This window comes from Azospirillum thermophilum (assembly GCF_003130795.1).
Lineage (GTDB): Bacteria > Pseudomonadota > Alphaproteobacteria > Azospirillales > Azospirillaceae > Azospirillum > Azospirillum thermophilum.
Genome location: NZ_CP029353.1, coordinates 2,134,407 through 2,189,265 on the forward strand (window position 1 = coordinate 2,134,407; position 54,859 = coordinate 2,189,265).

The 54,859-nt window shown below is 70.5% G+C and carries 56 protein-coding genes and 1 pseudogene (1 of these 57 running past the window's edge); 33 read left to right on the top strand and 24 right to left on the bottom strand.

The annotated features are described in order from the left end of the window. Window positions 1-235 carry the 3' end of a methyl-accepting chemotaxis protein gene (locus DEW08_RS16455; protein ID WP_109329919.1) on the top strand. 1,451 nt of this gene lie to the left of the window's left edge, so the window shows 235 of its 1,686 coding nt (coding positions 1,452-1,686); its start codon lies beyond the left edge, outside the window; its stop codon occupies window positions 233-235. A gap of 6 nt (window positions 236-241) precedes the next feature. On the opposite strand, the gene DEW08_RS16460 is transcribed toward DEW08_RS16455, so the two are convergent. Beyond that, complete coding sequence (locus tag DEW08_RS16460; protein WP_425429100.1) at window positions 242-3,034, bottom strand: ATP-dependent DNA helicase; 2,793 nt, start codon at window positions 3,032-3,034, stop codon at window positions 242-244. A gap of 175 nt (window positions 3,035-3,209) precedes the next feature. Here DEW08_RS16460 and DEW08_RS16465 point away from each other — a divergent pair, with 175 nt between their 5' ends. Both DEW08_RS16465 and mtgA read left to right on the top strand, forming a co-directional pair. Next, the gene (locus DEW08_RS16465; protein WP_181449427.1) at window positions 3,210-3,587 is read left to right on the top strand and encodes a hypothetical protein; all 378 of its coding nucleotides are present in this window, start codon (window positions 3,210-3,212) and stop codon (window positions 3,585-3,587) included. Between the two features lie 164 nt (window positions 3,588-3,751). Then, window positions 3,752-4,435: a monofunctional biosynthetic peptidoglycan transglycosylase gene (gene mtgA, locus DEW08_RS16470; protein WP_168220378.1), complete on the top strand. Its 684-nt coding sequence runs from the start codon at window positions 3,752-3,754 to the stop codon at window positions 4,433-4,435. Between the two features lie 6 nt (window positions 4,436-4,441). On the opposite strand, the gene DEW08_RS16475 is transcribed toward mtgA, so the two are convergent. Both DEW08_RS16475 and DEW08_RS16480 read right to left on the bottom strand, forming a co-directional pair. After that, the gene (locus tag DEW08_RS16475) at window positions 4,442-4,792 is read right to left on the bottom strand and encodes a GAF domain-containing protein (protein WP_168220379.1); all 351 of its coding nucleotides are present in this window, start codon (window positions 4,790-4,792) and stop codon (window positions 4,442-4,444) included. 283 nt (window positions 4,793-5,075) lie between these two features. Then, window positions 5,076-5,399, bottom strand: a complete 324-nt coding sequence (locus tag DEW08_RS16480; RefSeq protein ID WP_109328924.1) for a DMT family transporter — start codon at window positions 5,397-5,399, stop codon at window positions 5,076-5,078. 561 nt (window positions 5,400-5,960) lie between these two features. On the opposite strand from DEW08_RS16480, the gene DEW08_RS16485 reads away from it, so the two are divergent. From DEW08_RS16485 to DEW08_RS16495, 4 genes are all read left to right on the top strand, one after another. Then, window positions 5,961-7,529 (top strand): lysine--tRNA ligase, encoded by a 1,569-nt coding sequence (locus DEW08_RS16485; protein ID WP_109328927.1) that lies wholly within the window; start codon window positions 5,961-5,963, stop codon window positions 7,527-7,529. 438 nt (window positions 7,530-7,967) lie between these two features. Continuing rightward, the gene (locus DEW08_RS16490) at window positions 7,968-8,777 is read left to right on the top strand and encodes a hypothetical protein (RefSeq protein WP_245986341.1); all 810 of its coding nucleotides are present in this window, start codon (window positions 7,968-7,970) and stop codon (window positions 8,775-8,777) included. Next, window positions 8,777-8,917: a hypothetical protein gene (locus DEW08_RS32495; protein WP_245986342.1), complete on the top strand. Its 141-nt coding sequence runs from the start codon at window positions 8,777-8,779 to the stop codon at window positions 8,915-8,917. Before DEW08_RS16490 ends, DEW08_RS32495 begins: the two co-directional genes overlap by 1 nt. 88 nt (window positions 8,918-9,005) lie before the next feature. Next, window positions 9,006-10,226, top strand: a complete 1,221-nt coding sequence (locus tag DEW08_RS16495; RefSeq protein WP_245986343.1) for a DUF2336 domain-containing protein — start codon at window positions 9,006-9,008, stop codon at window positions 10,224-10,226. A gap of 10 nt (window positions 10,227-10,236) precedes the next feature. On the opposite strand, the gene DEW08_RS16500 is transcribed toward DEW08_RS16495, so the two are convergent. Next, a complete protein-coding gene (locus DEW08_RS16500; protein WP_109328929.1) occupies window positions 10,237-10,710 on the bottom strand; it encodes a hypothetical protein in 474 nt (157 codons plus the stop codon). 276 nt (window positions 10,711-10,986) lie between these two features. On the opposite strand from DEW08_RS16500, the gene mdh reads away from it, so the two are divergent. The 5 genes from mdh to odhB all read left to right on the top strand — a co-directional run bounded on the left by mdh (window position 10,987) and on the right by odhB (window position 18,630). Further along, a complete protein-coding gene (mdh, locus tag DEW08_RS16505; protein WP_109328931.1) occupies window positions 10,987-11,952 on the top strand; it encodes a malate dehydrogenase in 966 nt (321 codons plus the stop codon). Window positions 11,953-12,195: 243 nt separating this feature from the next. Further along, complete coding sequence (sucC, locus tag DEW08_RS16510) at window positions 12,196-13,392, top strand: ADP-forming succinate--CoA ligase subunit beta (protein WP_109328933.1); 1,197 nt, start codon at window positions 12,196-12,198, stop codon at window positions 13,390-13,392. A gap of 1 nt (window position 13,393) precedes the next feature. Next, the gene (gene sucD / locus DEW08_RS16515) at window positions 13,394-14,269 is read left to right on the top strand and encodes a succinate--CoA ligase subunit alpha (RefSeq protein WP_109328935.1); all 876 of its coding nucleotides are present in this window, start codon (window positions 13,394-13,396) and stop codon (window positions 14,267-14,269) included. Window positions 14,270-14,444: 175 nt separating this feature from the next. Then, window positions 14,445-17,342, top strand: coding sequence for a 2-oxoglutarate dehydrogenase E1 component (locus DEW08_RS16520; protein WP_109328937.1), 2,898 nt, complete (start codon window positions 14,445-14,447; stop codon window positions 17,340-17,342). A 40-nt stretch (window positions 17,343-17,382) separates the two neighbouring features. Continuing rightward, a complete protein-coding gene (gene odhB, locus DEW08_RS16525; protein ID WP_109328939.1) occupies window positions 17,383-18,630 on the top strand; it encodes a 2-oxoglutarate dehydrogenase complex dihydrolipoyllysine-residue succinyltransferase in 1,248 nt (415 codons plus the stop codon). A 102-nt stretch (window positions 18,631-18,732) separates the two neighbouring features. Here odhB and DEW08_RS16530 read toward each other — a convergent pair whose 3' ends face one another. From DEW08_RS16530 to zapE, 3 genes are all read right to left on the bottom strand, one after another. Next, entirely contained in the window at window positions 18,733-19,212 is a 480-nt protein-coding gene (locus tag DEW08_RS16530; RefSeq protein ID WP_146214699.1) for a hypothetical protein, read from the bottom strand. A gap of 219 nt (window positions 19,213-19,431) precedes the next feature. Continuing rightward, window positions 19,432-20,751, bottom strand: coding sequence for an aminotransferase class I/II-fold pyridoxal phosphate-dependent enzyme (locus tag DEW08_RS16535; protein WP_109328944.1), 1,320 nt, complete (start codon window positions 20,749-20,751; stop codon window positions 19,432-19,434). 330 nt (window positions 20,752-21,081) lie between these two features. Continuing rightward, the gene (zapE, locus tag DEW08_RS16540) at window positions 21,082-22,248 is read right to left on the bottom strand and encodes a cell division protein ZapE (protein WP_109328946.1); all 1,167 of its coding nucleotides are present in this window, start codon (window positions 22,246-22,248) and stop codon (window positions 21,082-21,084) included. A gap of 1,371 nt (window positions 22,249-23,619) precedes the next feature. Between zapE and DEW08_RS32500 the strand changes: the two are divergent. Continuing rightward, window positions 23,620-24,651, top strand: a pseudogene (locus DEW08_RS32500) (PAS domain-containing sensor histidine kinase); the annotation flags it as partial. Between the two features lie 125 nt (window positions 24,652-24,776). Here the strand turns inward: DEW08_RS32500 and pdxY are convergent. Beyond that, the gene (gene pdxY, locus DEW08_RS16550) at window positions 24,777-25,637 is read right to left on the bottom strand and encodes a pyridoxal kinase PdxY (RefSeq protein ID WP_109328948.1); all 861 of its coding nucleotides are present in this window, start codon (window positions 25,635-25,637) and stop codon (window positions 24,777-24,779) included. Between the two features lie 282 nt (window positions 25,638-25,919). Between pdxY and DEW08_RS16555 the strand changes: the two genes are divergently transcribed. From DEW08_RS16555 to DEW08_RS16565, 3 genes are all read left to right on the top strand, one after another. Further along, window positions 25,920-26,342, top strand: coding sequence for a hypothetical protein (locus DEW08_RS16555; protein WP_146214700.1), 423 nt, complete (start codon window positions 25,920-25,922; stop codon window positions 26,340-26,342). 150 nt (window positions 26,343-26,492) lie between these two features. Continuing rightward, complete coding sequence (locus tag DEW08_RS16560) at window positions 26,493-27,374, top strand: HpcH/HpaI aldolase/citrate lyase family protein (RefSeq protein ID WP_109328952.1); 882 nt, start codon at window positions 26,493-26,495, stop codon at window positions 27,372-27,374. Window positions 27,375-27,472: 98 nt separating this feature from the next. Further along, window positions 27,473-27,799: a con-10 family general stress protein gene (locus tag DEW08_RS16565; RefSeq protein ID WP_109328954.1), complete on the top strand. Its 327-nt coding sequence runs from the start codon at window positions 27,473-27,475 to the stop codon at window positions 27,797-27,799. A 154-nt stretch (window positions 27,800-27,953) separates the two neighbouring features. Here the strand turns inward: DEW08_RS16565 and leuB are convergent, their stop codons facing one another. Together leuB and leuD are read right to left on the bottom strand one after the other, a co-directional pair. Then, window positions 27,954-29,069, bottom strand: coding sequence for a 3-isopropylmalate dehydrogenase (gene leuB, locus DEW08_RS16570; protein ID WP_109328956.1), 1,116 nt, complete (start codon window positions 29,067-29,069; stop codon window positions 27,954-27,956). 66 nt (window positions 29,070-29,135) lie between these two features. Beyond that, window positions 29,136-29,747: a 3-isopropylmalate dehydratase small subunit gene (gene leuD, locus DEW08_RS16575; protein ID WP_109328958.1), complete on the bottom strand. Its 612-nt coding sequence runs from the start codon at window positions 29,745-29,747 to the stop codon at window positions 29,136-29,138. 302 nt (window positions 29,748-30,049) lie between these two features. Here leuD and DEW08_RS31545 point away from each other — a divergent pair, with 302 nt between their 5' ends. The 3 genes from DEW08_RS31545 (at window position 30,050) to DEW08_RS16590 (ending at window position 33,219) form a co-directional block, all read left to right on the top strand. Continuing rightward, window positions 30,050-31,681 (top strand): hypothetical protein, encoded by a 1,632-nt coding sequence (locus tag DEW08_RS31545; protein ID WP_109328961.1) that lies wholly within the window; start codon window positions 30,050-30,052, stop codon window positions 31,679-31,681. Between the two features lie 132 nt (window positions 31,682-31,813). Further along, window positions 31,814-32,791, top strand: coding sequence for a glycosyltransferase family 2 protein (locus DEW08_RS16585; RefSeq protein WP_109328963.1), 978 nt, complete (start codon window positions 31,814-31,816; stop codon window positions 32,789-32,791). Beyond that, a complete protein-coding gene (locus DEW08_RS16590; protein ID WP_245986344.1) occupies window positions 32,788-33,219 on the top strand; it encodes a GtrA family protein in 432 nt (143 codons plus the stop codon). The genes DEW08_RS16585 and DEW08_RS16590 overlap by 4 nt, the downstream gene beginning before the upstream one ends. Window positions 33,220-33,245: 26 nt before the next feature. On the opposite strand, the gene DEW08_RS30760 is transcribed toward DEW08_RS16590, so the two are convergent. Then, entirely contained in the window at window positions 33,246-33,461 is a 216-nt protein-coding gene (locus DEW08_RS30760) for a hypothetical protein (protein WP_146214701.1), read from the bottom strand. A 3-nt stretch (window positions 33,462-33,464) separates the two neighbouring features. Next, window positions 33,465-34,067, bottom strand: coding sequence for a hypothetical protein (locus DEW08_RS16595; protein WP_109328965.1), 603 nt, complete (start codon window positions 34,065-34,067; stop codon window positions 33,465-33,467). A gap of 117 nt (window positions 34,068-34,184) precedes the next feature. On the opposite strand from DEW08_RS16595, the gene dapF reads away from it, so the two are divergent. From dapF to DEW08_RS32505, 10 genes are all read left to right on the top strand, one after another. Further along, window positions 34,185-35,063, top strand: coding sequence for a diaminopimelate epimerase (gene dapF / locus DEW08_RS16600; protein WP_109328967.1), 879 nt, complete (start codon window positions 34,185-34,187; stop codon window positions 35,061-35,063). Next, window positions 35,044-35,316, top strand: a complete 273-nt coding sequence (locus DEW08_RS16605) for a DUF4160 domain-containing protein (RefSeq protein ID WP_211107143.1) — start codon at window positions 35,044-35,046, stop codon at window positions 35,314-35,316. Before dapF ends, DEW08_RS16605 begins: the two co-directional genes overlap by 20 nt. A gap of 4 nt (window positions 35,317-35,320) precedes the next feature. Continuing rightward, complete coding sequence (locus DEW08_RS16610; protein ID WP_109328971.1) at window positions 35,321-35,599, top strand: DUF2442 domain-containing protein; 279 nt, start codon at window positions 35,321-35,323, stop codon at window positions 35,597-35,599. Further along, window positions 35,592-36,860, top strand: a complete 1,269-nt coding sequence (gene mtaB / locus DEW08_RS16615; protein ID WP_109328973.1) for a tRNA (N(6)-L-threonylcarbamoyladenosine(37)-C(2))-methylthiotransferase MtaB — start codon at window positions 35,592-35,594, stop codon at window positions 36,858-36,860. Before DEW08_RS16610 ends, mtaB begins: the two co-directional genes overlap by 8 nt. Window positions 36,861-36,896: 36 nt before the next feature. Next, the gene (ftsY, locus tag DEW08_RS16620) at window positions 36,897-38,177 is read left to right on the top strand and encodes a signal recognition particle-docking protein FtsY (RefSeq protein ID WP_425429101.1); all 1,281 of its coding nucleotides are present in this window, start codon (window positions 36,897-36,899) and stop codon (window positions 38,175-38,177) included. 114 nt (window positions 38,178-38,291) lie between these two features. Then, window positions 38,292-40,106, top strand: a complete 1,815-nt coding sequence (locus tag DEW08_RS16625; RefSeq protein WP_109328975.1) for a transglycosylase domain-containing protein — start codon at window positions 38,292-38,294, stop codon at window positions 40,104-40,106. A gap of 117 nt (window positions 40,107-40,223) precedes the next feature. Continuing rightward, window positions 40,224-41,924 (top strand): peptide ABC transporter substrate-binding protein, encoded by a 1,701-nt coding sequence (locus tag DEW08_RS16630; RefSeq protein ID WP_245986345.1) that lies wholly within the window; start codon window positions 40,224-40,226, stop codon window positions 41,922-41,924. After that, on the top strand, window positions 41,921-42,886 hold the full coding sequence (locus DEW08_RS16635) for an ABC transporter permease (protein ID WP_109328978.1): 966 nt from the start codon (window positions 41,921-41,923) through the stop codon (window positions 42,884-42,886). The genes DEW08_RS16630 and DEW08_RS16635 overlap by 4 nt, the downstream gene beginning before the upstream one ends. After that, window positions 42,840-43,682 carry an ABC transporter permease gene (locus DEW08_RS16640; RefSeq protein ID WP_245986346.1) on the top strand — a complete coding sequence of 281 codons (843 nt, stop codon included), beginning with the start codon at window positions 42,840-42,842 and terminating at the stop codon, window positions 43,680-43,682. Before DEW08_RS16635 ends, DEW08_RS16640 begins: the two co-directional genes overlap by 47 nt. A gap of 161 nt (window positions 43,683-43,843) precedes the next feature. Continuing rightward, window positions 43,844-43,966: an AbrB/MazE/SpoVT family DNA-binding domain-containing protein gene (locus tag DEW08_RS32505; protein WP_245986347.1), complete on the top strand. Its 123-nt coding sequence runs from the start codon at window positions 43,844-43,846 to the stop codon at window positions 43,964-43,966. Between the two features lie 174 nt (window positions 43,967-44,140). Here the strand turns inward: DEW08_RS32505 and DEW08_RS32510 are convergent, their stop codons facing one another. The 11 genes from DEW08_RS32510 to nhaA form a co-directional block, all read right to left on the bottom strand. After that, entirely contained in the window at window positions 44,141-44,353 is a 213-nt protein-coding gene (locus DEW08_RS32510; protein ID WP_245986349.1) for a protease complex subunit PrcB family protein, read from the bottom strand. Window positions 44,354-44,615: 262 nt separating this feature from the next. Then, entirely contained in the window at window positions 44,616-44,783 is a 168-nt protein-coding gene (locus DEW08_RS33485; protein WP_342760743.1) for a hypothetical protein, read from the bottom strand. Next, window positions 44,777-45,247 carry a peptidase dimerization domain-containing protein gene (locus tag DEW08_RS33490; protein WP_342760744.1) on the bottom strand — a complete coding sequence of 157 codons (471 nt, stop codon included), beginning with the start codon at window positions 45,245-45,247 and terminating at the stop codon, window positions 44,777-44,779. Before DEW08_RS33490 ends, DEW08_RS33485 begins: the two co-directional genes overlap by 7 nt. Then, complete coding sequence (locus DEW08_RS33495; protein ID WP_342760745.1) at window positions 45,247-45,351, bottom strand: hypothetical protein; 105 nt, start codon at window positions 45,349-45,351, stop codon at window positions 45,247-45,249. Before DEW08_RS33495 ends, DEW08_RS33490 begins: the two co-directional genes overlap by 1 nt. Beyond that, window positions 45,348-45,488: a hypothetical protein gene (locus tag DEW08_RS33500; RefSeq protein WP_342760776.1), complete on the bottom strand. Its 141-nt coding sequence runs from the start codon at window positions 45,486-45,488 to the stop codon at window positions 45,348-45,350. The genes DEW08_RS33495 and DEW08_RS33500 overlap by 4 nt, the downstream gene beginning before the upstream one ends. Continuing rightward, on the bottom strand, window positions 45,469-45,726 hold the full coding sequence (locus DEW08_RS33505; protein ID WP_342760779.1) for a hypothetical protein: 258 nt from the start codon (window positions 45,724-45,726) through the stop codon (window positions 45,469-45,471). Before DEW08_RS33505 ends, DEW08_RS33500 begins: the two co-directional genes overlap by 20 nt. Before the next feature lie 133 nt (window positions 45,727-45,859). Next, window positions 45,860-46,501: a glutathione S-transferase family protein gene (locus DEW08_RS16660; RefSeq protein WP_245986351.1), complete on the bottom strand. Its 642-nt coding sequence runs from the start codon at window positions 46,499-46,501 to the stop codon at window positions 45,860-45,862. A 159-nt stretch (window positions 46,502-46,660) separates the two neighbouring features. Beyond that, window positions 46,661-46,966: a hypothetical protein gene (locus DEW08_RS16665; protein ID WP_109328982.1), complete on the bottom strand. Its 306-nt coding sequence runs from the start codon at window positions 46,964-46,966 to the stop codon at window positions 46,661-46,663. A gap of 260 nt (window positions 46,967-47,226) precedes the next feature. After that, the gene (gene hemN / locus DEW08_RS16670) at window positions 47,227-48,618 is read right to left on the bottom strand and encodes an oxygen-independent coproporphyrinogen III oxidase (RefSeq protein ID WP_109328984.1); all 1,392 of its coding nucleotides are present in this window, start codon (window positions 48,616-48,618) and stop codon (window positions 47,227-47,229) included. A 78-nt stretch (window positions 48,619-48,696) separates the two neighbouring features. Further along, window positions 48,697-49,125 carry a DUF4112 domain-containing protein gene (locus DEW08_RS16675; protein WP_109328986.1) on the bottom strand — a complete coding sequence of 143 codons (429 nt, stop codon included), beginning with the start codon at window positions 49,123-49,125 and terminating at the stop codon, window positions 48,697-48,699. Between the two features lie 132 nt (window positions 49,126-49,257). Continuing rightward, window positions 49,258-50,454, bottom strand: coding sequence for a Na+/H+ antiporter NhaA (gene nhaA, locus DEW08_RS16680; RefSeq protein ID WP_109328988.1), 1,197 nt, complete (start codon window positions 50,452-50,454; stop codon window positions 49,258-49,260). Between the two features lie 384 nt (window positions 50,455-50,838). Between nhaA and DEW08_RS16685 the strand changes: the two genes are divergently transcribed. Together DEW08_RS16685 and DEW08_RS16690 are read left to right on the top strand one after the other, a co-directional pair. Then, entirely contained in the window at window positions 50,839-51,051 is a 213-nt protein-coding gene (locus DEW08_RS16685) for a hypothetical protein (RefSeq protein ID WP_109328990.1), read from the top strand. A 106-nt stretch (window positions 51,052-51,157) separates the two neighbouring features. After that, window positions 51,158-52,216, top strand: a complete 1,059-nt coding sequence (locus DEW08_RS16690; protein WP_109328992.1) for a Tim44 domain-containing protein — start codon at window positions 51,158-51,160, stop codon at window positions 52,214-52,216. A 285-nt stretch (window positions 52,217-52,501) separates the two neighbouring features. On the opposite strand, the gene DEW08_RS16695 is transcribed toward DEW08_RS16690, so the two are convergent. Further along, window positions 52,502-52,687, bottom strand: coding sequence for a hypothetical protein (locus DEW08_RS16695; RefSeq protein ID WP_109328994.1), 186 nt, complete (start codon window positions 52,685-52,687; stop codon window positions 52,502-52,504). Between the two features lie 317 nt (window positions 52,688-53,004). Here DEW08_RS16695 and DEW08_RS16700 point away from each other — a divergent pair, with 317 nt between their 5' ends. Together DEW08_RS16700 and DEW08_RS16705 are read left to right on the top strand one after the other, a co-directional pair. Beyond that, window positions 53,005-53,739, top strand: coding sequence for a tRNA-uridine aminocarboxypropyltransferase (locus tag DEW08_RS16700; RefSeq protein ID WP_109328996.1), 735 nt, complete (start codon window positions 53,005-53,007; stop codon window positions 53,737-53,739). Between the two features lie 387 nt (window positions 53,740-54,126). Continuing rightward, the gene (locus DEW08_RS16705; protein ID WP_109328998.1) at window positions 54,127-54,705 is read left to right on the top strand and encodes a tyrosine phosphatase family protein; all 579 of its coding nucleotides are present in this window, start codon (window positions 54,127-54,129) and stop codon (window positions 54,703-54,705) included. The last annotated feature ends 154 nt before the right edge of the window (window positions 54,706-54,859 follow it).

Here is a 54,859-nt window from a genome sequence, read left to right on the forward strand (position 1 = left end):
CGCCGCGGCGATCGAGGAGCAGGGGGCGGCGACCGCGGAAATCTCCCGCAACATCCAGCAGGCCGCCGCCGGCACCGGAGAGGTGACGGCCACCATCGTCGGCGTGACGGAGGCCGCGGAGGAGACCGGCACCGCCGCCGCGAAGGTGCGCGCCGCGGCCGGCAGCCTGTCGGAACAGGCCGACAGCCTGCGCCGGAACGTCGAGGGCTTCCTGACGGCCATCAAGGCGGCCTGAGCCGCCTCACCAGCCCCGCAGGAACTCCGCCGTCTCGTCCACCGCCTGCTTCAGGCCGACGCGGCGGACCTCCACCCCCTCGGGGAAGGCGCCGAACAGCCGGCTCGGCATCATGGGGTCGAGCAGGACGAAGACGCCGGTGTCGTCGGCCCGCCGCACCAGCCGGCCGAAGGCCTGCTTCAGCCGCAGCCGGGCGATCATGTCCTCGTAGCGGCGGCGGCCGAAGGCGTCGCGGCGGGCGCGGTGCAGGATGTCGGGGCGCGGCCAGGGCACGCGGTCGAACACGATCAGCCGCAGGCTCCGCCCCGGCACGTCCACCCCGTCGCGCACCGCGTCGGTGCCGAGCAGGCAGGCGTGCTCCTCGTTGCGGAAGATGTCGATGAGCGTCGAGACGTCGAGCGGATCGACATGCTGGGCATGCAGCGGCACGCCCGCCACCTCCAGCGGCTCGACGATGCGGTCGTAGACGGCGCGCAGCCGGCTGATCGCGGTGAACAGGCCGAGCCCGCCGCCGCCCGCCGCCAGGAACAGCGACCGGTAGGCCGCCGCCACCTGCCCCAGATCGTCCTTGCGCACGTCGGTCACCACCATGACCCGGGTGTTGCGCGGATAGTCGAAGGGCGACGGCACCTGGGCGCGGATCGCCGGGCGCGGCAGGTGGCTGGCGCCGCTGCGGTCCTCGGCCGCCCGCCAGTCCTGCTCCACGTCGCCCGTCCCGTCGGTCAGGGTGGCGGAGGTCACGACGATGCCGTGGGCCGGGCCGGCCAGCGCCTCGGCGAAGGGAACGGTCGGGTCGATCCAGTGGCGGTAGAGCCCGACATCGACGTCGCGCCCGTCGATGCGCTCCACGGCGAACCAGTCGACGAAGGCGGGCGGCGTCTCCACCGGCAGGCTGCGCAGCATGGCGCGCCAGCCCTCCACCGTCATCACGCCGCGGCGCTGCAGGCTGCGCGACAGGGCGTCGATGCGCCGCCGCTGGTCGGGATCGAGCTGCTCCCCCTCGTCCTCCAGCCGCTTGGCGAGGCGGCGGGCCAGCCCGGCGATCGGCTCCGACAGGCGGGACAGCGCCTCCTCCAGCGCCGTGGCCGCCTCCAGCAGCCCGTCGACCGGATAGCCCTTGTCGGCCTCCAGGCTGTAGGGCGTGCCCTGCCCGTTGGTGCGGGCATGGACCTGCTGCCGGGCATGGAGCAGGAAGCGCTCGGTCGGCCCCTGGGGATTGTCGGCGGACAGCCGGGCGTTCCAGCCGTCGCCGGGCAGCACGCGGGCGCCCATCAGCACGGCGTCGAGCAGGGCCAGCGCCTCCTCGTCGTTCGCCACCAGGTCCTCCAGCCGGCGCTTCAGGCCGCGCGCCCGGCTGCGGCCGCCCTCCTCCGCCCCCAGCAGCCAGCGCCGCAGCTCCTGCGTCTCGCGCCCGGTCAGATGGCCGCAGAAGGCGCTGTCCGCCGCGTCGAAGACATGGTGCCCCTCGTCGAAGACATAGCGGCTGGGCAGGGTCGCGTCCTCGCCGCCGCCCAGCGCCGCCTGCACCATGACCAGCGCGTGGTTGGCGATGACGATGTCGGCCTTGCGGGCACGGCGGATGCTCTTCTCGATGAAGCAGCGGCTGTAATGGTCGCAGGCGGAGAAGATGCACTCGCCCCGCCGGTCGGCCAGCCCCAGCGTCCGTCCCCGCCCGGCGATGTCGACCAGCCAGCCGGGGAAGTCGCCGCCGGTCATGTCGCCGTCGCGCGTCGCCGCCGCCCAGCGCGCCATCAGCCCGACGCCGATGGCGTGGTGCGGCTGGAACGTCATGGCGCGGATCGCGTCCTCCAGGTTCAGCAGGCAGAGGTAGTTCTCCCGCCCCTTGCGCAGCACGACCTTGCGCGCCTTGGTCGCCGGTTCCGGATAGAGCCGGTCGAGCTCGGCGTCGATCTGGTGCTGCAGGTTGCGGGTGTAGGTGGAGATCCAGACGGTGCCGCCGTTCTTCTCCGCCCACACCGTGGCGGGGGCGAGATAGCCCAGCGTCTTGCCGACGCCCGTCCCGGCCTCGGCCAGCACGACGGTCGGGCTGTCCGGCGCCGGACGCGGGGCGAAGGCGGCGGAGACGGCGCTGGAATAGTCGGCCTGCTGCGGCCGCGGCTCCGCGACCTTGCCGGGCACGGAGGAGGCGAGCATCTGGGCGAGGCGCCGCCGCGCCTCCTCCGGATCGACCGGATGATGGGCGGGCGGCGGCTCCGGCGGCCCCTCCTGCCATTCCTTGATGCGCGACCACACCCTGAGGCCGGCGCGCGCGCCCGCCTTGTCCGGCCCCTCCGGCCTGCCCAGCGCCGCCAGCACGGCCGGCGCCCACAGCCAGCCGGCGCGCCCCATCTCCCAGGCGAAGGCGACGGGGTCGGAGGCCTCCTCCCGCCCGGGCTCGGTCAGCATGGCGAGCAGCCGCCGCACCGCGCGCTGCAGCGCCAGCGCGTCGCTCTCCAGCCCGTCGGGGACCGGCAGGTCCAGCGCCTCGGCCAGCCCGCGCGGCGTCGGCACGCAGAAGCGCGCCGGCCGCACGAAGGCGAACAGCTCCAGCACGTCGAAGGCCGCGACGGCGTCCAGCCCCAGCCGGCGGGTGAAGGCCCGGCCGTGGCAGATCAGCGGCGGCTGCCGCCGCACCCGCATCGCCGCGGCGGCCAGGGTCAGCTCCTCCACCTCGCCGTCCGGCGACAGCGCCACGACCTGCCGCGCGCCGGCCACCATGGCGGGCGCATCGTCCAACGAGGCTGTGGCGGGAAAGCCGGAGGCCAGCGGACCGGAATTCGGGACCGACGTCATATCCATGCGACGCAGTATAGGGTGGGCGGGCGCGGCAAAGCGAGCGCGGCGAACAAACACGGCACGGCCTTCGACGGGTCCCGCCGGAAACGGGAATTTCTTTCCGGATATGCAACGCACCGCGCTACTGTGCCGGCGCATGCCATCGGATGGACATGCCGCCCGGTTGCCGGAGTTCGCAGTGCAGGAGTTTCTCGAGTCCGATGCCTCGGGCGTCGTCGTCGTGGCGCGGCTTCCCGCGGACATCCAGTCCTGGCTGGGCGCGAAGACGACCCGCGTCTTCCTGTCCTCCGAGACGCGCGACAGCCACAGGAAGCATGGGTGGAGCGCCGGGGACTTCGCCCATCTGCAAGCCCTCCTCGATCATGGCGAGGTGCGGACGGACCGCGACCGTCACGTGGTGGTGGCCCATCTGGATGGGAAATGGCGCTACGCGGCGCTCAAGGTCACGGAAGACCGGCGGGAAGTCTATCTGGCGTCCTTCCGCGTGATGCGGAAGAAGCAGGTCTTCGACTTCTCCAGGAAAGGCGATCTTGTCAGGAAGGGGCGACCGGTTTAGGGCGTTGGCCTGGGAGCGAAGCGCCCCAGCGGACCCGAAGGCTACCCGGCATCGCAATAATTTTCGCCAACGCCCTGATATGCGATATAGCCCTCTTCCGGCTTCCGATCAAGAGAACCGCAGATCGGCAAGCTTCGGACACAGGGGCGACGAAGCAAGGCCGGATGATGGTGCGCAGGCTGTTGCGGTGGGTGGTGGCCGGCGTGCTCGGCCTGATGGCCGTTTCGGTGGCCTGGGTCCTGCTCTACCGGGTGGCGCCGGTGCCGGCGACGCCGCTGATGCTGATCCGGGCGGCCGGCGGTTCCGGCCTCGACCGCGAGTGGCGGCCGCTCTCCGCGGTCTCCCCGCATCTCGTCCGCGCGGTGATCGCGTCGGAGGACACCGCCTTCTGCCGCCACGGCGGCTTCGACTGGGACGCCATCCAGTCGGCCCTGGAGGAGAACGAGGACGGCGCCTCGCTGAAGGGCGGCAGCACCATCAGCCAGCAGACCGCCAAGAACGCCTTCCTGTGGCCCGACCGCACCTGGATCCGCAAGGGGGCGGAGGCCTGGTTCACGCTGCTGGTCGAGACGCTGTGGACCAAGCGCCGCATCCTCGAGGTCTATCTGAACATCGTGGAGTGGGACGACGGGGTCTATGGCGCCGAGGCCGCGGCCCGCCACCATTTCCGCAAGCCGGCCGCCGCCCTGACCCGGCGCGAGGCGGCGCTGCTCGCCGTGGTGCTGCCCAGCCCGCGGAGCTGGTCGCCCTCCAGCCCCGGTCCCTATGTCGCGCGGCGCGCCGGCATCATCGACCGGCGCATGGCGCTGGTCGAGCGGGACGGGCTGGCCGACTGCGCCCTGCGGTAACCCCCGTCAGATCCCCGGATCCGTCCGGCCCGTCAGCACGTCGCCGATCAGGACGGCGATCGCCTGGGCATAGGAGAGGTCGGCGGCGGTCCACTCCCGCCCGGCGCCGCACTGCTCACAGCAGAGGATGCCGACCGGCGCGTTGCCGGCGGCGACGATCATGTCCAGCAGGCTGTGGACGTCGTTCGGCTCGAAGTAGGACTCGGTGAAGCCCCTGGTCGCCGGATGGGTGCGGGCATCCGGCGCCACGACCCGCGATCCGTTGCCCAGCGCACGGAAATAGTCGGGAAGACCGCGCGCTCCATCACGGTGCCGTGGCTGTGCCGCCCCTGCCGGACATCGAACAGGTTCAGGCACAGGATCCGGTCGCCGTCCTCGCTGAACCGCCAGACGCTGGCCCGCGTCGCCCGCAGATGCCCGACCATGTCGGTACAGGCGGCCTTCCAGACCTCCCCGGAGGTGGCATGGCCCAGACGATGGCCAAGAACGGCGGCTTGAGTATTCTCCATGACCACGGGATCCGGATAGTCGGCGGTGATGGAAGGACGCTAGCCAAGCTCTCCGGGCATTTCCATGGTCTTTGTAAGGTTACGGGCCGTTTACTTACCTGCCTTTAAGAATTCGTCACCTTTGGTTGATCTCAGGCGTGTCCGCCCGCCAGATTCAGGCTGACGACGCCGGCGACGATCAGCAGGATGCCCGCCACCTTCATCAGCGAGAGCTCCTCGCCGAACAGCAGGATGCCGATTGCGGCGATGGCCGCGGTGCCGGCCGCCGACCAGACCGCATAGGCGACGCCCACCTCGATCGTCCGCAGCGCCTGGGCCAGCAGGCCGAAGGCCGCGACGTAGCAGACCACCACCGTCGCCGCCGGCCACAGCCGCGTCATGCCGTCCGACAGCTTCAGGGCCGAGGTGCCGACGATTTCGAACAGGATGGCGAGGGTCAGGTAAAGCCAGCTCATGGGGGCGATCCAAGCTCGTGTTGCGCCGGCACCATGGGACCGCGGCGGGGCGTTCGGCAAGTGCGTCCTTTGCAGCCCGAGACGCCGGCCTGTCCGGCCATGGAAGCGCGGGGCATCGTTCCGCTTGCGTTCTTGCTCCGTCCGAAGCGCCCCGCTAGACTGCGGCGATCATCGCCCGCACCATGATCCTCCCCGCCCGGCGTCGTCGGGCCGGCGGTCCCGCCATGTCGCGGGACAGGCCGTGGCACCCGGGTGCAGGCGGCCCGGTGCGGGTGGCCCGGTGCGGGTGGCCCGGTGCGATTGGGATTGTGCAGAGGGCGCACGATGGATGCGGGCGAATGGTCCCGGACAAGCCGTTGATCCGGAACCGGAAACCCCGCTTCGGCACCATTGTGCGGGAAATGGTCTCCGCACAATCCGCTGCAAGACGCCCGGCCCGTCGCGCGACGCCCGGCACCGGCGGCGCGGACGACTCCGGCCGCGGGCTCCAGTTGACGCGACGGCCCGCCCGCCCTAGGGTCCGGCGTTTCCTTCCTTATCGGGTGTTGAAAGGGTCCGACGATGACCGGCGAACGGGATTTGGCATTGCAGGCGAAGGCTTGGCCGTTCGAGGAGGCGCGCAAACTGGCCGCGCGCTTCGCGAAGGCGCCGCCCGCCAAAGGCTATGTCCTGTTCGAGACGGGCTACGGCCCCTCGGGCCTGCCGCACATCGGCACCTTCGGCGAGGTGGCGCGGACCACCATGGTGCGCCAGGCCTTCCAGCGGATGAGCGACATCCCGACCAAGCTCTTCTGCTTCTCGGACGACATGGACGGGCTGCGCAAGGTCCCGGACAACGTCCCGAACAAGGATCTCGTGGCCGCCAACCTCGGCAAGCCGCTGACCCAGGTGCCGGACCCGTTCGGCACCCACGACAGCTTCGGCGCCCACAACAACGCCCGGCTGCGCGCCTTCCTCGACAGCTTCGGCTTCGAGTACGAGTTCCAGTCCTCCACCGACTGGTACAAGTCCGGCCGCTTCGACGAGGCGCTGCTCGGCGTGCTGCGCCGCTATGACGAGATCATGGCGGTGATGCTGCCGACGCTCGGCGAGGAGCGGCGGGCGACCTACAGCCCCTTCCTTCCCGTCTCGCCCTCCACCGGCCGCGTGCTGCAGGTCCCGGTGCTGGAGCGCGACGTCGACGCCGGCACCATCGTCTTCCAGGACGAGGACGGCCGGAAGGTGGAGCTGCCGGTCACCGGCGGCCATGTGAAGCTGCAGTGGAAGCCCGACTGGGGCATGCGCTGGCACGCGCTGGGCGTCGATTACGAGATGTCGGGCAAGGACCTGATCCCCTCGGTCGAGCTGGCGGGCAAGATCTGCCGGATCCTCGGCTCCACCCCGCCGGAGGGCTTCAACTACGAGCTCTTCCTCGACGACAAGGGCCAGAAGATCTCCAAGTCCAAGGGCAACGGCCTGACCATGGAGGAATGGCTGGCCTACGCCCCGCCGGAAAGCCTGGCGCTCTACATGTTCCAGAAGCCGAAGTCGGCCAAGCGGCTCTACTTCGACGTCATTCCGCGGGCGGTCGACGAGTACCTCGCCTTCGTCGCCAGGTTCCCGGCGGAGGAGCCGGCCAAGCAGATCGAGAACCCGGCCTGGCACATCCATGACGGCAAGCCGCCGGCGGTGCGCTCCGACGTGTCGTTCAACCTGCTCCTCAACCTCGCCGGCGCGGCGAACGCGGAGACCAAGGACGTCATGTGGGGCTTCATCAGCCGCTACGCCCCCGAGGCGACGCCGGAGAACAGCCCCTTCCTCGACAAGCTGGTCGGCTATGCCGTCCGCTACTACCAGGACCAGGTGAAGCCGACCAAGCAGTACCGCGCCCCGACCGAGGCCGAGCGGGCGGCCCTGCAGGACCTGCTCGCCAAGCTGGGCGGTCTGCCGGCCGACGCCACGGCCGAGGCGATCCAGAACGAGGTGTTCGAGGTCGGCAAGACCCATGGCTTCACCGAGCTGCGGGCCTGGTTCCAGGCGCTCTACGAGATCCTGCTGGGCCAGACCACCGGCCCGCGGATGGGCTCCTTCATCCAGCTCTACGGCCTGGAGGAGACGAAGGCGCTGATCGCAGGAAAACTGGCGGCCTGAGCAAGTCCTCGTTGCAAACGGAAAGGCGCCGCACGGCGCCTTTTCTGTTTCTGCAGGTCAAATTGCGGTAATGCCAAACAATTTCCGGGGCCATCGGCGGAGCGTTTGACTACCATGCAGGCAGGTGGCTGCATCTCCAGCCTGCGGAACAGGCAATCCTGATCCGCTTTGCCTTCGGTCATGCAAGGGTCGCACTGCACCTTTGACGAATTGGTAGTACCGGACGCCGGGGAAAGGTCATACCTTCTGCCCCGTTACTGCATTTTGCAGTGCGTTTCCTCCCTAGACTCAAAAGGCCGCTCCCTTCGGATGCGGCCTTTTTTTTCGCCGCCGCCGGGACGGCGACCGGGTGGGCGGACCTGTGACGGCCGTCACAGCGGAGAAAGATAAAAAGCTCCATAAATTGTCCTTATCCGCAACCCGCCGCGGGAAGACACGATGCCCAGCGACCGTCTGCCCGGCCTGCCGGCCGCCGCCTGCGAGCCCCCGGCCGGGGAGGAGGCGCCGTTCCTGCGCCATCACCGGGTCGCCCGGGCCCTGGTCGACACCTTCCAGGAGGCGCTGCAGCCCCAGCTCTCGACCAGGGGCGTGCTGACGCGGGAGGAGTTCGACCGCGCCGTCGCCCTGATGACCGCGCAATGGCCGCGGACCCTGCCGCTGTTCGCCCGCGCCTGCCAGGGCTGCGGCCTCGCCGGCGGCATGGCGGAGGCGGGACGGGACGAGGAGGCCCGGCCGGATGCCTTCCGCCCGGATGGCCGGCGGCGCGACTTCGTCACCCGCCTCGTCTTCTCGAGCGTGCTGCTGAAACTGCCGGAGAGCGTCGATCCCGTCAGCGGCGCGGTGTTTCCCAAGCTGCTCGCCCCCGGCCTGCAGGCGACGCTCTCCGGCCTGTTCTTCGAGAAGGAGTGGGAGGCGATGAACGGCGACGCCATCGCCCTCTACACCCAGATCGGCAGCGACCGCGACGCGGTGGTCTGGCAGCGCATCGCCCGGCAGCAGGCGCTGGCGGTGCTGGCCGACGCGATGTTCGTGCGGGTGATGCTGCGCTTCCGGCAGTTCCACCTGCAGCGCCAGACCGTGGTCCGCCGGATGATCGACCGGCTGCGGAACGGCGCTTCGTCTTCACCGACGAGCATTTCGACCTGCTGTTCGAGACGATGTTCGGCCGGCTGCGCGGCGCGCTGGGCAGCGAGCTCGACCGGGCGCGGATCGACGTGCGCTACGGCGAGGGCACGGCGGAGGCGCTGATGCGGATCTTCGACCAGTTCGACCGGCACCGGCTGGAGCAGTCGCTGCCGGTCCAGTCGATCGGCGGCGCCCGGCGCCCCGGCCGCTCCATGCTCGCCCAGCGCTGCATGCTGGGGGCCGCGCCCGCGGGCAAGCGCTGATCCGGACGCGGGGCCGGCGGTATTAGCCCCCTGTTAACCCGCCGCGCGTTCTGTATGGACAGAGTTTCAACCGGAGGACCGCGACGCCGTGACTGTCCGGCGCTCCATAGCCGGCCCGCTTCCCGCCGGCGCCCTTCCAACCCCCTCCGCGGACGGCGGCGTCCCGGCGGACGAGCTGGAATACCTGTTCGCCGACCCGGGCGGCCCGGCCGCCCCGCGCCGCGCCGCGGCGGGAACGGCGGTGGCCCGGCAGGTCGGGGATGCGCTGGTCGACTCCCGGCTGGCCGGGATGGGCGATGCCGACGTCCGCTCGACGCTGGCGCGCCGGCTCTGCCGGCTGCTGCCCGGCTTGCCGGCGGACGGGCGCGACGCCGTGACGGCGGTCACCGTGCGGGCCCTGGAGCAGCTTGCCCGCGACCATGTCCTGCGGGTGAGGGAGGCGCTGGCCTCGTCGATCAAGGATGTCGCCTGCGCCCCGCCGTCGGTGGTCCGGCAGCTCGCCCGGGACGCGGAGCGCACGGTGGCGGAGCCGGTCCTGCGCTGCTGCGCCGCCCTGACCGACGAGGACCTGCTGGCCATCCTGGCGGACGGGCCGGCCGGCTGGGCGCTCGCCGCCATCGCCCGGCGGCCCCATGTCAGCGCGCCGGTGTCCGACGCCATCGCCGGGACCGGCGACGCCGAGGCGACGGGCCTGCTGCTGGACAACAGCGGCGCCGTGATCGCCGAACCGACCCTGGCCTCCCTGATCGAGCAGGCCGTGCGCCGCCCGGACTGGCAGGCCAGCCTCGCCCGCCGCCCCTCCCTGCCGCCGCGGCTGGCGCTGCGGCTCGCCGGGTTCGTGGAGCTGTCGGTGGTCGAGCTTCTGCGCGGCCGGACCGATTTCGACGAGTCCACGGTGGCGGAGATCGCCGCGGCGACCCGCCGCCGGGTGGACTGGGTCGAGCGCCGCGCGCCCGAGGAGACGCCGGAGCGCCGGGCCGTCCGGCTGCATCGCGAGGGACGGCTGGACGAGACGGCGATCGGCGATGCGCTGTCGTGGAACGAGACCGGCTTCCTGCGCATGGCTCTCGCCCTGCGCTGCGGCGTGGCGCCGGAGGTGGTGGACCTCGTGCTCGGCGCCCATGACGCCCACGCGGTGACGGCGCTGGTCTGGAAGGCCGGCTATTCGATGCGGTGCGCCATGCAGGTCCAGGCGCGGGCGGCCGGCATCGCGCCGCGGGCGATGATCAACGCGCGGGCCGGCACCGGCTATCCCATCGACCCCGACACCATGGCGCGCCATCTCGCGCGCTACGGCATCGGGGCGTGACGCGGCGGCGTTACTGGACGGCGCCGGGAACCTGGGTCCGGTTGCGGTTCATGCGCGGGGCAAGCACGTCGCCGCTCGGCCCGCTCAGCGAGGGATCGCGGTAGTAGGGGCCCCTGGCGTCGCGCGGGTCGAGCGCCTTCGCCGGGGTCACGATCTCCTCGCCGTTGCCGCTGTCGAAGGAGATGACCGCCTGCTTGCGCACCGCGGCGCAGACCTCGCGCTTCTCCTCCTTGCCGGGCACGGCGGAGCCGTCCAGCGCGATCAGCGGAAGCGTCACCGCGACTCGGCCCTCGTCGGGGATCGAGGTGAAGACGTAGTTCACCAGCGGCAGGCAGCGGGAGACGTCGGCGGCCGAGGCCGGGCTGGCGATCTGGGCCGCGGACAGCGCCGCCTCATAGTCTGCGACGGTTTGTCCCAAGGCCCCGCCGGCCGCCGCGCAGGCGAGACCGGAGGACAGGGCCAGGGTGGCAACGAGGCGGCGCATCGGCTTTCTCCCTCAACAAATGCAACGGTTCGCGCAGCGGGCGTTCTCCGCCGGATACAATCACACGCCTCCCCTTCCGCGCAATGGCGTCGCCCCGCGGCGGGCCGCAGGGGACTCCCCCTGATGGCGAACGGATGCGGTCACGCTTGCCCTCGCCGCGGATTCGCGCTACGAACCCGCTCGAAATCTCAGGGCGCTGGATCCCTAAGACGTTTGGACACCATCGGTTCTGTCTCCCGCTGAATGGGGGACGCTCAACGTTTTAGGGAACGCTCCATGGCTCGCAAGAAGATTGCGCTCGTCGGTGCCGGCCAGATCGGCGGCACGCTGGCTCTGCTCGCTGCCCAGAAGGAACTGGGCGATGTCGTGCTGTTCGACATCGCGGAGGGCATGCCGGCCGGCAAGGCGCTCGACCTCGCCGAGACCGCTCCGGTCGAAGGCTTCAACGCCAGCCTGACCGGCGGCAACGACTACTCGATCATCGAGGGCGCCGACGTCGTGATCGTCACCGCCGGCGTGCCGCGCAAGCCGGGCATGAGCCGCGACGACCTGATCGGCATCAACACCGGCGTCTGCCAGACCGTCGGCGAGGCGATCAAGAAGTACGCCCCGAACGCCTTCGTCATCGTCATCACGAACCCGCTGGACGTGATGGTGTGGGTGCTGCAGCAGGCGTCCGGCCTGCCGCCGGAGCGCGTGGTCGGCATGGCCGGCGTGCTCGACTCGGCCCGCTTCCGCTACTTCCTGGCCGAAGAGTTCAACGTGTCGGTCGAGGACGTCACCGCCTTCGTGCTGGGCGGCCACGGCGACACCATGGTCCCGCTCGTCCGCTACTCGACCGTCGCCGGCATCCCGCTGCCCGACCTCGTCAAGATGGGCTGGACCACCCAGGAGAAGCTGGACGCCATCGTGCAGCGCACCCGTGACGGCGGCGCCGAGATCGTCAAGCTGCTGAAGACCGGCTCGGCCTTCTACGCCCCGGCCGCCTCGGCGATCCAGATGGCCGAGTCCTACCTGAAGGACCAGAAGCGCCTGGTTCCGGTCGCCGCCTACCTGACCGGCCAGTACGGCCAGAACGACCTGTATGTCGGCGTCCCGGTCATCATCGGCGCCGGCGGCGTCGAGAAGATCGTCGAGATCGAGCTGAACGCCGACGAGAAGGCGATGTTCGAGAACTCGGTCAACGCCGTGAAGCAGCTCGTCGACGTGGTGAAGAAGCAGCAGGCCGAGAAGTCCGCCTGACGCGGACTCGCGCGCGCTTCGGCCGGATGACGGACACCGGGCGGACGGACCGCCCGTCCCCGGTGTCGCAGTCCCCGGCCGGAGGTTTCGTCATCCGGCGACGGCACGGTACAGGAAATCCCCGGACCAGACCCATCGCCGGATGATGGCGGCCCGAGACGCCGCCGTCAGCGCTTGGCCGTCTCTTTCCGCCCATCGCCAGTCGGTCCAATCGTCAGCCGAATAAAAACAGATGGACGCCCGATGAACATCCATGAGTACCAGGCCAAGGGCCTATTGAAGAAGTACGGGGTCGCGGTTCCGCGCGGCGGTGTTGCGTACACGCCGCAGGAGGCGGAGACGGTGGCGCGCGAGCTTGGCGGCCCTGTGTGGGTCGTGAAGTCGCAGATCCACGCCGGGGGCCGCGGGGCCGGGCGCTTCAAGGACAATCCCGAGGGCAAGGGCGGCGTGCGCGTCGTCAAGTCGATCGAGGAGGTCGGCAAGAATGCCGCCGAGATGCTGGGCCACGTGCTGGTGACCAAGCAGACCGGCGCCGAGGGCCGCGAGGTCAAGCGCCTCTACGTCGAGGAAGGGGCCGACATCAAGCGCGAGCTTTATCTCGGCCTTCTGGTCGACCGCGCGTCGGGCCGCGTCACCGTGATCGCCTCGACCGAGGGCGGCATGGAGATCGAGGAGGTCGCCCACAACACGCCCGACAAGATCGTCAAGGTCGCCATCGACCCGGCCACCGGCATCCAGGGCTACCACACCCGCAAGATCGCCTTCGCGCTCGGGCTGGAGGGCAAGCAGATCGGCGCGGCCGCCCGCTTCATCACCGCCGCCTACCAGGCCTTCATCGAGCTCGACTGCTCGATCGTCGAGATCAACCCGCTGATCGTCACCGGCGGCGGCGACATCCTGGCGCTCGACGCCAAGATGAGCTTCGACGACAACGCGCTGTTCCGCCACAAGGACGTCGAGGAGCTGCGCGACGAGGCCGAGGAGGACCCGGCGGAGATCGAGGCGGCCAAGCACAGCCTCAACTACGTCAAGCTGGACGGCAACATCGGCTGCATGGTCAACGGCGCCGGCCTGGCGATGGCGACCATGGACATCATCAAGCTCTACGGCGGCGAGCCGGCCAACTTCCTGGACGTCGGCGGCGGCGCCACCAAGGAGCGGGTGACGGCGGCGTTCAAGCTGATCCTGTCCGACCCCAACGTCGAGGGCATCCTGGTCAACATCTTCGGCGGCATCATGCGCTGCGACGTGATCGCGGAGGGCGTGGTGGCGGCGGCGCGCGAGGTGCGGCTGCATGTTCCGCTGGTGGTGCGTCTGGAGGGCACCAACGTCGATCTGGGCAAGAAGATCCTTGCCGAGTCCGGTCTGCCGATCCTGTCGGCCGACAACCTCGCCGATGCCGCCGAGAAGGTGGTGAAGGCCGTGAAGGAGGCCGCGTGAGATGGCTGTTCTCGTCGACAAGAACACCAAGGTGATCTGCCAGGGCTTCACCGGCGCGCAGGGCACCTTCCATTCCGAGCAGGCGATCGCCTACGGCACGAAGATGGTCGGCGGCGTGACGCCGGGCAAGGGCGGCACCAAGCACCTCGACCTTCCGGTGTTCGACACGGTGGCCGACGCGGTCGAGAAGACCGGGGCGAACGCCAGCGTGATCTACGTGCCGCCGCCCTTTGCGGCGGACGCCATCCTGGAGGCGATCGACGCGGAGATCCCGCTGGTGGTGTGCATCACCGAGGGCATTCCGGTGCTCGACATGGTGCGGGTGAAGCGGGCGCTGAACGGCTCGAAGACGCGGCTGATCGGTCCGAACTGCCCGGGCATCATCACGCCGGACGAGTGCAAGATCGGCATCATGCCGGGGCACATCCACAAGCGGGGCCGGATCGGCATCGTGTCGCGCTCGGGCACGCTGACCTACGAGGCGGTGGCGCAGACGACGGCGACGGGTCTGGGCCAGACGACCTGCATCGGCATCGGCGGCGACCCGGTGAACGGGACCAACTTCGTGGACAGCCTGGAGCTGTTCCTGAAGGACCCGGAGACCGAGGGGATCATCATGATCGGCGAGATCGGCGGCGACGCCGAGGTGAAGGGGGCGGAGTTCATCAAGGACTCCAAGACCACCAAGCCGGTGGTCGGCTTCATCGCCGGCCGCACCGCCCCTCCGGGACGCCGCATGGGCCATGCCGGCGCGGTCATCTCCGGCGGCAACGACACCGCAGACTTCAAGATCGAGTTCATGAAGTCCGCAGGCATCACCGTCGCCGACAGCCCCGCCTCCCTCGGATCAACCATGCTCAAGATCTTCAAGGGCTGATCCGGGGCAGAGCCGATGCGCGGGGACAAGGCTCCCCCGCACAGCCCCGCCCATGGGTTTCGGCCTGCGGCATCCCATCTAGGAAGCCGTGGGCCGTCCCGTGACGGCGCACCAGACAAGACGACCCACAGGGAACCGGGCCACCGCGCCCGAGGCAGAACCCCGAGGCAGAACAATGTCGGCAAATTTGGAGCAAACCTCGTTCCTCTTCGGATCGAACGCCGGTTACGTCGCCGAACTCTACGCACGCTTCCTGCAGGACCCCACCTCGGTGGATCCGAGCTGGAACGGTTTCTTCAAAGAGCTGGATGACGACACGCGCAGCGTGCTGGACGAACTGCGCGGCGCGTCCTGGACCCTGCGCGACGGGGCGGACGGCGCGGCCGACGAACCCGCCTCGGCCCTTGGCGGCCCGTCCAACGGCGCGCTGGTCGCGCACGCGCAGCACGTCTACGGCGGCATCAGCCACCAGCAGCTCCGCGCGGCGACCCTCGACAGCATCCGCGCGCTGATGCTGATCCGCGTCTACCGCGTCCGCGGCCACATGAACGCGCATTTCGACCCGCTGGGCCTGGAGAAGCGCGAGCCGCACCCGGAGCTGGATCCGGCGACCTACGGCTTCGGCCCGGGCGACCTCGACCGGCCGATCTTCCTGAACTACTCGCTGGGCCTGGAGACGGCGACGCTGCGCCAGATCCTGGACATCCTGCACAAGACCTACTGCGGGACGATCGGCGTCGAGTTCATGCACATCCAGGACCCGGAGGAGAAGGCCTGGATCCAGGAGCGCATCGAGAGCGGCCGCAACCACACCGACTTCACGGTCAACGGCAAGCGCGCCATCCTGGAGCGCCTGACCGCCGCCGAGGGGTTCGAGAAGTTCCTGCAGCTCAAGTACACCGGCACCAAGCGCTTCGGCCTTGAGGGCGGCGAGTCGATGATCCCCGCGCTGGAGCAGATCCTGAAGCGCGGCGGCCAGCTCGGCCTGAAGGAAGTGGTGCTCGGCATGGCCCACCGCGGCCGTCTGAACGTGCTGACCAACTTCATGGGCAAGCCCTTCTCGGCCGTCTTCTCCGAGTTCCAGGGCAACCCGTCGAGCCCCCAGGACGTGCAGGGCTCGGGCGACGTGAAGTACCATCTCGGCACCTCGTCCGACCGCGACTTCAACGGCAACATCGTCCACCTGTCGCTGACCGCCAACCCCTCGCACCTGGAGTGGGTGAACCCGGTCGTGCTCGGCAAGGTCCGCGCCAAGCAGCAGCAGCGCCACGACCTGGAGCGCGAGCAGGTGATGGGCGTGCTGATCCACGGCGACGCCGCCTTCGCCGGCCAGGGCATCGTGGCCGAGACGCTGGGCCTGTCGGAGCTGCGCGGCTACCGCACCGGCGGCACCGTCCACTTCATCATCAACAACCAGATCGGCTTCACCACCAACCCGCACTACTCGCGGTCGGGCATCTACTGCTCCGACATGGCGAAGATGGTGCAGGCGCCGATCTTCCACGTGAACGGCGACGACCCCGAGGCGGTGGTCCATGTCAGCCGCATCGCCGTGGAGTACCGCCAGAAGTTCAAGCGCGACGTCGTGATCGACATGGTGTGCTACCGCCGCCACGGTCACAACGAGGGTGACGAGCCGGGCTTCACCCAGCCCATCATGTACAAGAAGATCCGCAGCCACGCGACGACGCGCGAGCTGTACGCCAAGCAGCTCGTCGAAGAGAACGTCATCACCGAGGCCGAGGGCGACCAGATCGTCCAGGACTTCATGAAGAAGCTCGAAGGCGAGTTCGAGGCGTCCGCGACCTACAAGCCCAACAAGGCCGACTGGCTGGAGGGCAAGTGGAGCGGGCTGGAGGCCCAGGCGGCCGACAGCGAGCATCGCGGCAACACCGGCGTGAAGCTCGACGTCCTGAAGGAGCTGGGGCTGAAGCTCTGCGAGTATCCGAAGGACTTCGCGATCAACCCGAAGATCGCCCGCCAGCTCGAGGCCAAGAAGAAGTCGATCGAGAGCGGCGAGAACATCGACTGGGCGACCGCCGAGGCGCTGGCCTACGCCACGCTTCTGGTCGAGGGCAACGGCGTGCGCCTGTCCGGCCAGGATTCCGGCCGCGGCACCTTCTCGCACCGCCATGCGGTGATGTACGACCAGAACACCGAGGCCAAGTACGTCCCGCTGACCCACCTGCGTCCGGACCAGGCCCCGTTCGAGGTGCATGACAGCCCGCTGTCGGAGGCCGCCGTCGTGGGCTACGAGTACGGCTATTCGCTGGCCGAGCCGCACAGCCTGATCCTGTGGGAGGCGCAGTTCGGCGACTTCGCCAACACCGCGCAGACCATCATCGACCAGTTCATCTCGTCGGGCGAGTCCAAGTGGCTGCGCATGTCCGGCCTGGTGCTGCTGCTGCCGCATGGCTACGAAGGCCAGGGCCCCGAGCACTCCTCGGCCCGCCCGGAGCGCTTCCTGCAGATGTCGGCCGAGGACAACTGGCAGATCTGCAACGTCACGACCCCGGCGAACCTGTTCCACGTCTTCCGCCGGCAGATCCGCCGGACCTTCCGCAAGCCGCTGGTTCTGTTCACGCCGAAGTCGCTGCTGCGCCACAAGCTCTGCGTCTCCAACCTGGCGGAGATGGCCGAGGGCACGCATTTCCACCGCGTGCTGGGCGAGACGGCGGCCGACCTGCTGCCGAACGACCAGATCCGCCGGATCGTGGTGTGCACCGGCAAGGTCTATTACGACCTGCTGCAGGAGCGCATCAGCCGCGGCATCAAGGACGTGGTGATCCTGCGCCTGGAGCAGCTCTATCCGTTCCCCCGCGCGTCGCTGACCGAGGAGTTCGCCAAGTACCCGAACGCCGATCTGGTCTGGTGCCAGGAGGAGCCGGAGAACCAGGGCTACTGGACCTTCGTCGACCGCCGGCTGGAGACCTGCCTGAAGTCGACGGAGCACAAGGCCGGCCGCCCGGTCTATGTCGGCCGCCCGGCGTCCGCCTCGCCCGCCACCGGTCTGCTCAAGCGGCACAACCAGGAGCAGGCCAAGCTGATCGACGACGCGCTCACCGTCCGCTGAGCCGGTTCACCCGAGCGAACAAGAAAAGAAAGAGGATTCAATGGCTACCGAAATCAAGGTCCCCACGCTGGGTGAGTCGGTCTCCGAGGCCACCGTCGCCCGCTGGCTGAAGCAGGCCGGCCAGCCGGTCGCCGCCGACGAGCCGCTGGTCGAGCTGGAGACCGACAAGGTCACGCTGGAGGTCAACGCCCCGGCCGCCGGCACCCTGTCGGAGATCGTGGCTCCGGAAGGCTCGAACGTCGGCGTCGGCGCCCTGCTCGGCGTGATCGCCGAGGGTGCCGCCGCCGCCGCTCCCGCTCCGGCCAAGGCCGCCGCCCCGGCGGCGGCGGCCCCGGCCCCGGTCGCCGCCCCGGCGCCGGCCGCCGGTGCCGCCGGCCTCGCCGAGTCCGGTCCGGCCGCCCGCAAGCTGGTCGCCGAGACCGGCGTCGATGCCGGCTCCATCGCCGGCACCGGCAAGGACGGCCGCATCACCAAGGGCGACGTGCTGGAGGCGGCGAAGAAGCCGGCCCCGGCCGCCGCCGCTCCGGCCGCCGCCCCGGCGCCGAAGTTCCAGTGGGCCGCCGGCACCCAGGGCGAGCGTCCGCGGGCGGCGCAGGAGGAGCGGGTCCGCATGACCCGCCTGCGCCAGCGCATCGCCGAGCGCCTGAAGGAGGCGCAGAACAGCGCCGCCATGCTGACCACCTTCAACGAGGTGGACATGACCAACGTCATGGCGCTGCGCAACGAGTACAAGGACTACTTCGAGAAGCGCCACAAGGTGCGGCTCGGCTTCATGTCCTTCTTCGTGAAGGCCGCCATCCAGGCGCTGAAGGAGATCCCGGCCGTCAACGCCGAGATCGACGGCACCGACATCGTCTACAAGAACTACTATGACATCGGCGTCGCCGTCGGCACGCCGCAGGGCCTGGTGGTTCCGATCGTCCGCGACGCCGACAAGATGGGCTTCGCCGACATCGAGGCGAAGATCGGCGAGCTGGGCAAGAAGGGCCGCGACGGCAAGCTGTCGATGGACGAGCTGACCGGCGGCACCTTCACCATCTCGAACGGCGGCGTCTACGGCTCGCTGATGTCGACCCCGATCATCAACCCGCCGCAGTCGGCCATCCTCGGCATGCACAAGACCATGGACCGCGCGGTCGTGGTCAACGGCAAGGTCGAGGTCCGTCCGATGATGTACCTGGCGCTGTCCTACGACCACCGCATCATCGACGGCAAGGAAGCGGTCACCTTCCTCGTCCGCATCAAGGAGTGCATCGAGGATCCGCGCCGGCTGCTGCTGGACGTCTGATCCCGGTCACGATCCGCCAGCCCGCGCGAGGGGCTGGCCGGAAGGGGGCGCCGCAAGGCGCCCTTTTTCGTGGGCGCTCCCGGTCCGCCATCCTCCCATCCGCTATCGTCCGCCGCCCCGGTCGGCGGTGCCGCGCCGGCCGCCCTGCTGGCCGCCGAGCAGGGTCATCAGGCTGTCGAAGTCGTTGCGGAAGTCGGTGAAGAAGTCGCCGGTCCGGGTGGAGCGCATGGCCTGCGACGAGGAGGCCGAGCTGGACCAGCGCTGCGTCGCCTTGCTTCCCGACCCGGTGCGGGCGACGCGGCGGGGCTTGTCGGGCGGCGGCTCCGGCTTCGCCGCCGGAAGGGGCGCAGCCGGCACCGTCAGCACCGGCGGCTGGCCGGGCTGGCTGTTGCGCGCGAAGGCGTCGCCGCAGAGGCCCTGCTCCCGCGCCGCCGCGCGGCGGTCCTCGCCGAGCAGCCAGCAATCGACGTTCTCCGGCCCGGGATTCGCCCGGTCGGCCTCGCCCGCCCGGGCGGACGGCGCCCCCAGCGCCGCCAGCAGGATCATCGCCGCCAGCACCCGGCCCCGGCCCTCTCCTGGCATCGCGCCTCACCTCCGCTGCCGTTCCAACCGTCAGGGATACAACGCCGGGCCGGGCGCGATCTTCCGTGCAAATCGGTGGAGAGCCGAGCGAAACGGAGTAGCCCGGCCGGCAGCCGGGCTTCCGCTTCCCGGATCCCCTTCCCAGGCTACCGTCCCAGGCCTCCTCCTCAGGCCCCCTCCTCAGGCCCCCTCCTCAGGCCCCCTCCTCAGGCCCCCTCCTCAGGCATAGATGCTGCGCGGCGGGTTCAGCACCTCCGTCAGGGCGGCGGCGACGGTCTCCCCCTCCTCACGCGCGAGGCCGGCGATGCCGATGCGGATGCCCGGACCGCTGCGCAGCCGGAACACCTCGCCGGCCTGCACCGCCCAGCCGCGCGCCAGCATGCCCTGCACCACCTCCGCCTCGCGCTGGACGGGGACCCAGACATGCAGGCCCGAGGCCCCCATGGCGCGGATGCCGCGCCGCTCCAGCGCGGTCAGCAGGCCGTCGCGCCGCTCGGCATAGCGGACGGCAGCCCGCCCGACCAGCGCCGCGGTTTCCGGCGCCGTCCACACCCGGCCGACGAGCCGCTGCAGCAGGTGGCTGACCCAGCGGGGGCCGAGCGCCTGATGGTTGCGCAGCCGCGCCAGCGTCAGCGCATCGCCGGCCGCCACCGCCACCCGCAGGTCCGGCCCGAGGAACTTCGACACCGACCGCACCACCAGCCAGGGCCGGGCCTGCCCGTCCGGCGGGGCGGCGGTCATGGCCTCGGCGCCGGCCACCGGACCGGCATGGTCGTCCTCGATCAGCAGGGCGCCGCGGTGGCGGTTGAGCACCGCGGCGATGCGCGCCGCCCGCTCCGCCGACAGGCAGGCGCCGGTCGGGTTCTGCGCCCGCGGCGTCAGCAGCACCGCCCGCGCGCCGGCCGCCAGCGCCCCCTCCAGCGGCGCGGGCAGCATCCCCTCCCCGTCGGTCGGCACCGGAGCCGCCCGCAGCCCCAGCGCCCGGATCAGCAGCAGGGCGGAGACATAGCCCGGGTCCTCCACCGCCACCGTATCGCCCGGCCGCACATGGGTGCGCAGAGCCCGCTCCAGCCCGTCCATCGCGCCGGAGACGACGGCCACCGCCTCGGCCGGGATGCCGTCTTGCCGGAAGGCCCGCCGGGCGAAGCCGACCAGCCCCGGATCGTCCTCCGCCATCTCGTAGCCGCCCGGCGGCAGGGCGAGGGCGGCGAGGTGCGGCGTCAGGTCCGGCAGCAGGGCCGGATCGACGTTGCCCGAGGCGAGGTCGCGGGCCCGCGACGGGATCGGCGGCCGATAGGCGTCCACCGCCGGGATGGAGCAGACGATGGAGCCCTGCCGCCCCGAGCCGGTGATCAGCCCGGCGTCGCGCAAGCGGGCATAGGCGGTGGCGACCGTGTTGCGGTTGACGCCGAGCCGGTCGGCCACCTCGCGCACGGGGGGCAGCCGCGCCCCCTCCCCCACCCGCCCGTCGCGGATCGCCCGCTCCACGCTGGCGGCGATCTCGGCGACGGTGCGGCCTTCGATGTACGGATTGTCCATGACAGAGGCGTACGTGCTCTAGGACATTGCGTCAATGCCGGCCCCTCGGCGGACGGGGCCCGCCTGTGCGCGCTGTGCGCGGACATCCCGCCGCACAATGCGGTGCAGCCGGCATTTCCCGTGTGCCGCCAGGGGGTTGGGCCGATCCATTCGTGCACATTCGTTGTGCAGGGGATGCACAACGGGGGGCGCCGACGGCGGGACCGCAGGGAAGAGAGGACGCAATCCGGGAGGAGATGGCGGACAAGGTAACCGGCCGGCGCGGCCGGGACAAGATCGTCCGGAAAATGCCGGCATGCCGCACCGGCGTCGCCTGCCGTCACCCGCCGGTCAGGTCAGGTGAGGCAGCTTCAGGTAGTCCTCGCTCTGCATCTCCATCAGGCGGCTGACGGTGCGTTCGAACTCGAAGGCGTGGGTGCCCTCGGGGTAGAGACGCTCCGGCGGGCCTTCGGCGGCGATGACGACGTTCACCTTGTGCTCGTACAGCGCGTCGATCAGCGTCATGAAACGCTTGGCCTCGTTGCGCCGCTCGTCCTTCATGGTCGGCACGTCGTCGATCAGCACCGTGTGGAAATGCGTGGCGATCGCCAGATAGTCGGCGGCGCCGAACGGCTTGCCGCACAGGTCCCAGAAATCCACCCAGGCCACACCCTTGGCCGCACGCTCGATGTCCACCCGCCGGCCCTGCACCAGAAGATGCGTGCACTCGCCGGGCTGGCCGCCGGTCAGCGCGGCGAAGGCCTCCTTCATCCGCGCGTCGGACTCCGCACCCAGCGGCCAATGGTAGATCGGCATGCCCTGCAGCCGGTCCAGCCGGTAGTCGGTCGGCCCCTCCAGCGACAGGACGTCCAGCTTCTCCTTCAGCAGGGCGATGAAGGGCAGGAACAGCTCGCGCTGCAGCCCGTCCTTGTAGAGCATGTCCGGCGGCCAGTTGGAGGTGGCGACCACCACCACGCCGAGGTCGAACAGGTTGGTGAACAGCCGGCCGAGGATCATCGCGTCCACGACGTTGGTGACGTGGAACTCGTCGAAGCACAGAAGCCATGCCTCGTCCGCCAGGGCGCGCGCCAGCTCGGGCAGGCTGTCGTCGGCGCCGCCGGCCTTGCCCTTGCCGGACTGGCGGTACTGGTGGATGCGCTCGTGCACCTCCAGCATGAACTCGTGGAAATGGACGCGGCGCTTCTTCTCCACCGGGGCGGTCTCGAAGAACAGGTCCATCAGCATCGACTTGCCGCGCCCCACCCCGCCATAGAGGTAGAGCCCCTGCGGCGCGGTCGAGGCGATCTCCGGCGACGGCGGCGCGGCGCGCAGACGGCCGAGGCCGAAGCGCTGCAGCCAGCCGGTCTTCGCCTCGCTTTCCATCGACGGCGGCTGATAGCCCTTCAGCGCCTGGTACAGGCTCTGGAACTTCTCCGCGGCCAGCTCCTGGTCGGGATCGGGGCGCAGGGTGCCGGTGCCGCGGCGGGCACGATAACGGGCGAGCGGACCTTCGGACATGGATGTACAGCTTCGGCGGTGGGCGGAATGCTGGTCCTTACCTAGCGGATGCCGGCCCCCCCGGCAATGACCGGGGGCGGGATCGTGCCCTGCAAAAAGGGACCGGCGCATGCCGGCGCCCCGGACGGCCCGACGGCGTGCGCCGGGGTGGGACAAATCGCGCAGGCCTCGCGGGGGCCGGCATGCTCTCGGTTAAGGCTCCGTTACCATTTTCCCGCCTAGTCTGGTCGACCCGCAGGAAACGCACTGCCGCAGACCGAACCGCCCGGAAGAGGCCGCAACGCAATGGGTGTCACCGACCCGGTCGGCGAGACGACGGACGCCACCGCTCCCGACGGGCGGGCGGGGCGGGCGGCGCGCGCTGCGCGGAGCACGCTCGGCTCCGTGCGGTTCCTCATGCTCGCCTCGGGTGCGGCCTTCATCCTGGTGGTCAACGCCCTGATCGGCTACGGCATCCACAAGCGCTACGCGGAATCGGTGGAGGCGGCGGAGCAGGCCACCCGCGACCTCGCCCGCACCCTGGAGGAGCAGACGCTCCGCACCGTCTTCGGCGTCGACCTGATGCTGTCCGACCTCGGCCTGACGCTGGATCTGCATCCCGGCGGCCGGGAGCGGGGAAACCCGGCGGTGCACCGCCACCTGAAGGAGCGGCGCGGCGTGTTCCCGCAGATCGCCGACCTGGTGGTGGTGGACGAGAGCGGACATGTGCTGAACCATTCCGCCGACGCGCCGCTGCCGGGCTTCGCCCTGACCGACCGCGGCTATTTCTCGGTCCATTCGGCCCGGCCGGAATCGCCGTTCCACGTCGGCGGGCCGATCGCCAGCCGGGTCGTGGCGGGAACGCAGGTGATCCCGATGAGCCGCCGCTGGAGCGATGCGGCGGGGCGGTTCCGCGGCGTGCTGGTCGCGATGGTCGACCCCTTCCGCCTCGGCTCCACCTTCGAGACGCTTCGGCTGGACCGCAAGGGCGCGGTGATCCTGGCGCTGGAGGACGGGACGATCCTGCTGCAGCGCTGGCCGGGCGACGCCCCGCCGCTGCACCGGCTGGACGACTGGCCGGCGGTGACCGGGGTGCTGCGGCCGGCGGGCGGCGCCACCCTGCGGGCGACGGCGCCGGACGGCCGCGACAGCATCGTCAGCATGCTGAAGGTGAAGGGCTATCCCTTCATCGTCGTCACCACCCTGCCGCGGTCCGCGGCGCTGGCCGAATGGCGGCGCGACAGCATGGTCTGGGCCGCCATCGGCCTGGGGATGACGCTGGCGATCGCGGTGCTGACCGGCTTCGTCGTGCGCCAGCAGGCGCGCCGCGACATCGACCAGGAGAGGCTGAACCACGCGTCGCGCCGCATCCGCGGCATTCTCGATTCCATGATGGACGCGGTCATCACGCTGGACGGCCGCGGCCGGATCGAGACCTTCAACCCGGCCGCCCAGCGCATGTTCGGCTATGCCGAGGCCGAACTGATCGGCCGCGACGCCGGGCTGCTGATCCCGGACGACCAGCAGGCGCAGTTCCGCGCCCACATCGCCGAGCACCGCGCGCGCGACGGCGGGCCGCTGATGATCCCGGCCAACCGCGACCTGCTGGCGGTGCGGCGCGACGGCACGACCTTTCCCATCAGCCTGTCGGTCAGCGAGCTGCGCCTGCCGTCGCGCCGCGGCCCGGGGCGGCGGGCGGCCGGATCGACGCACATCTTCGTCGGCGTGGTGCGGGACGAGACGCGCCGGCGCCAGCAGGAGGCGGAGCTGCTCGCCTCCAAGACGCAGGCCGAGATGGCCAGCCGGGCCAAGTCGCAGTTCCTGGCGAACATGAGCCACGAGCTGCGCACGCCGCTGAACGCCATCATCGGCTTTGCCGAGATCCTGGACAGCGAATTCTTCGGCAAGCTGAACGAGCGGCAGAAATCCTGTGCCCGGGACATCCACGACAGCGGCCGGCACCTGCTGGAGATCGTCAATGCCGTGCTCGACATGTCGAAGATCGAATCCGGCCATTACGAGCTGCACGAGGAGGCGGTCGGCGTCGACATGGCGCTGACCCAGTGCCTGATGATGGTGCGCGACCGCGCCCGCGAGACCGGGCTGGACCTGCAGCACAGCTCCACCGTCCTGGAGGATCTGTGGGTCGACCAGCGGGCGCTGAAGCAGATCATCCTGAACCTGCTGTCCAACGCGGTGAAGTTCACGCCGGCCGGCGGCACCGTCACCGTCGCCGCAAGGCTGGAGGAGGACGGCGGCTTCGCCCTGACGGTGGCCGATACCGGCATCGGCATTCCCGCCGCCTTCATGCCGCACCTGTTCGAGCCGTTCCGCCAGGCGGAAACCTCGGCCAACCGGCGCTATGAGGGGACGGGGCTGGGGCTGTCGATCTCGCACAACCTCGCCGCCCTGCACGGCGGCACGCTGACCTGCCGCAGCGAAGTCGGCGTCGGGACGGAGATGACGCTGCGCCTGCCGGCCAGCCGGGTCATCGCGTCGGTGGCGGCGGGCGCGGGGCGGGAACGGCCTTGGCCTGAGACCGCGCCGGATCAGCGCAGGCGGGTGACGGGGAAGCGCCGCTCCGGCCGGACGAAGGCGTCCTGGGCGCCGACGATCTGCAGTTCGCGCGTGCCGGCCGTCCTGGTCGCCTCGAAGATGGCGAAGATGGCGGCGGCGGCCTGGCCCAGCGCCTCGCCCGGGTCGCGGCTGGCGAGGTAATGGGCGAGGAACAGGGCGGCCACGGCGTCGCCGGAGCCGTTGGGCGACGGGGTGAGGTCGAGCCGCGGCGTCGCCACCAGCCACGCGCCGTCGGCATCGTCCACCAGCATCTCGATGGTGTCGGACGGCACGTCGCTGCGGGTCAGGCTGGTCACCAGGATCAGGCGCGGACCGCGGCTGCGCAGCGCGGCGGTGGCGGCCAGCGCGTCGTCCAGCGTGCCGACCGGGCGGTCGGCGAGATACTCCAGCTCGAACTGGTTCGGCGTCATCAGGTCGGCGGCGGGGACAGCGTGGGCCTTGATGAAGTCCGGCAGGCCGGGCCGCACGAAGAAGCCGCGGCCGACGTCGCCCATCACCGGGTCGCAGCAGTAGATCGCCTGCGGATTGGCGGCCTTGACGCGGGCGGCGGTCTCCACGATCACCTGCCCGAGCCCGACGTCGCCCATGTAGCCGGAGAGCACCGCGTCGCACTGCGGCAGCACCCCGCGCGCGGCGATGCCGTCCACCACGTCGGCGATGTGTTCGGCGGTGAAGACCTGTCCGGTCCAGGCGCCATAGCCGGTGTGGTTGGAGAACTGGACCGTGTTCACGGCGATGGCGTCGATGCCCAGGCGCTGCAGCGGAAACACCGCGGCGCGGTTGCCGACATAGCCGTAAGCGACGTGCGACTGGATCGAAAGGACGGTCTTCATGGACAAAAGCCTATGCGAGGGCAGGGCAATCGGTAAACCCCGCGCACCGGCCTTGCATGACGGCCATGCAGCGGATGCGCACCCCCTTGCATCTGAAACAATTCCGACCCCGTAAGCATCTTCATATCGTATCGCTTCTTGCCGGCCCGAAATGACAGGTGTTTTTGGCTTGAAACCATTCGGCGCCTCAGGGTTGTGCGCTGCAATGAGAATTTCCTTCCCGGAGGCCGATGATCGGCCCTACCCTTCACGTCAGGTCTATACCCTGTCGGACAACGGCCCATGGCAATCGAGTTCATGCGTATGAAGCTGCGGCGCAAGTCGGCTCCGCCGCTGCTGCTGTCCGGCGGGGCCGTCCTCCAGCTCGACGGGGCGATCGACCTGCTGGGCGACGCCATGGTCCATGCCGAGACGGTCGGCGCGCTGATCGACGGGGTGGATGCCGGCGCCGCCCCTACCCCGCTGCCGCTGGCCGAGGTGATGGAGTCCTCCTGCCGGGCCTGCCCGGTCGCCGCGCGCAGCGGGGCCGGCTGCCGCTGCCTGCAGGTGGACCGGCTGCGGATGGACGGCGCGGAGTCGCTGTCGCCCGTCCTGCTGCGCCCGGGCCAGCCGCCCGCCGTCGCCGGCGAGCAGCCGCGCGGCCTGTGGCAGGCCTTCGCCGCCGTGCGCGCCGCCCGCGCCCGGCAGGTCCGCCGCGCCGCCTGATCCGGTGGCGCCCGATCCGGCATCGTCCGGCACGGTGCCGTCCGGATCGGCCGGGAGACGGTCGCTTCGCCTCATGGACTTGCGCGCGGCCGGCGGATAAAGCTGGGGCTCCGTCCATCGCGACACGCAGCCAGCCCCGAGGAGTCCGCCATGGCCCAGACCGTCCGCCCGCGCCGCAGTGTGCTCTACATGCCCGGTTCCAACGCCCGGGCGCTGGAGAAGGGCCGCAGCCTGCCGGCCGACGGGCTGATCCTGGATCTGGAGGACGCGGTCGCCCCGGACGCCAAGGCCGCCGCGCGGACGACCATCCGCGAGGCCATCGCCGCCGGCGGCTATGGCGGGCGCGAGCTGGTGATCCGCAGCAACGGGCTGAACACCCCCTGGGGCTATGACGACCTCGTGATGGCCGCCGCCAGCGGCGCCGACGCCGTCCTGCTGCCGAAGGTCGAGAGCGCGGACATGGTGCGCCAGGCGGAGGCGGTGCTGCGCGCCGCCGGGGCGCCGGACGGCCAGCGCCTGTGGTGCATGATGGAGACGCCGCTCGGCATCCTGAACGCGCGGGAGATCGCCGCCGCCTCGCCGCGGCTGGGGGCGCTGGTGCTCGGCACCTCCGACCTCGCCAAGGACCTGCACGCGGCGCACACGCCGGACCGGCTGCCGATGATCACCAGCCTGGGGCTCTGCCTGCTGGCGGCGCGGGCCTACGGGCTGGCGGTGCTGGACGGCGTGCATCTCGACCTGAACGACGACGAGGGCTTCGCCGCCTCCTGCCGGCAGGGGCGCGAGCTGGGCTTCGACGGCAAGACGCTGATCCATCCCAAGACCATCGCCGCCTGCAACGCCGCCTATGCGCCGGCCGCCGAGGAGGTCGACCACGCCCGCCGCATCATCGCCGCCCATGCCGAGGCGGTCGCCCGGGACCAGGGCGTCGTGCTGGTCGACGGCAGGCTGGTGGAAAACCTGCACGTCGAGAACGCCCGGCGGTTGGTCGCGCTGGCCGAGGCCATCGCCGCGCTCGAAGCGGGAGCCTGACGGGGCATCGCGGATCCTTCGCGGAATCCGCAATCCGCTGCGGAACCAACCTCTACCGCCATCGGTTGTCGGACCGTGGCAGAGGTGGAGGTTGAGCAATGGCCTCGAAAGACAGCAGTCTGAGTGAAGGCGGCCGGTCCGGGGGCGGCCGCACGTCCAACCGTGGTTTCGCGTCGATGGACCCCGACCGTCAGCGCGAGATCGCGAGCAAGGGCGGGGAAAGCGTGCCCGCGGACAAGCGAAGCTTCTCCAAGAATCCCGCACTGGCAGCGGAAGCGGGCCGCAAGGGGGGACGGAGCGTTCCCGCCTCCTCGCGAAGCTTCTCGCGCAACCCGTCCCTGGCGGCCGAAGCCGGACGCAAGGGCGGGCAGGCCAGCCACGGCGGACGCGGCGGTGCCGTCGCCCGGCCCGGCGATGCCGACTGACGAGACGCCGACCGATGACCGGCACCGCGGGTGTCTGCCCCGGTCCTGCGTCCCAGGACAGCGCGTCAAGACAAAGCCCCTCCCCGGGTGACCGGGAAGGGGCTTTCTTTATTCTGTTTTATTCCGGCGCCGGAACGGTCCGGCAGCGATCCGGTCAGGACGCCAGCTTGTCCAGCTCGCGCAGGATCGAATCGCCCATGACGGTGGTCGAGCAGCGCGCCATGCCCGGGGCCATGATGTCGGCCGTGCGCATGCCGCCGCCCAGCACGTTCTGGATCGACTTCTCCAGCATGCCGGCCTCGGCCTCCATGTCGAAGGAGTAGCGCAGGCACATGGCGAAGGAGAGCAGCGTGGCGCAGGGGTTGGCGAGGTCCTTGCCGGCGATGTCCGGCGCCGAGCCGTGCACCGGCTCATAGAGCGCCTTGCGGCCGCCGTTGGCGTCGGGGGCGCCCAGCGAGGCCGAGGGCAGCATGCCGAGCGAGCCGGTCATCATCGCCGCCTCGTCCGACAGGATGTCGCCGAACAGGTTGTCGGTGACGATCACGTCGAACTGCCGCGGGTTCTTCAGGAGCTGCATGGCGCCGTTGTCGGCGTACATGTGGTGCAGCTCGACGTCCTGGAACTCCTCCTGGTGCAGCTTGGTCACTTCCTGACGCCACAGCAGGCCGGACTCCATGACGTTCGCCTTCTCCATGGAGTGGACCTTCCTGTTGCGCTTGCGGGCAAGCTCGAAGGCCACGCGGGCGACGCGGCGGATCTCGGAGGTGGTGTAGACCTGGGTGTTGACGCCGCGGCGCTCGCCGTTGCCGATGTCGCTGATGCCGCGCGGCTCACCGAAATAGACGCCGCCGGTCAGCTCGCGCACGATCATGATGTCGAGGCCGCGGATGACGTCGGGCTTCAGGGTCGAGGCGTCGACCAGCGCGTCGAACACCACGGCCGGGCGCAGGTTGGCGAACAGCCCCAGCTCCTTGCGGAGCATCAGCAGGCCGGCCTCCGGCCGCTTGGTGTAGTCCGACGGGTTGTCCCACTTCGGGCCGCCGACGGCGCCCAGCAGCACCGCGTCGGCCGCCAGCGCGTCGGCCAGCGTCTCGTCCTTCAGGGCCACGCCGTAGGCGTCCAGGGCGGCGCCGCCGACCAGCCCCTCCGTCACGTCGAAGGTCACGTTGCGCTTGCGGTCGAGCCAGTCGATGACCCGGCGCACCTGACGCATGACCTCGGGACCGATGCCGTCACCCGGCAGGAACAGAAGCTTCTTGTTGGCGGGCATGGCGCACGCTCTCCTGGAATACGGACACATGAAAGAGGAAGACGGAAGGGCGAGGAGCCCCGGCGGTCACGCCCACATCCAGGGCTGGCCCCCGCGCTGCTTCGCCTCGAACTGGTCGATGGTGGCGGCGTTCTGCAGCGTCAGCCCGATGTCGTCCAGACCGTTCAGCAGGCAGTGCTTGCGGAAGGGATCGACCTCGAACGGGATGGAGCCGCCGTCCGGCCCGGTGATGACCTGCCGCTCCAGATCGACGGTGACCACGGCGTTGGAGCCGCGCGACGCGTCGTCGAGCAGAAGGTCCACCTGCTCCTTCGGCAGCCTGATCGGCAGGATGCCGTTCTTGAAGCAGTTGTTGTAGAAGATGTCGGCGAAGCTGGGGGCGATGATGCAGCGGATGCCGAAATCCGCCAGCGCCCAGGGCGCATGCTCGCGCGAGGAGCCGCAGCCGAAATTGTCGCCGGACACCAGGATCTTGGCGGAGCGGTAGGCCGGCTTGTTGAGGACGAAGCTCTCGACCTCCCGGCCGTCGGGGGTGTAGCGCATCTCGTCGAACAGATGCTTGCCGAGCCCGGTCCGCTTGATGGTCTTCAGGAACTGCTTGGGAATGATCATGTCGGTGTCGACGTTGATCATCGGCAGCGGCGCCGCGACGCCGGTGAGAACCGTAAACTTTTCCATCGCCAGAAATCCTGTCGCGCAAGGAAGCGCAAACGTGCGCATGCGGAGTGTCGGTGAATAGCAGACCAGCCCCCGCATTGCCAGAGGAAGCTTGCCGCGGCCACCGCTCGCACTGTGCGAAAAAGAATGGCGGGACGCAACGGGGCGCAACGATGTTGCGCCGCAGCCACCCGATCGGGGGAGGCGCGACGCCCTCCGGCTCAATCTGAGTGCGGCCCTTGATGCGGCCGGCGCTCTCGCCTACCAACATCCCGCCCCGATATCCCATCCGCCCCGGATCAACGAGACCGCAAGCCCGACCGATGACCATCCGCCACACCGCCGACCCCGCCCCGCGCCGCCTGTCGCTCGCCTTCGTGGTGCTGGCCCCCCTGCTGTACGGAGCGCTGACGCTGGCCTTCGGGATGGACGCCAACTGGGACCTGCGGAACTACCACTGGTACAACGGCTATGCGCTGCTGACCGGGCGAATCGGCTACGACCTGCTGCCGGCGCAGATGCCGACCTTCTACAATCCGCTGCTCGACGCCCCCTTCTTCCTGCTGGCCGACCGGCTGCCGGCGCGGGCGGCGGGGTTCGTCTGGGGAACCCTGCAGGGGATCAACCTGTCGCTGCTGTTCCTGCTGGCGCGACACTGCCTGTCGATCGGCACGCCGCTGCAGCGGACCCTGGCCGCCATGGCGCTGGCGGCGATGGGCGGGCTGGGCGGCGGCACGCTCGGCCTGATCGGCACCACCTTCCACGACAACCTCGTCAGCATCGGCGTGCTGGGCGCCCTGGTGGCGGTCGCCGGCGCGATGCCGCTGCTGCTGGAGGGCCGCGCGGCGCCGGCCTTCCGCCGGGTGGCCGCGGCCGGGCTGATGGCGGGGGCCGCCATGGGGCTGAAGAACCCGACGGTGATCTACGCGGTCGGCCTCTGCCTCGCCTTCCTCGCCCTGCCGGCGCGGCCGTGGCGGCGGCTGTGGCTGTCCTTCTTCTTCGGGATCGGCGTTCTGGGCGGGCTGGCGCTGGCCGGCGGCTTCTGGATGGCCCATCTGTGGCACGATTACGGGAACCCGGTCTTCCCGCACATGAACCACGTCTTCCGCTCGCCCTACGCGGCGATCTCCGACTACGTCAACGTCGGCTTCTTCCCCAAGGACCGCGTCGAGCGGCTGCTCTTCCCCGTCTTCTTCACCTTCGCGCCGCTGAAGGTCGGCGAGGTGCCGTGGTTCGACCTGCGGGTCCTGGCGTTGTTCGTTCTGGTTCCGGCCGCATCGCTGGCAGCGCTCGCCGCCAAGCTGTTGCGCTGGCGGAACGAGCCGCTGGCCGACCCTGCGGCCACCCGCTTCCTGCTGGCCGCCGCCGCGGTCACCTACGCGCTGTGGGTGGTGATGTTCTGCATCTACCGCTACCTCGTCCCGCTGGAGATGCTGGCCCCGCTGGCGCTGGTGATGGCGGTCGGGCTGCTGCCGCTGGCGCGCCGGGCGAAGGTCGCGCTGGCGGCGGTCCTGCTGGTCGCGGTCCAGGCGACGGTGCAGCCGGCCGACTGGGGCCGCGTCGCCTGGCCGACGGCGCCGGGGGCCGACCGCTGGGTGCAGGCGGAGATCCCGCCGATCGAGGATCCGGACCACAGCATGGTGCTGATGGCCGGCTATTGGGCGATCGCCCACGTCATCCCGGCCTTCCCGCCGCGCATGCCCTTCGTGCGCATCCAGTCGAACTTCCTGCAGCCGGATTCGGTCGGCAACGGCTATCTGGCGATCCTGCAGGACCGGGTGGCCGCCCATCGCGGGCCTTTCCTGATGCTGAGCACGATCCCCGACACGCCGGGCGCCGCCAAGGCCGCCGGGCTGCTCGGCCTGCGGCTCGACGCCGAGGGCTGCCGGGCCATCCCGAACAATCTGGGCGAACCGCTGAACCTCTGCCCGGTCCACCGGGTTGCGGTGGATTAAGGCACGGGTTTGTGGTGTTTATCCCGCCATCACCTTCCACCGAAGCCGCACCGGACTGGCCATGACCGTGACGACCCTCGACCGCTCCCCGCCGCCAAGGCCGCCGCGACCGCGGCGGAGCGCCCGCCCGTCGTGGCCGTGCTGATCCCCTGCTACAACGAGGAGGCGGCGATCGGGAAGGTGGTGGCGGACTTCCGCGCCGCCCTGCCCGACGCCACCGTGTACGTGTACGACAACAACTCGCGCGACCGGACGGTCGAGGTGGCGCGCGAGGCGGGCGCGGTGGTGCGGCGCGAGCCGCTGCAGGGCAAGGGCAACGTCATGCGGCGCATGTTCGCCGACATCGAGGCCGACGTTTACGTGCTGGTGGACGGCGACGACACCTATCACGCCGCCTCCGCCCCGGCGCTGATCGAGCGGCTGTGGCGGGAACAGCTCGACATGGTCAACGGCCAGCGGGTGACCGAGATCGTCGAGGCCTACCGGCCCGGCCACCGCTTCGGCAACAAGCTGCTGACCGGCATCGTCGCCAGGGTTTTCGGCAACCGGATCAACGACATGCTGTCGGGGTACCGCGTCTTCTCCCGCCGCTTCGTCAAAAGCTTCCCGGCGCTGTCCAGTGGTTTCGAGACAGAAACGGAGCTGACCGTCCATGCGCTGGAGCTGCGGATGCCGATCGCCGAGGTGAAGACCCCCTACAAGGACCGGCCGCCCGGGTCGCAGTCCAAGCTGAACACCATCCGGGACGGCATCCGCATCCTGCGGACCATCCTGATCCTGGTGAAGGAGGAGCGTCCGATGCCCTTCTTCTCGGTCCTGTTCGGCGTCCTGGCGCTGGCGTCGGTGGTGCTGGCCGGACCGCTGGTCTCGACCTACTGGCAGACCGGGCTGGTGCCGCGGCTGCCGACCGCCGTGCTGTCGATGGGGCTGATGCTGCTGGCCTTCCTCAGCCTGACCTGCGGCCTGATCCTCGACACCGTCACGCTCGGCCGCCGGGAGATGAAGCGGATGCGCTACCTGTCGATCCCCGCCCCCGGCAGCCATCCGCCGGGCACCGGGCCGGCCGCCGATGGAATGACGGGCGGGGTGGCGGGCGGGGTGACGGGATGAGCGGCATGATCGCCCGCGCGCTCGACAGCCGGCTCGGCCGGCTGGCGGTGCAGTTCGGCAAGTTCGGGATCGTCGGCGTCATCGGCCTCGTCGTCGACACCGCCGTCCTCTATGCCGGGCTCGCGCTGGGGCTGGAGTTCTTCGCGGCCCGCATCCCCTCCTTCTTCGCCGCCGCCACCGCCACCTGGGCGCTGAACCGCGCCTTCACCTTCCGCGGCGCGCGCGACGAGCCGATCCACCGCCAGTGGGCGAAGTTCATCACGGCGAACGCCGTTGGGGGTGTCGTCAACTATGCGGTTTCGGTCGGGCTGGAGGCCAATGTCGAGCTGGTCGCCACCCACCCCTTCCTGGCGGTCGCCGCCGGCTCCCTCGCCGGCATGTTCTTCAACTTCGCCGCCTCGAAGCATCTGGTGTTCAAGGGGGCGTGAGCGTCAGGCGATCCGCCGGAGCGGCGTCAGGCGTACAGCCGGAAAAGCGCCGGCCCCGTCGTGTCCGGCCCTGTGTTAGGAAACTGCGGCCCCGGCGTCCTGCCGAGCACCTCGTCCGCCGCGCGCAAGGCTGCCGCCACATCGGGATCGTCAGCCGGCAGTTGCGCCAGGGAGGCCCGAAAAGCCAGCCACTCCTCGCGCGTTGCAAAAGGGTTCGGCTCTTCAATGAGGTATCGAGGCATGACCTACCTCCCAACCGCGGCAGCAGCGGTCATGACGACCTTGCTCAAATGGTCGGCGTAATGCAGCCAGCCGTCAAGCCTCGATTCGGACATGGCAAACTCGTAATGCATGACTCCGACCAGGTCCAAAGCCAGGCTCACGATATGGGCAAAATGGGAGCGGGCGACCGAGACCGGCAGGCCCCCGCCTGAGATGGCCTCCTTCAACGCGTGCTCGGCGCAGTGGGCCGCCTGCCGGTACAGCACGTCTATGTGGTCGCGGTTGGCGATCATCACGCCGTAGACCGAACCGTCATGCCCCTGGGCGAACAGCTTGCCGCGCGCCCTGTTCTCTCTGCCGAGCGCCAACACCAGATCCGCCCGGCTGAAGCCGCAGCCGTCCGGGTGGTTGTGGTGGATGTACAGCTCCGCCTTCGGGTCGAGCAACATCCCGAGCAGGTCGTCCGGCACGGCGACGGCGCTGCGCGACTGCCCGCCGCCGACGCAAATCCGGCCGCTGGGAAGATCGTAGGCCTTGATGTGCTCCTGATCGGTCGCCCGTCCCCGAGTCAGAATGTGCGATTGGACCGTGCAATCCATCGTGTTGAGGGACAGAATATGGAGCATCGGCGTCCCGATAATCCCTTTCGGGTTGTGGCGCTGCCCTTCTACCCGCGCATGGCTGAGCGGTCAACCAGGGCACCTTATGGACTCGCGCTCCGTCCTCGCCATATAACGGCGGCTATGACGCGCGAATTCCTCAAGATGCATGGGCTCGGCAACGACTTCGTCGTGATCGACGCCCGCTCCACGCCCTATCGGCCAAGCGCGGCCGAGGTACAGGCGATCGCCGACCGCAAGACCGGCGTCGGCTGCGACCAGTTCATCATCGTGGAGCCGGCGACGAAACCGGGGGCCAGCGCCTTCATGCGCATCCGCAACGCCGACGGCAGCGAGGCCGCCGCCTGCGGCAACGCCTCGCGCTGCATCGGCTGGCTGCTGATGGAGGAGGCCGGCGCCGACCGGGTGAGCTTCGAGACGGCGGCGGGGCTGCTGCACGCCTCGCGCGCCGACGGCGGCCGCGTCACCGTCGACATGGGGCCGGCCCGGCTCGACTGGCAGCAGATCCCGCTGGCCGGACCGGCCGACACGCTGCGCGTCGAGGCGGTGTCGCACGGCGGCTTCGGCGGCCCGGTCGCCGTCAACATGGGCAACCCGCACGCCGTCTTCTTCGTCGACGACGTGATGGCGGTGCCGCTGGAGGAGATCGGCGGGGCGCTGGAACATCACCCGATGTTCCCGGAGCGCGCCAACATCGAGTTCGCGCAGGTGCTGTCGCCGACCGCGGTGCGCATGCGCGTGTGGGAGCGCGGCGCCGGCATCACGCGCGCCTGCGGCTCCGGCGCCTGCGCGGTCGGCGTCGCCGCGATGCGCCGCGGCCTGACCGGGCGCAAGGTGGACGTCATCCTGGACGGCGGCACGCTGACCATCGAATGGACCGGGGACGGCCATGTCCTGATGACCGGCCCGGTGGCGACGAGCTTCACCGGGCGTCTGGCAGAGGGGCCGGCAGAGGGGCCGGCAGACGGGCCGGTGGTTCGGCATGAGTGTGCCGATGCCTGAAATCTGCCGGTTCTTCGGCATCATCATCGTCATGTATTACAATGATCACGCGCCTCCGCACTTCCACGCCCGCTATGGAAGCCGGAAGGCTGCGATCGACATCGAGACGCTGGGTATCATCGACGGCGAGCTTACGCCGAGGGCACTCGGGCTGGTGACCGAGCGGGCCGCCAGACACAGGGAGGAGCTTCGCGCGGACTGGGACCTGGCGCCCCGCCATGAGATTCTGCTGCCGATCGCTCCGTTGGAATGAGACAATGCTGAAGGACGTCGTTTCCGTCGAGCCGCTGGAGGGCTACCGCCTGCGCCTCCGCTTCGAGGATGGTGCGCAAGGCGATGTCGACGTGTCGAAGCTGGTGGGCTTCGTCGGCGTGTTCGCTGCCTTGCGGGACCGGTCGACCTTCTCCGCCGTCCGGGTCGATCCGGAGCTTGGCACCGTCGTCTGGCCCAACGGCGCCGACCTCGACCCTGCGGTGCTGTATTCCCAGGTGACCGGCGCCCCCTTGCCCGGAGCCGCACGGAGCCACCATGCCTGACGATCTGCACCTGAAGAACGCCGCTCCCGAGATCGTCACCTTCGGCTGCCGGCTGAACAGCTACGAGTCCGAGGTGATGCGCGACCATGCCCGCAGGGCCGGGCTGGAGGATGTCGTCATCATCAACACCTGCGCGGTCACCTCCGAGGCCGAGCGGCAGGCGCGCCAGACCATCCGCAAGCTGCGGCGCGAGCGGCCGGACGCCCGCATCGTCGTCACCGGCTGCGCCGCCCAGATCGACCCGCAGCGCTATGCGGCGATGCCCGAGGTCGATCAGGTGCTGGGCAACCAGGAGAAGCTGCAGCCCGAGAGCTGGGGCCTGCCGCCGGGCGAGAAGGTGCTGGTCAACGACATCATGTCGGTGAAGGAGACCGCCGGCCATCTCGTCGGCGGCTTCGAGGACCGGGCCCGCGCCTTCATCCAGGTCCAGCAGGGCTGCGACCACCGCTGCACCTTCTGCATCATCCCCTATGGCCGCGGCCCCTCGCGCTCCGTCCCGATCGGCGCCATCGTCGAGCAGGTGCAGGCCCTGGTGCGCGCCGGCTACAACGAGGTGGTGCTGTCGGGCGTGGACATCACCAGCTACGGCCCCGACCTGCCGGGCACGCCGTCGCTGGGGCAGATGGTGCGCCGGCTGCTGGCCTGCGTGCCGGAGCTGAAGCGGCTGCGCCTTTCCTCCATCGACTGCATCGAGATGGACGAGGATCTCTGGCGGCTGATCGAGGGTGAGCCGCGGCTGATGCCCCACCTGCACCTGTCGCTGCAGGCCGGCGACGACCTGATCCTGAAGCGGATGAAGCGCCGCCACGGCCGCGACGACGCCATCGCCTTCTGCCGCCGCGTGCGCGACCTGCGGCCGGACGTGGTGTTCGGCGCCGACTTCATCGCCGGCTTCCCGACCGAGACCGAGGAGATGTTCCGGAACACCCTGCGGCTGGTCGAGGAGTGCGGGCTGACCTGGCTGCACGTCTTCCCCTACAGCCCGCGTCCCGGCACGCCGGCCGCCCGCATGCCGCAGGTCGACGGCGCCGTCCGCAAGGAGCGCGCCGCCCGGCTGCGTGCCGCCGGGGCGCAGGCCGAGGCCCGCACGCTCGCAGCCCTGGTCGGGCGCGAGGCCGACGTGCTGGTCGAGAAGGAAGACCTCGGCCGGACCGAGCATTTCGCGCTGGTCCGCCTCGGCACGCCCCATCCGGCGGGCTCGGTCGTCCGGGCGCGGATCGACGGCGTGCGCGACGGCGTGCTGACCGGCACCCCCCTTTGACCCCCTTTCTGGCATCGGACACCCCATGATCCTGCGTTGGTTCGGCCGCAAGAAGCCCGAGGAACAGGCCCGCAAGGACGAGGCGCCGGAGGCCCGTCCGGAGGAGGCCGCTCCGCCGCCGCCGGCCGCCGAACCGGCGCCGCAGCCCGAGACCGAACCGGCCGCGCCGGCGGTGAGCGCCCCGGCACCGGAGCCCGAGCTGCCGCCCCCCCGGCCGTCGAGACGCCGGCCCCGCCGCCGGTCGCCCCGCCCGCCGCCGCTCCCTCCGGCGGGCCGGAACCGCGCGCGGATCTGCCGGAGACGGTCGAGCCGACCCCAGCGCCGGCCCCGATCGCCGCCGCTCCTGCCGCCGCCGCCGCCCCGGCGGCCGAGGAGGAGGAGGAGGCACCGACCAAGAAGGGCTGGTTCGCCCGGCTGAAGGAAGGGCTCGCCAAGTCCTCCTCCAAGCTGACCGAGGGCATCGGCAGCATCTTCACCAAGCGCAAGCTGGACGACGAGGCGCTGGAGGAGCTGGAGGAGCTGCTGATCACCGCCGACCTCGGCCCCACCACGGCGGCCAAGGTCACGGCCGAACTCGCGCGCACCCGCTTCGGCAAGGAGGTCTCGCCGGAGGAGGTCAAGACCACGCTCGCCGCCGAGGTGACGAAGATCGTCGGCCCGGTGGCCAAGCCCCTGGTCATCGACCCGGCGCTGAAGCCGCACGTCATCCTGGTGGTCGGCGTCAACGGCACCGGCAAGACCACCACCATCGGCAAGCTGGCCCGCCAGTTCCGCGCCGAGGGCAGGAGCGTCATGCTGGCCGCCGGCGACACCTTCCGCGCCGCGGCGGTCAGCCAGCTCAAGATCTGGGGCGAGCGCACCGGCTGCCCGGTGGTGGCGCGGGACACCGGGGCGGACGCCGCCGGCCTCGCCTATGACGCGCTGGAGCAGGCGCGGCAGGAGGGGGTGGACATCCTGCTGATCGACACCGCCGGCCGGCTGCAGAACAAGACCGGCCTGATGGAGGAGCTGCGCAAGATCGTCCGCGTCATCAAGAAGCTGGACGACAGCGCGCCGCACACCACGCTGCTGACGCTCGACGCCACCACCGGCCAGAACGCCCATTCGCAGGTCGAGATCTTCCGCGACATGGTCAACGTCAACGGCCTGATCCTGACCAAGCTGGACGGCTCGGCCCGCGGCGGCGTGCTGGTCTCGCTGGCCGAGAAGTTCAAGCTGCCGGTCCACGCCATCGGCATCGGCGAGGGCGTCTACGACCTGCGGCCCTTCGACGCCGAGGCCTTCGCCAAGTCGCTGGTCGGGCTGGAGGGCAAGTGAGCGGACCGGCGGTCCTGCGCGAGGAACGCCGAAGGGCCTGATATTAAGGGGTGGGTGATTGCAGCGGGGTGGAGCGCGCCGACCTTTGGCGCGTCTACCGCTGCGATCAGGCCGATGCCCCGCCCCACCCGCTTGCACCGTTCCGCCCTCGCCGCCGCCTGCGCCCTGCCGCTGCTGGCCGGCACCCCGGCACTGGCGATGGAGCTGTTCGGCGAGCAGTTCCGCACCGTCGACGACGTCCTGGCCTACAACCGCGGCACCGGCCTGCGCTTCCTCGACCGGCAGGGGCGCTTCCTCGGCTCCGCCGGCGAGGCCCATGGCGATACGGTGCGGCTGGAGGCGCTGCCGCGCCACCTGATCCAGGCGCTGATCGCCAAGGAGGACCGCCGCTTCCTGGAGCATGACGGGGTCGACTATCACGGCGTCGCCCGCGCGCTGGCGGTGGCGGTGACCTCCGGCCGGTTCAGCCAGGGCGGCAGCACGCTGACCCAGCAGACGATGAAGATCATCTTCCTCGGCGACTATGGCCGCTGGACGCGCAAGGCCTACGAGCTGTACAGCGCCGGCGACTTCGAGGAGAAGGTCGGCAAGCGCAATATCCTCTACCTCTACCTGAACCGTGCCTATTTCGGCTCCGGCGCCTATGGCGTGGACGCGGCGGCCCGGGTCTATTTCGGCAAGCCGGCGGCCCGGCTGACGCTGAAGGAATCGGCCATGCTGGTCGGGCTGCTGCCCGCGCCCTCGCGCCTCAACCCCTTCGCCGACCCGGTGCGGGCGGAACGGAAGGCCGAGCTGGTGCTGGACGCCATGGCGGAGGCCGGCTTCGTCACCCGCCGCGAGGCCGAGCAGGCCAAGCGCCAGAACCCCATGCTGGCGACCGTCAACCGGACGGCGGCGCTGACCACCGGCCATGTCCGCGGCACGCTGAAGGCGCGCTTCGACCGCTTCGCCGCCGGCCATTATGCCGGGGACGGACAGCCCCAGGGCACCTACACCGTGCGCACCACGCTGGACCGCGACCTGCAGGCCGCGGCGGTGCGGACCGTGGAGCGCGTGATGACGCGGCGGGGCAAGGCGCTGGAGGGGGTGGAGGTGGCGCTGGTGGCGCTGGACGGCGCCGGCGAGGTGCGCGCCATGGTCGGCGGCCGGGACAGCGCCGCGCGCAGCGACCATTTCAACCGGGCGGTCCAGGCCCGGCGCCAGCCCGGCTCGGCCTTCAAGCTGTTCGTCTATCTCGCGGCGCTGGAGCGCGGGCTGACCCCGGCCTCGTCGATCGACGCCTCGCGCGTCACCTATGCCGACGGGCGCAGCGTGCGGAACTTCGACGGCCGCTATCCCGACCGGCTGACTCTGGCCGAGGCCTTCGCCCACTCCTCCAACACCGCGGCGGTCCGCCTCGCCCAGGGCCATGGCGAGGAGGTGGCGGAGGTCGCCCGGCGGCTCGGCATCTCCACCCCGCCGGCCAGCGGGCCGGGGCTGGCGCTGGGGGCCGGCGAGACGACGCTGATCGAGCTGACGCAGGCCTATGCCGCGGTCGCCAGCGGCGGACTGCGGGTGGAGGCCCATGCCTTCCAGCGGATCACCGACCCGCGCGGACGCGAGGTCTACAGCTACGGCACCCGCGAGCAGCCGAGGGTGCTGGCGCCGCAGACCGTGACGGCGATGAAGGGGCTGCTGGCCGACGTGCTGAGCGACGGCACCGGCCGCAATGCCCGCATCACGGGCGCCCGGCTCAACGGGGCGGCCGGCGGCAAGACCGGCACGACCAACGACTTCCGCGACGCGCTGTTCGTCGGCTATGCCGGCGGCCTGACCGTCGGCGTCTGGGTCGGCAAGGACGACAACACGCCGATGAAGGGGGTCACCGGCGGCTCGGTCCCCGCCGAGATCTGGCGCGGCGTCATGACCGAGGCGGTTCGGCGGCGCTGACCGCCGGACGCAGGCGGCCAGACGCAAAGGGCCGGACGCAAAGGGCCGGACGGGCTGGACCCGGGGCGCCCGCTTCCCCATAGTTGATCAGCTTCGCGACGGGGGAGGATCGACCGCATGAGACAGCGTCTGGCCGCATTGACCATAACCGCAGCGCTGCTCCTTCCCGCCTTCCTCCTGTCCAAGCCCGCCGCCGCGCAGAGCGGGAAGAAGGACGAGCTGGTCATCGGCCTGTCGCAGTTCCCGGCGAGCTGGCATCCCGCCATCGATTCCATGGCGGCGCGCAGCTACATCCTGGGCATGGCGCGCCGGCCCTTCACGGCCTACGACGTGAACTGGTCGCTGACCTGCCTGCTCTGCACCGAGCTGCCCTCGATCGAGAAGGGCACCGCCGCCTACGAGGACCGGCCGGACGGCACGCGCGGCATCAAGGTCACCTACACCATCAACCCCAAGGCGAGCTGGGGCGACGGCACGCCGGTGACGACGAAGGACGTGCTGTTCTCCTGGGAGGTCGGCAGGCACCCGCAGAGCGGCTACACCAACGGCGACCTGTTCAGCCGCGACATCGTCGGCATCGACGCGGCGGACGACCGGACCTTCACCGTCCATCGCTCCCGCGCGGTGTGCAGCTACCGCGAGATCAACGATTTCGAGCTGCTGCCGGCCCATCTGGAGGAGCCGGTCTTCCGGGCCGATCCCGCCAACTACCGCACCCGCTCCAGGTTCGAGACGGACACCACCAATCCCGGCCTCTATTACGGCCCCTACCGCATCACCCAGGTGGAGCCGGGAAGCCACGTGGTGCTGGAACAGAACCCCGCCTGGTGGGGACCGAAGCCAGCCTTCCGGCGTGTCGTCGTCCGCGTGATCGAGAACACCGCGGCGCTGGAGGCCAACCTGCTGGCCGGCCAGATCGACATGGTGCCCGGGGAGGCCGGCTTCCCGCTCGACCAGGCGCTGGCGCTGGAGAAGAAGGCCGGCAGCCGCTTCAGGACGCTCTACAAGCCCGGCCTCTACCTGGAGCATGTCGAGCTGAACCTGGACAACCCGATCCTGAAGGACCTCCGGGTGCGGCAGGCGCTCCTGCTGTCCATCGACCGGGAGGGGATCGCGAAGAAGCTCTACGAGGGGCGGCAGCCGGTCGCCCACAACGAGATCAGCCCGCTCGACCGCGTCCATGTGCCGGGCTACCGCACCTACGGCTACGACCCGGCGGCGGCGGCGAAGCTGCTGGACGAGGCCGGCTGGACCGACCGGCGCGGCGGCTACCGCCACAACGCCAAGGGCGAGCGGCTGGCGCTGGAGTTCATGACCACCGCCGGCAACCGCTCGCGCGAGCTGCTGCAGCAGGTGCTGCAGGCGCAGTGGAAGCAGGCCGGCATCGAGGTGCGCATCGTCAACGAGCCGGCGCGCGTGTTCTTCGGCGAGTCGCTGGACAAGCGCCGCTTCAAGGCGATGGCGCTGTTCGCCTGGGTCAGCCCGCCGGAGAACATCCCGCGCCTGCTGTTCCATTCCACCCAGGTGCCCTCCGACGCCAACGGCTGGTCCGGGCAGAACTACGCCAACTACGCCAACCCGGAGATGGACAGGCTGCTCGACGCGCTGGAGACCACCTGCGAACCGGAGGCCAACCGCGCCCTGTGGGCAAGCTGCAGGCGCTCTATGCGAGGAGCTGCCGAACCTGCCCCTCTATTTCCGCGCCGAGCCGACCGTCCTGCCGCCCTGGCTGGAGGGGGTGGAGCCGACCGGCCACCTCGACTCCCCGACCTTCTGGATCGAGAGCTGGACGCCGAAGGGGTGAGGCGCGCGGCATGACCCGCTTCCTGCTCTCCCGCCTCGCGCAGGCGCTGGTCGTCCTGCTGCTGATGAGCCTGGCGGTCACCGTCCTGCTGGCGCTGATGCCGGGCGATCCGGTGGACATGATGCTGGCCGGCAATCCGCGGGCCACCGCCGCCGACGCGGCGCGGCTGCGCGCCTTCTACGGGCTCGACCAGCCCTGGTGGGAGCGCTACGGCCACTGGCTGTGGGCGGCGCTGCACGGCGACTTCGGCTATTCGCGCAGCTATGCCCAGCCGGTGCTGGCGGTGATCGGGCCGCGGCTGGCCAACACGCTGATCCTGCTCGGCCTCGCCATGGCGCTGTCGATGGCGATGGCGCTGCCGCTCGGCATCCGGGCGGCGCGCAAGCCCGGAGGATGGGCGGACGGGGCGATCAACCTGCTGTGCTTCGCCGGCATCTCGGTTCCGGTCTTCTGGCTGGCGCTGCTGATGATCCTGCTGTTCGCGGTGGAGCTGAACTGGCTGCCCGCCTCCGGCCTCGGCCCGATCGGTGCCTCGGGCTGGCGGGAGACGCTGCCCTATCTGGTGTTGCCGGTCGGCACGCTGGTGCTGTCGGGCGTCGGCGGCTACACGCGCTATGTCCGCTCCGCCGTGATGGGCGAACTGCGGCAGGACTACATCCGCACCGCCCGCGCCAAGGGGGTGGGGGAGCGGCGGGTGGTCTGGGGCCATGCGCTGCGCAACGCGGCCCTGCCGGTGGTGACGGTGGCGGCGCTGGAGTTCGGCGCGCTGTTCTCCGGCGCGCTGGTGATCGAGACGATGTTCGCCTGGCCCGGCATGGGAAAGCTGATCTACGACAGCATCCTGGGCAACGACCTGAACGTCGCCCTGGTGGCGCTGCTGTTCGCCACCCTCACCACGCTGGCCGGCAACCTGCTGGCCGACGTCGCCTATGCCGCCCTCGATCCCCGCATCACCTTCCGGGAACCGGGCGAATGAGCGCGCTTCACCGCTTCCTGCGCAACCCGCTGGCGGTGGCCAGCGCCATGCTGCTGCTGGCCCTGGCGGCGGCCTCGCTGTCCGCCCGCTGGTCGGGGCGTGGCTGGACGCCGACCCCACCGCGGTCAGCCTGCTCGACCGGTTCGAGCCGCCCTCGGCCGCCCATCCGCTCGGCACCGACGAGCTGGGGCGCGACGTGCTGGTCCGGCTGCTCTATGGCGGACAGGTGTCGCTGTTCGTCGGGGTGGCGGCGGCGGTCGCCTGCGCGCTGATCGGCACGGCGGTCGGCCTCGTCTCCGGCTATGCCGGCGGACGCCTCGACGACCTGCTGATGCGGCTGACCGACGCGCTGATCGCCCTGCCGCTGCTGCCGCTGCTGATCGTGCTGGGCGCCATCGACCCGACACGGCTCGGCCTGCCGGCGGACCTCGTGGGATCGGAGAATGCCAGCCTGCTGCGCATCGTGGCGCTGGTGGCGCTGTTCGGCTGGACGACGGTGGCGCGGCTGGTGCGCGGCGCCACCCTGTCGGCGCGGCGGCGCGACTATGCCCGCGCCGCGGTGGCGCTGGGGGCGAGCGGCCGGCGGATCATGCTGACCCACATCCTGCCCAACGTCGCCGGGCCGGCGGTGGTGGCGACGACGCTGACGGTCGGCAACACCATCCTGCTGGAGTCGGTGCTGAGCTTCCTCGGCCTCGGCATCCAGCCGCCGCTGCCCTCCTGGGGCAACATGCTGACCAACGCGCAGGAGCTGGTGAGCGCCGCCCCGCTGCTGGCGGTGTGGCCGGGCTGCTGATCTTCCTGACGGTGGTGGCGGTCAACCTGCTGGGCGACGGGCTGCAGGACGCGCTCGACGCGCGGGTGACGCTGCGGCGGTGAACGGACGGCTTGACGGTCGTAGGGATTTCGTGACTGTGGCGGTAGTCCGTCTTATGGATGCCCCCTCATGGATGTCCCATGATCACGAGCAGACTCTCCGGCAAAGCCCGAACAACCATTCCGTTGGCCGTCCGCCGTGCGCTCGGCCTGCGGGGCGGAGACGAGATCGCCTACAACATCGAGGTGGCCGCGTCGTGCTGACGAAGGCCTCTTCGGAACAGGCACATGATCCCTTCCGCTGCTTCATGGAATGGAACAGCGAAGCGGATCAGCAAGCCTACGCCAACCTTTGATCGAGGCTATGGCAACAGGACCCAGGCCCGTTGACAGCCGACCCACGGCCGCTCCTGACCGGGCGGATGGCCGGCGGGCGGCCTACTTTTCGCGCTGGAACTTCGGCGCGCCGTCCGTCTTGGGCAGGAGGCGCACGGCGTAGGGGCTGGTGCGGACGAGGGCGACGACCTGGGCGGGGCCGGGAACCTGCTCGCGGTAGCCGATGACGAGGTCGCCGCCCTGGACCTGCGCGCGGTCGATCGACACGGCATAGCCGGCGGTGTCGCGCGGCCCCATGAAGACCGCCACCGCCATGCGGTCGGACGGCAGGGAGGACGGCGCCTCCTGCCCGACGCGCGCCCACAGCTCCGTCCAGTCGCCGGGGTGCGGGCGACGACATAGGCGCGCTCGGCCGCCTGGCTGTGCTCGCCCGACCAGTAGGTGCCGGGCGCGGCGTCGGCCGGCAGCAGGTTGCCTCCCCCCGCCCGGTCCGCAGACGTCGTCTGACAGGCGGTCGCCAGGAACAGGGCGGCGCCGAGGGCAAGCAGCGGAGCGACGGGGAGGCGCGGCATCGGGATCAGGCTCTCCGGGGCAGGATGGTTTCGACCAGCGAGGCGAAATAGCTGGCGCCCGTGGCCAGGATCTCGTCGTTGAAATCGTAGTTCGGGTTGTGCAGCCGGCAGGACGGCCCGCGGTGCCCGCCATGGCCGAGCCAGACATAGGCGCCCGGCCGCTCCTTCAGCATGTAGCCGAAATCCTCCGCCGCCATGGTCGGGGCGGCGCCCAGACCACGTTGTCCTCCCCCACCACCCTGGCGGCCACCGCGGCGGCGACGCGCGCCTCCGGCTCGGTGTTGACGGTCGGCGGATAGCCGGGGCGGTAGTCGAGCGCCGCCGTCGCGCCGAAGGCCGCGGCGGTGTTGGTGACGATGCGGTCGAACTGCTCGCGGATGCGGGCCTGCGTCTCCTCCGAGAAGGTGCGCACGGTGCCGCGCAGCACGGCGCTGTCGGGGATGACGTTGAAGGCCGTGCCCGCCTCGATGGAGAGACGACGGCGCTGTCGGCCGGGTTGGTGCCGCGGCTGATCAGGCTCTGCGCGGCGGTGACGATGTGGGCGGCGACCAGCACCGGGTCGACGCCGCGCGTGCGGCATGGCGGCATGCGCCCCCTGCCCGGCCACCGTGATCTCGAAATGGTCGGCGGCGGCCATCACCGGCCGGGATGCACGGCGATCCTGCCGGGCAGCTCCGGCCAGTTGTGCAGGCCGTAGACCTGCTCGCAGTCGAACCGCTCGAACAGCCCTTCCTCGATCATCCTGCGCCCGCCGGCCTGCCCCTCCTCGGCCGGCTGGAAGATGAAGTGGACGATGCCGTCGAAGTTGCGCGCTCCGCCAGATAGCGGGCGGCGCCCAGCAGGATGGTGGTGTGGCCGTCATGGCCGCAGGCGTGCATCTTGCCGGGATGGCGCGAGGCATGGTCGAAGTCGTTGGCCTCCGATGGCGAGCGCGTCCATGTCGGCGCGCAGGCCGATGGCGCGGGTGCCGCCGCCCTGCCCGCGCAAGGTGCCGACGACGCCGGTGCCGGCGATGCCGCGGTGGACCTCGATCCCGACCCGGCGAGCCTGGTCGCCACCAGCTCGGAAGTCCGGTGCTCCTCGTACCCAGCTCCGGATGGGCATGATGTCGCGCACGCGGTCATGTCCGCCTGGAAGTCGGCGATTCGGTTGATGATGGGCATGTCTCTAACGGTTTCGTTGCTGCCGGAACGGCATTTCGGGATTGGCCCGCGCGGGCGTCATTGGAATGAGTATGGCGTGCAACCGCCTATTCGGGAACCGCCATCCCCCGCTGCACCGCCGGCCGCGCCGCCACGAGGTCGTGCCAGCGCTTCCAGGTTGGGGAAGCGGTCGAGCAGCCCGCCGCCCGCCACCGCCGCCGCCGCGATGAAGGGGAAGCAGCGATGTCGGCGATGGAATAGGCGCCGGCCAGATACTCGACCTCGCCCAGCCGGTCGTCGAGCGCCGTGTAGCAGCGCATCAGCTCGCCCTTGAAGAGGTCGATGGCGTAGGGGAACTTCTCCGGCGCCCGCATCGAGAAGCGCAGCATGTCGACCGAGGTGGGGCCGAGGTCGCTGATGCCCAGCATGAACCAGCTCAGGCCCTCCGCCCGCTCGTCCACATCCTCGGGGATCAGGCGGCCGGTGCGCTCGGCATAGTGCAGCATGATGGCGCCCGAACCGAACAGCCGGCGCCTCTTGCCGCCCGGCAGCTCTTCCAGGACCGCCGGCATCTTGCCGATGGGGCTCAGCGCCAGATAGTCCGGCAGCTTGTTGTCGCCGGCCACCAGATCGACCTTGTGCACCTTGTAGCTCAGCCCCAGCTCCTCCAGCAGGATCGAGGCCTTGCGCCCGTTGGGCGATCCGAAGGTGTAGAGCGTGATCATCGCCAGTCCGTCACGTTGCCGCACCGCTGCGCGGTATCCGGACCCACTGTCGCCGATTTGTCAAAAGAAGGCCAGAGGGAGACCCGGTCGGGAGACCCGGCGGGGAGAGCCCGCGGAACGGAGGAAGCCTCCCGCGGGTCCGGACCCGGGGGAGGCCTCCGTCACGGCGCAGGGCGGCGGGGGTTACCGCTCGGCGACCGACAGCGGGCCCTTGACGACCGGCAGCAGGCCGAGCTGGCCGCGGGCATAGTTCAGGTGGGACAGCGCGCCCGCCTCCTTGCCCTCGCGGGCCAGGGACTCGGCGACCCCCAGGGAGATGGTGGCCATGGTGCGCTGGGTGCGCTCGCTGTCCACGGAGGTGGCGGCGGCGGCGGCGGCCTTCGTCTCGGCCAGCAGGCCGTCGAGCGTCGCCGTCTCGGCGGCGAGCGCCGGGGCGGCGGCGAAGGCGGCGGCGGCAAGGGTCAGGGCGGCGACGGTGCGTGCGAACATGGCTGTATCCTCTTGATCTTCGGGGAAAGCGCCTCCTGTCCCCGGACATCATGGCGTCCGACGGCGAAGCGGCTTCCGGTTGGTTCGATTTGTCTGCCGACGTCGGTGCGTCGGCGATGAACCCAGATCTAGAGGTTCCAGGCGGCAGGATAAAGCCGGCAGGACGGAGAAGTTTATTCGTCCGATCACAACAATCGCAGCGGGGACCGGGCCGGCCGGCCCAGCTCCCGCTGCCTGCCCCGCCGCGCGGATGGAGACGGTCAGACGGCCCGGCTGTGCCGCCCGGCCCCGGTGGAGAGGTAGCTGTCGAAGCGGGCGGCGACGATGCGCATCAGCGGCCGGGCGGACTCCGGCACATGGACCCGCCGGCCTTCCACCACCGCCACGCCGTCGGCGACGAGATCCCCCATGGCCGCGAGCTCCGCATCGAACATCGCCGGGTCGCGGCCATGCTCCGCCGCGACGTCCCCGACGTCGACCGACAGGTCGCACATCAGCCGGACGATGATGTCGCGGCGCAGCCGGTCCTCGTCGTCGAGCGCGAAGCCCTTGCCGGTCGGCAGCTGGCCGGCGTCGATCGCCTTGGCATACTGGTCGAAGGGCACCGCGTTCTGCACATAGCCCTGCGGCAGGGCGCCGATGGCCGACGCGCCGAAGCCGAGCAGGACCTCCGCATCGTCGGTGGTGTAGCCCTGGAAGTTGCGGGCGAGGCGGCCTTCCGACTGCAGGACCGCCAGCTCGTCGTCCGGCCGGGCGAAATGGTCGAGCCCGATGGCCTCGTAGCCCGCCGCCGTCAGCGTGTCGGAAATGGCGGCGAACTGCTCCCACCGGCCGAGCGTGTCGGCGAGCACCGACTCGTCGATCTTCTTCTGGTGGGTCTTCATCCAGGGGACATGGGCATAGCCGAAGACCGACAGCCGGTCGGGCTTCATCTCCAGCGCGATGGCGGCGGACCGGGTGACGCTCTCCACCGACTGGTGGGGCAGCCCGTACATCAGGTCCAGGTTCACGCTGGTGATGCCGGCGGCGGCCAGCCAGGCGAGCGCCCGCTCCGTCATCTCGCGCGGCTGGATGCGGTTGATCGCCTCCTGGACCGTCTGGTCGAAGTCCTGCACGCCGAGCGAGGCGCGGTTGACGCCGGAGCGGCCGAGCGCCCTGGCCATCGACTCGGTCAGGGTGCGGGGATCGATCTCCACCGCGATCTCCGCCTCCGGCACGACGTCGAAGCGCTGGCGCAGCAGCTCCATCAGCTCCTCGAAATCGTCGGGCACCATCATGGTCGGGGTGCCGCCGCCGAAATGGATGTGGCGCACCGTCAGCCGGCCGGGGATGCGGTCGGCGACCATCCCGATCTCGCGGCGCAGGTGGGCGAGATACTCGGCGATCGGGGCGTAGCGCGCGACGATCTTGGTGTGGCAGCCGCAGTACCAGCACATCGACTGGCAGAAGGGCACATGCAGGTAGAGCGACCCGCTCTGCCCCGGAGCGATGGCGGCGAGCCACCCCTCGTACTGCCCGGGTCCCACGGCCGCCGAGAAGTGCGGCGCCGTCGGATAGCTGGTGTAGCGGGGCACCCGAAGCCCGTCATACTTGGCGAGCAGGGCGGCGTCGAGGGACCGGGCGGAAGCCGGACGGGGCGTGATCGCGTTCATGGGCGGCAGAGTGCCGCACCCGCCGCGGGCTCTCCTTGATGCAGGTCAAGCCTGGATGCCGGCGTTCCCCGTCCCGCCCTACCGCCGGCCGCCGGCCAGCCGCTGCTCCAGATGCTCGTGCAGCAGGTTCAGGTTCATGCGGTTGGCCTTGAAGCCGATGTCGAAGATCGTGCCGAGCACCGGGATGCTGCCGACCGCCCAGTCGACCGCGACGTTGAAGCCCATGCGGGCCAGCAGGCTCGCCGGCAGGCCGAAGCGGGCGGCCTCCAGGAGGATGTAGGCGGAGACCGCCGCGGTCACGGTATCGCCGGCCACCGGGACGATGCTGGCGATCCCGTCGAGTCCGATGGGGATGCGGGTGCCGGGGATGTGCCAGCGGCTGTCCATCAGGCGGGCAAGACGGCGCAGCCGCTCCAGCCTCTGCAGGTCGATCCCGGCCTCCGGCGGTTCGGCGGAGGGAGCCGGCTGGCCGGTGACGGGCGCGCGGCGCGTGCTGGTTGTATGCATGACGTCGGGCCTCTCTGCCGGAGGGTTGCCTTCAGATGGGGCGGATGGGGCTCCTGGTCTTCCGTTCAACCGTCCAGGAGCGTTGCGGTTCCTCGCCCATGGCCGATTCTCCCGCCGATCCCGCGGGGGGCCTCAGCGGCCGGTGCCCACCACCCTCGCGGGAGAACGCACCGCCGCCGCCCGCAGGATGACGTAGCCGAGCAGGGCGGACAGCAGCGACCCCGACAGCACGCCGAGCCGCACCGCCACCGCATGCTCCGGATCGGAGAAGGCGAGCGTGCCGATGAACAGGCTCATGGTGAAGCCGATGCCGGTCAGGACGGCCACGCCGTAGAACTGCACCCAGCTCGCCCCGGCAGGCAGCGGCGCCAGTCCAAGCCGGACCGTCAGCCACACCGCGAAGCCGACGCCGGCCTGCTTGCCGACGAACAGGCCGAGCAGGATGCCGATCGGGATCGGTTCGGCCAGGCTGGCCGGAGTGATGCCGTCGAGCGGGACGCCCGCATTGGCCAGCGCGAAGACCGGCATGATGAAGAAGGCCACCCACGGATGCAGCGCATGCTCCAGCCGGTTCAGCGGCGCCTTCTCCTCGTCCTCCCTGCCCTCGCGCAGGGGAATGGCGAAGGCCAGGGCGACTCCGGCCAGCGTGGCGTGGAGGCCCGACTTCAGCACGCACACCCACAGCACGAGGCCGAGCAGCAGGTAGGGCGCCAGCGACCGCACGCCGGACCGGTTGAGCAACGCCAGCCCGAGCCCGGCGACCGCCGCCAGCGCCAGCGCCAGCGGCTCCAGCCCGTGGCTGTAGAAGACGGCGATGATCAGGATGGCGCCGAGATCGTCCATGATCGCCAGCGCCAGCAGGAAGACGCGCAGGCTGGCGGGCACGCCGCGCCCCAGCAGGGCCAGCACGCCGACCGCGAAGGCGATGTCGGTCGCCGCGGGGATCGCCCAGCCCTGCAGGGCGCCCGGCGTGTTCCAGGTGAAGGCGGCATAGATCAGCGCCGGGACCACCATGCCACCCGTCGCCGCGATGCCCGGCAGCATCGCCTTGGAGCGGGAGGACAGCTCGCCCTCCATCACCTCGCGCTTGATCTCCAGCCCGACCAGCAGGAAGAAGATCGCCATCAGTCCGTCGTTGATCCACAGCAGAATCGGCTTGTCGATGCCCACCCCGCCGGCAGTCACGGCGAGGGGAAGGTCGAGGATCGTCTGATAAAGCGGCGCCGCGGCGGAGTTGGCCCAGATCAAAGCCGCCGCGGAGGCGATCATCAGGAGGACACCGCCGGAGGCTTCGGTCTGCAGGAATGCGCGGATCGTCGACAGCCGCATCAACCTTTCCTTCTTTCGTCTTGTGCGTTCACCCGGCTTCATTCGCCGGGCCGGGCCCCTGCATGTGGGTGGCCGCGCTCAAGATGGAAGGGAAAAGCGGCCGAAATCCGGCGGAATCCCGGGGGAAGCCGGGGCGGCCGCGGCCGCAGCGGCGAATCGTCGCGGCCGGTCCGGCTGCCGGAGGCAAGTCGTTGCCCTTGCAACAGTTTCCTCCGTCACCACTGTACGGAAGGTCAGGGGATGACGCCGGCTTATGCCTTTTGATGGCTGGCGACGAACCGCCCGCGGCGCGAGAATAACCCCACCCGAAATACAGAAAAACCGGTCGCGGAGACCGGCACGGCCAGACCAATGGCCGGCCGGGCGGCCGGGAGGAAACGCACCATGACCACGCTCTATTGCGCCTGCTGCGGCCGGCCGTTCAAACGCACCTCCAACCGGGGGCCGGCGCCCCTCTACTGCTCGCGGGACTGCCGCCTGCAGATCGCGGCGCGGCGGCGCGCCTGGGGTCCGGTCGACTGGGGACTGCCCGCCGCGACGGCCCAGGCCCTGATGGCGGTGCGGCAGCCGGCGGACCGGCTGGCGAAATCGGCCTGAGCGGCGGCGCACGGTCGATTTCCGCGCCACCCCCTCTTCAAGCGGGCCACCGGCACCCCCATCTGTCAGGGCAACCCGGACCAGATGGCTAGTATGATCAACGCACATGACTGACCGACCCCGATCTTCGCATTCCGCCGCGCGCAGCCCGGCCCGTGCCCTGACCGCCGTCGCGGTCGCCCTTTGCGTCGCCCTGGCCGCCGGCACCGCCGACGCCCGCGCCGGCAGCAGCAGCTCGTCCGGCAGCCGCGGCAGCAAGACCTACTCCGCGCCGCCCCCGACCAACACCGCCCCGAGCACCGCCGCCCCGATGGAGCGGTCGATGGCGCCGGCGCAGCAGCCGGGCATGCAGCGCCCGACGGCGCCGACCCAGGCGCCCGCCCAGTCCGGCGGCTTCTTCCGCGGCGGCGGGTTCATGTCCGGCCTGATGGGCGGGCTGATCGGCGCCGGCATCGGCGCCATGCTGTTCGGCGGCGGCTTCTTCGACGGGCTGGGCAGCTTCGCCGGGATCCTCGGCTTCCTGCTGCAGGTCCTGCTGATCGTCTTCCTGGTCAGGCTGGCCATCCGCTTCTTCCGCAACCGCTCCGGCCAGCCGGCCGGCGCGATGGGCGGCGCCGGCCCGGCCTATGCCGGCGGTCCCGCCACGCTGAACCGCGATCCGGCCGACGTGCGCTACAATCCTCTGGGTGGCGGCCCCCTGGGTGGCGGCCCCCTGGGTGGGAGCGGCCCCGGCGGCGCCCCCGGCCAGCCTCGGGACGAGCTGGGCGTGCAGCCCGCCGACTTCGATGCGTTCGAACGCCTGCTGGGGCAGGTCCAGGCCGCCTATGGGCAGGAGGATCTGAACGCGCTGCGCCAGCTCGCGACGCCGGAGATGGTGTCCTACTTCGCCGGCGATCTGGCGCAGAACAGCAGCCGCGGCATCGTCAACCGCGTGTCGGACCCCCGCCTGCTGCAGGGCGATCTGGCCGAGGCCTGGCGCGAAGGGGCGATGGAGTACGCCACGGTGGCGATGCGCTTCTCGATCATCGACACGATGGTGGAGCGGGCGACCGGCCGCGTCGTCGAGGGCGATCCGAGCCGCCCGGTCGAGGTCACCGAGCTGTGGACCTTCGCCCGCTCGCGCGGCGGCAACTGGCTGCTCTCGGCGATCCAGCAGACCCGCTGACGCCAATCCCGTCGATACCGGGCCCGTCGATACCGGGCCCGTCGATACCGGGCCCGTCGACACCGGCCCCGTCGACACCGGCCAAACCTCCCGCAAAGGAGGCCGCCGAACGAAAAAGCGCCCCGGTCCGACCGGGGCGCTTTGCTTTTGCGCCGTGCGTCTTGCCGCCGTGCGTCTTGCCCATGCGCCTTGCCTTTGCGCCGAGCGTGCAGGTGGCTGCGCTTCGGATGAGTCCCGGCGGTCCGGCGCCTTGCGGGGCCGGTCCGCGGCGGGAGGAGAACCACCTCAGTAGTTGGTGGTCCAGTCCGGCTCGCGGCGGGCGAACCCGGCATCGTCGTCCCGCGGCGCCTCGTCCCGGTCGGACGGCCAGGCGGGATACTCGGTGTGAAGGGGCAGTTGCCGCGCGAACTCCGCGGCCTCGGCCTCGCGGCGTTGCTTCAGCAAGCTGGCGGCCAGATGAGCGGGCAGCATGGCGGGTCTCCTTCTCGCAGTCGGGAAGACGTACGATGCGGCCCGGTCGGCCGCACTCGGCCCTCTACCCGTTTCCTATGCCTGGCAGCGTGACACGCAAGTTCCAGGCCAGCAGTGATCCAGATCACGAAAACCACCGCCTCTGCCTCCATCAGACACCGGCAATGGTCTACAAAGGGTTTATGCGCCGCGGTCCCGGAGGGAGGATGTGCCCCGACACCCGCCGTCCCGATCCGGACGCGCTTCGGATGTGGTTCCCTTCCGCGCCGTTCCAACCCATATTTCCGGCGAACCGCCGCCAAGGATTGCTTACCCCCATGAACGCCGAGCCCTGCCCCACCTGCCTTAAACCTGTGCATCTGTGCGTCTGCGAGGCAGTGGAGCCGATCGAGACCAGCCGCTTCCTGCTGATCCTCCAGCATCCGCAGGAAAAGCGGGAGCTTCTGGGCACCGCGCAGATGATGCATCTGCTGTTCCCCAACTCCGCCCTGAAGGTCGGGCTGAGCTGGTCGAACCTGAAGCGCATCCTCGGCCGCGAGGTCGACTACAAGCGCTGGGGCGTCCTCTATCTCGGCTCCGCCAAGCCGGGCGAGGGCGGCTTCAAGAGCGACGTCGCCGTGGTGGACAAGGCCGGCAAGCCGCAGAAGGACAGCGACGCGGTGCTGGCCGACCTGGAGGGCGTCATCGTGCTGGACGGCACCTGGAGCCAGGCCAAGAGCCTGTGGTGGCGCAACGCGTGGCTGCTGAAGTGCCGGCGCATCGTGCTGAACCCGGAGTTCCGCTCCCTCTACGGGCAGGCGCGCCGCGAGCCGCGGCGGGAGAGCGTCTCCACGCTGGAGGCCGGCGCCTTCCTGCTGTCGCGGCTGGAGGAGGACCCGGCCATCTTCGACCGGGCGATGAAACCCTTCTCGCTGCTGCTGAAGAAGATGCGGGCCCCCCGCCCGCGGCCGGCCCCGGTGCGGGCACCGGAGGTGCAGGCGCCGGAAGCGGGGGGCGGTGCGGCGCCATCCGGCCCGGAGGAGCCCGGACCGGACGGGCGGGACGAGGCGTGATCGGAGGAGTCCCCCACCTTCCGGAGGACCCCCGGCAACGAACTTGCGCTTGATCCGTTATGGGAGGTGAGAGCGGCCGGCACCACCGGCCCGCCACACCCAACGGAAGGAGCGTGCCATGCGGGGGATTCTTCTTTGGCTGGTCGGGATTCCCATTCCCGTCATCATCCTGCTGTATCTGTTCAACGTGCTGTGACGGGTGCCGGCGGCGGCAAGGATATCGCCGGAGCAGGCGCCGGAGCGGCAAAGGACATGGGTGCCCCGCTGGCCGGCCGGTTGACGGTCCGGCCATACTGGGTACCAATGGGGACAGTCGCGTCCTTTTGACGCGGCTGCCCTTCCGGGGCTCCCCGCCCACCGCCCCGCACTCCGGACACAGAGAGAGCCATGGCCCGCGACTTCCTTCCCTTCCGCCTGACCGTCTGCGGCATCGAGGAGCTGACCGGCTTCTGCGGGACCGGGGTCAGCCATGTGCTCTCCATCCTCGACCCCGACCATCCGGAACCCACCGCCTTCGGCGCCTATGGCGAGCATGAGCGGCTGGAGCTGCGCTTCCACGACATCATCGACCCGACCCCGGGTCAGGTGACGCCCGAGAAGGAGGATGTCGAGCGCATCCTGGCCTTCGGCCGCGACCTGATGGCCGAGCCGGAGGCCTGCGCCCACCTGCTGGTCCACTGCCATGCCGGCATCTCGCGCTCCACCGCGGCGCTGACCATGATCCTCGCCCAGGCCCGGCCGGACCGGCCGGCCGCCGACGCGATGGAGGCGGTGGTGGCGATCCGCCACAAGGCCTGGCCGAACCTGCGGATGATCGAGTTCGCCGACCAGATGCTGGGCCGCGGCGGCGACCTCGTGCAGGCGGTGCGCGCCCGCCACCACGCCTATGGCCGGCAGCGGCCGGAGCTGGTGCAGTTCATGGTGGACAACGGCCGCATCCGCGAAGTCGAGGAGTTGATCGACTGAGAAGTCGAGGAGGTGATCGACTGAGCCGCCGCCCCGGTGTTGAAAAACGCCGGCCCGGTGGTAGTCTGGCCGGCAAGGAGGTGACGCGCCTTCCGTTCCCTGAAGGTGGAGCCGGTTTCCCGGGCCCACCCTGTCGGACCTACCGATCCTGGTC

Excerpts from the sequence above, each read along its gene's own strand:
- DEW08_RS16605 (WP_211107143.1), top strand. The coding sequence starts at position 35,044 with ATGAGTGTGCCGATGCCTGAAATCTGCCGGTTCTTCGGCATCATCATC.
- DEW08_RS33490 (WP_342760744.1), bottom strand. The coding sequence starts at position 45,247 with ATGGCCGCCGCCGACCATTTCGAGATCACGGTGGCCGGGCAGGGGGCG.
- DEW08_RS16705 (WP_109328998.1), top strand. The coding sequence starts at position 54,127 with ATGGCCCGCGACTTCCTTCCCTTCCGCCTGACCGTCTGCGGCATCGAG.
- DEW08_RS16490 (WP_245986341.1), top strand. The coding sequence starts at position 7,968 with ATGCCCAGCGACCGTCTGCCCGGCCTGCCGGCCGCCGCCTGCGAGCCC.
- mtgA (WP_168220378.1), top strand. The coding sequence starts at position 3,752 with ATGATGGTGCGCAGGCTGTTGCGGTGGGTGGTGGCCGGCGTGCTCGGC.
- dapF (WP_109328967.1), top strand. The coding sequence starts at position 34,185 with ATGACGCGCGAATTCCTCAAGATGCATGGGCTCGGCAACGACTTCGTC.
- DEW08_RS16480 (WP_109328924.1), bottom strand. The coding sequence starts at position 5,399 with ATGAGCTGGCTTTACCTGACCCTCGCCATCCTGTTCGAAATCGTCGGC.
- DEW08_RS33495 (WP_342760745.1), bottom strand. The coding sequence starts at position 45,351 with ATGATCGAGGAAGGGCTGTTCGAGCGGTTCGACTGCGAGCAGGTCTAC.
- DEW08_RS32495 (WP_245986342.1), top strand. The coding sequence starts at position 8,777 with ATGCGGATCTTCGACCAGTTCGACCGGCACCGGCTGGAGCAGTCGCTG.
- DEW08_RS16485 (WP_109328927.1), top strand. The coding sequence starts at position 5,961 with ATGACCGGCGAACGGGATTTGGCATTGCAGGCGAAGGCTTGGCCGTTC.
- DEW08_RS16565 (WP_109328954.1), top strand. The coding sequence starts at position 27,473 with ATGGCCTCGAAAGACAGCAGTCTGAGTGAAGGCGGCCGGTCCGGGGGC.
- DEW08_RS16555 (WP_146214700.1), top strand. The coding sequence starts at position 25,920 with ATGGCAATCGAGTTCATGCGTATGAAGCTGCGGCGCAAGTCGGCTCCG.
- DEW08_RS32510 (WP_245986349.1), bottom strand. The coding sequence starts at position 44,353 with ATGGCGGTGGCGGTCTTCATGGGGCCGCGCGACACCGCCGGCTATGCC.
- DEW08_RS16695 (WP_109328994.1), bottom strand. The coding sequence starts at position 52,687 with ATGCTGCCCGCTCATCTGGCCGCCAGCTTGCTGAAGCAACGCCGCGAG.
- DEW08_RS16635 (WP_109328978.1), top strand. The coding sequence starts at position 41,921 with ATGACCCGCTTCCTGCTCTCCCGCCTCGCGCAGGCGCTGGTCGTCCTG.
- DEW08_RS16595 (WP_109328965.1), bottom strand. The coding sequence starts at position 34,067 with ATGCTCCATATTCTGTCCCTCAACACGATGGATTGCACGGTCCAATCG.
- nhaA (WP_109328988.1), bottom strand. The coding sequence starts at position 50,454 with ATGCGGCTGTCGACGATCCGCGCATTCCTGCAGACCGAAGCCTCCGGC.
- DEW08_RS33500 (WP_342760776.1), bottom strand. The coding sequence starts at position 45,488 with ATGCACGCCTGCGGCCATGACGGCCACACCACCATCCTGCTGGGCGCC.
- odhB (WP_109328939.1), top strand. The coding sequence starts at position 17,383 with ATGGCTACCGAAATCAAGGTCCCCACGCTGGGTGAGTCGGTCTCCGAG.
- DEW08_RS16675 (WP_109328986.1), bottom strand. The coding sequence starts at position 49,125 with ATGCATACAACCAGCACGCGCCGCGCGCCCGTCACCGGCCAGCCGGCT.
- DEW08_RS16685 (WP_109328990.1), top strand. The coding sequence starts at position 50,839 with ATGACCACGCTCTATTGCGCCTGCTGCGGCCGGCCGTTCAAACGCACC.
- DEW08_RS16460 (WP_425429100.1), bottom strand. The coding sequence starts at position 3,034 with ATGGATATGACGTCGGTCCCGAATTCCGGTCCGCTGGCCTCCGGCTTT.
- mdh (WP_109328931.1), top strand. The coding sequence starts at position 10,987 with ATGGCTCGCAAGAAGATTGCGCTCGTCGGTGCCGGCCAGATCGGCGGC.
- pdxY (WP_109328948.1), bottom strand. The coding sequence starts at position 25,637 with ATGAAGACCGTCCTTTCGATCCAGTCGCACGTCGCTTACGGCTATGTC.
- DEW08_RS16640 (WP_245986346.1), top strand. The coding sequence starts at position 42,840 with ATGCCGCCCTCGATCCCCGCATCACCTTCCGGGAACCGGGCGAATGAG.
- DEW08_RS16500 (WP_109328929.1), bottom strand. The coding sequence starts at position 10,710 with ATGCGCCGCCTCGTTGCCACCCTGGCCCTGTCCTCCGGTCTCGCCTGC.
- DEW08_RS16530 (WP_146214699.1), bottom strand. The coding sequence starts at position 19,212 with ATGCCAGGAGAGGGCCGGGGCCGGGTGCTGGCGGCGATGATCCTGCTG.
- DEW08_RS32505 (WP_245986347.1), top strand. The coding sequence starts at position 43,844 with ATGATCACGAGCAGACTCTCCGGCAAAGCCCGAACAACCATTCCGTTG.
- DEW08_RS16630 (WP_245986345.1), top strand. The coding sequence starts at position 40,224 with ATGAGACAGCGTCTGGCCGCATTGACCATAACCGCAGCGCTGCTCCTT.
- DEW08_RS16700 (WP_109328996.1), top strand. The coding sequence starts at position 53,005 with ATGAACGCCGAGCCCTGCCCCACCTGCCTTAAACCTGTGCATCTGTGC.
- zapE (WP_109328946.1), bottom strand. The coding sequence starts at position 22,248 with ATGTCCGAAGGTCCGCTCGCCCGTTATCGTGCCCGCCGCGGCACCGGC.
- DEW08_RS16520 (WP_109328937.1), top strand. The coding sequence starts at position 14,445 with ATGTCGGCAAATTTGGAGCAAACCTCGTTCCTCTTCGGATCGAACGCC.
- DEW08_RS16590 (WP_245986344.1), top strand. The coding sequence starts at position 32,788 with ATGAGCGGCATGATCGCCCGCGCGCTCGACAGCCGGCTCGGCCGGCTG.
- DEW08_RS30760 (WP_146214701.1), bottom strand. The coding sequence starts at position 33,461 with ATGCCTCGATACCTCATTGAAGAGCCGAACCCTTTTGCAACGCGCGAG.
- DEW08_RS16535 (WP_109328944.1), bottom strand. The coding sequence starts at position 20,751 with ATGGACAATCCGTACATCGAAGGCCGCACCGTCGCCGAGATCGCCGCC.
- DEW08_RS33485 (WP_342760743.1), bottom strand. The coding sequence starts at position 44,783 with ATGCTGAAGGAGCGGCCGGGCGCCTATGTCTGGCTCGGCCATGGCGGG.
- leuB (WP_109328956.1), bottom strand. The coding sequence starts at position 29,069 with ATGCCCGCCAACAAGAAGCTTCTGTTCCTGCCGGGTGACGGCATCGGT.
- DEW08_RS16625 (WP_109328975.1), top strand. The coding sequence starts at position 38,292 with ATGCCCCGCCCCACCCGCTTGCACCGTTCCGCCCTCGCCGCCGCCTGC.
- leuD (WP_109328958.1), bottom strand. The coding sequence starts at position 29,747 with ATGGAAAAGTTTACGGTTCTCACCGGCGTCGCGGCGCCGCTGCCGATG.
- sucC (WP_109328933.1), top strand. The coding sequence starts at position 12,196 with ATGAACATCCATGAGTACCAGGCCAAGGGCCTATTGAAGAAGTACGGG.
- sucD (WP_109328935.1), top strand. The coding sequence starts at position 13,394 with ATGGCTGTTCTCGTCGACAAGAACACCAAGGTGATCTGCCAGGGCTTC.
- hemN (WP_109328984.1), bottom strand. The coding sequence starts at position 48,618 with ATGAACGCGATCACGCCCCGTCCGGCTTCCGCCCGGTCCCTCGACGCC.
- DEW08_RS31545 (WP_109328961.1), top strand. The coding sequence starts at position 30,050 with ATGACCATCCGCCACACCGCCGACCCCGCCCCGCGCCGCCTGTCGCTC.
- DEW08_RS16610 (WP_109328971.1), top strand. The coding sequence starts at position 35,321 with ATGCTGAAGGACGTCGTTTCCGTCGAGCCGCTGGAGGGCTACCGCCTG.
- DEW08_RS16690 (WP_109328992.1), top strand. The coding sequence starts at position 51,158 with ATGACTGACCGACCCCGATCTTCGCATTCCGCCGCGCGCAGCCCGGCC.
- mtaB (WP_109328973.1), top strand. The coding sequence starts at position 35,592 with ATGCCTGACGATCTGCACCTGAAGAACGCCGCTCCCGAGATCGTCACC.
- DEW08_RS16560 (WP_109328952.1), top strand. The coding sequence starts at position 26,493 with ATGGCCCAGACCGTCCGCCCGCGCCGCAGTGTGCTCTACATGCCCGGT.
- DEW08_RS16665 (WP_109328982.1), bottom strand. The coding sequence starts at position 46,966 with ATGTTCGCACGCACCGTCGCCGCCCTGACCCTTGCCGCCGCCGCCTTC.